Annotated in this window: 39 protein-coding genes, 3 tRNA genes and 1 pseudogene (1 of these 43 only partly in view); 22 read left to right on the forward strand and 21 right to left on the reverse strand. The window is 64.4% G+C overall.

Annotated elements, in window-relative coordinates:
* The 4 genes from CAG41_RS20980 to CAG41_RS20995 form a co-directional block, all read right to left on the reverse strand.
* Positions 1–768, reverse strand: partial view of a phage receptor gene (locus CAG41_RS20980; protein ID WP_085694118.1) — the start only. Its footprint begins 2,391 nt before the window's first position; only the first 768 of its 3,159 coding nucleotides appear in the window; the start codon lies at positions 766–768; its stop codon lies beyond the left edge, outside the window.
* Positions 765–2,939 (reverse strand): cyclic di-3',5'-guanylate-activated glycosyltransferase NrfB, encoded by a 2,175-nt coding sequence (gene nrfB, locus CAG41_RS20985; RefSeq protein WP_085582510.1) that lies wholly within the window; start codon positions 2,937–2,939, stop codon positions 765–767. Before nrfB ends, CAG41_RS20980 begins: the two co-directional genes overlap by 4 nt.
* Positions 2,936–4,090, reverse strand: coding sequence for a non-hydrolyzing UDP-N-acetylglucosamine 2-epimerase (wecB, locus tag CAG41_RS20990; RefSeq protein ID WP_085582512.1), 1,155 nt, complete (start codon positions 4,088–4,090; stop codon positions 2,936–2,938). The genes nrfB and wecB overlap by 4 nt, the downstream gene beginning before the upstream one ends.
* Positions 4,091–4,265: 175 nt before the next feature.
* A complete protein-coding gene (locus CAG41_RS20995; protein ID WP_085707435.1) occupies positions 4,266–4,703 on the reverse strand; it encodes a co-chaperone YbbN in 438 nt (145 codons plus the stop codon).
* Between the two features lie 322 nt (positions 4,704–5,025).
* Between CAG41_RS20995 and CAG41_RS21000 the strand changes: the two genes are divergently transcribed.
* From CAG41_RS21000 to CAG41_RS21045, 10 genes are all read left to right on the forward strand, one after another.
* Entirely contained in the window at positions 5,026–5,274 is a 249-nt protein-coding gene (locus CAG41_RS21000) for a type II toxin-antitoxin system Phd/YefM family antitoxin (RefSeq protein WP_085582516.1), read from the forward strand.
* Positions 5,264–5,545, forward strand: coding sequence for a type II toxin-antitoxin system RelE/ParE family toxin (locus tag CAG41_RS21005; protein ID WP_085632733.1), 282 nt, complete (start codon positions 5,264–5,266; stop codon positions 5,543–5,545). Before CAG41_RS21000 ends, CAG41_RS21005 begins: the two co-directional genes overlap by 11 nt.
* Positions 5,546–5,850: 305 nt before the next feature.
* Entirely contained in the window at positions 5,851–6,699 is an 849-nt protein-coding gene (locus tag CAG41_RS21010; protein WP_085582520.1) for a transporter substrate-binding domain-containing protein, read from the forward strand.
* Positions 6,700–6,750: 51 nt separating this feature from the next.
* Positions 6,751–7,413, forward strand: a complete 663-nt coding sequence (locus tag CAG41_RS21015; protein ID WP_059405928.1) for an amino acid ABC transporter permease — start codon at positions 6,751–6,753, stop codon at positions 7,411–7,413.
* 9 nt (positions 7,414–7,422) lie between these two features.
* Complete coding sequence (locus tag CAG41_RS21020) at positions 7,423–8,085, forward strand: amino acid ABC transporter permease (RefSeq protein ID WP_085632731.1); 663 nt, start codon at positions 7,423–7,425, stop codon at positions 8,083–8,085.
* Entirely contained in the window at positions 8,082–8,885 is an 804-nt protein-coding gene (locus CAG41_RS21025; protein WP_085640012.1) for an amino acid ABC transporter ATP-binding protein, read from the forward strand. Before CAG41_RS21020 ends, CAG41_RS21025 begins: the two co-directional genes overlap by 4 nt.
* A gap of 31 nt (positions 8,886–8,916) precedes the next feature.
* Positions 8,917–9,306, forward strand: a complete 390-nt coding sequence (locus CAG41_RS21030) for a RidA family protein (protein WP_039768794.1) — start codon at positions 8,917–8,919, stop codon at positions 9,304–9,306.
* A 127-nt stretch (positions 9,307–9,433) separates the two neighbouring features.
* Positions 9,434–10,198 carry an IclR family transcriptional regulator gene (locus CAG41_RS21035; RefSeq protein WP_085582526.1) on the forward strand — a complete coding sequence of 255 codons (765 nt, stop codon included), beginning with the start codon at positions 9,434–9,436 and terminating at the stop codon, positions 10,196–10,198.
* A gap of 39 nt (positions 10,199–10,237) precedes the next feature.
* Positions 10,238–11,455 (forward strand): amino acid deaminase, encoded by a 1,218-nt coding sequence (locus tag CAG41_RS21040; protein WP_085640009.1) that lies wholly within the window; start codon positions 10,238–10,240, stop codon positions 11,453–11,455.
* 160 nt (positions 11,456–11,615) lie between these two features.
* On the forward strand, positions 11,616–12,548 hold the full coding sequence (locus CAG41_RS21045; RefSeq protein ID WP_085707436.1) for a sugar kinase: 933 nt from the start codon (positions 11,616–11,618) through the stop codon (positions 12,546–12,548).
* A 420-nt stretch (positions 12,549–12,968) separates the two neighbouring features.
* Here CAG41_RS21045 and CAG41_RS21050 read toward each other — a convergent pair whose 3' ends face one another.
* Entirely contained in the window at positions 12,969–13,244 is a 276-nt protein-coding gene (locus CAG41_RS21050; RefSeq protein ID WP_003225447.1) for a peptidylprolyl isomerase, read from the reverse strand.
* A gap of 40 nt (positions 13,245–13,284) precedes the next feature.
* A complete protein-coding gene (locus CAG41_RS21055; protein ID WP_085707437.1) occupies positions 13,285–15,825 on the reverse strand; it encodes a PAS domain-containing sensor histidine kinase in 2,541 nt (846 codons plus the stop codon).
* A 104-nt stretch (positions 15,826–15,929) separates the two neighbouring features.
* Here CAG41_RS21055 and CAG41_RS21060 point away from each other — a divergent pair, with 104 nt between their 5' ends.
* Positions 15,930–17,039: a PilT/PilU family type 4a pilus ATPase gene (locus CAG41_RS21060; RefSeq protein WP_085694109.1), complete on the forward strand. Its 1,110-nt coding sequence runs from the start codon at positions 15,930–15,932 to the stop codon at positions 17,037–17,039.
* 216 nt (positions 17,040–17,255) lie between these two features.
* Here the strand turns inward: CAG41_RS21060 and CAG41_RS21065 are convergent, their stop codons facing one another.
* From CAG41_RS21065 to CAG41_RS21105, 9 genes are all read right to left on the reverse strand, one after another.
* The gene (locus tag CAG41_RS21065) at positions 17,256–19,211 is read right to left on the reverse strand and encodes an acetoacetate--CoA ligase (protein WP_085656488.1); all 1,956 of its coding nucleotides are present in this window, start codon (positions 19,209–19,211) and stop codon (positions 17,256–17,258) included.
* A 174-nt stretch (positions 19,212–19,385) separates the two neighbouring features.
* Positions 19,386–20,159, reverse strand: a complete 774-nt coding sequence (gene hbdH / locus CAG41_RS21070; RefSeq protein ID WP_085582538.1) for a 3-hydroxybutyrate dehydrogenase — start codon at positions 20,157–20,159, stop codon at positions 19,386–19,388.
* Positions 20,160–20,166: 7 nt separating this feature from the next.
* Positions 20,167–21,558 (reverse strand): GntP family permease, encoded by a 1,392-nt coding sequence (locus tag CAG41_RS21075; RefSeq protein WP_085582540.1) that lies wholly within the window; start codon positions 21,556–21,558, stop codon positions 20,167–20,169.
* 495 nt (positions 21,559–22,053) lie between these two features.
* Positions 22,054–23,469, reverse strand: coding sequence for a sigma-54-dependent Fis family transcriptional regulator (locus tag CAG41_RS21080; protein WP_085582542.1), 1,416 nt, complete (start codon positions 23,467–23,469; stop codon positions 22,054–22,056).
* 109 nt (positions 23,470–23,578) lie between these two features.
* Positions 23,579–25,153 (reverse strand): ABC transporter ATP-binding protein, encoded by a 1,575-nt coding sequence (locus CAG41_RS21085; protein ID WP_085632718.1) that lies wholly within the window; start codon positions 25,151–25,153, stop codon positions 23,579–23,581.
* Between the two features lie 13 nt (positions 25,154–25,166).
* A complete protein-coding gene (locus CAG41_RS21090) occupies positions 25,167–26,189 on the reverse strand; it encodes an ABC transporter permease (RefSeq protein ID WP_085582547.1) in 1,023 nt (340 codons plus the stop codon).
* A complete protein-coding gene (locus CAG41_RS21095) occupies positions 26,189–27,250 on the reverse strand; it encodes a microcin C ABC transporter permease YejB (protein ID WP_085582549.1) in 1,062 nt (353 codons plus the stop codon). Before CAG41_RS21095 ends, CAG41_RS21090 begins: the two co-directional genes overlap by 1 nt.
* Positions 27,250–29,118, reverse strand: a complete 1,869-nt coding sequence (locus tag CAG41_RS21100) for an extracellular solute-binding protein (RefSeq protein WP_085639993.1) — start codon at positions 29,116–29,118, stop codon at positions 27,250–27,252. Before CAG41_RS21100 ends, CAG41_RS21095 begins: the two co-directional genes overlap by 1 nt.
* Before the next feature lie 135 nt (positions 29,119–29,253).
* Complete coding sequence (locus CAG41_RS21105; protein ID WP_085582553.1) at positions 29,254–29,535, reverse strand: peptidylprolyl isomerase; 282 nt, start codon at positions 29,533–29,535, stop codon at positions 29,254–29,256.
* Positions 29,536–29,934: 399 nt separating this feature from the next.
* Here CAG41_RS21105 and CAG41_RS21110 point away from each other — a divergent pair, with 399 nt between their 5' ends.
* The gene (locus tag CAG41_RS21110; RefSeq protein WP_085707438.1) at positions 29,935–30,981 is read left to right on the forward strand and encodes a hypothetical protein; all 1,047 of its coding nucleotides are present in this window, start codon (positions 29,935–29,937) and stop codon (positions 30,979–30,981) included.
* Between the two features lie 58 nt (positions 30,982–31,039).
* On the opposite strand, the gene CAG41_RS21115 is transcribed toward CAG41_RS21110, so the two are convergent.
* On the reverse strand, positions 31,040–32,110 hold the full coding sequence (locus CAG41_RS21115) for a 3-deoxy-7-phosphoheptulonate synthase (protein ID WP_085707439.1): 1,071 nt from the start codon (positions 32,108–32,110) through the stop codon (positions 31,040–31,042).
* 620 nt (positions 32,111–32,730) lie between these two features.
* Between CAG41_RS21115 and CAG41_RS21125 the strand changes: the two genes are divergently transcribed.
* From CAG41_RS21125 to CAG41_RS21170, 10 genes are all read left to right on the forward strand, one after another.
* The gene (locus CAG41_RS21125; protein ID WP_085707440.1) at positions 32,731–33,489 is read left to right on the forward strand and encodes a carbon-nitrogen hydrolase family protein; all 759 of its coding nucleotides are present in this window, start codon (positions 32,731–32,733) and stop codon (positions 33,487–33,489) included.
* On the forward strand, positions 33,490–33,933 hold the full coding sequence (locus CAG41_RS21130; RefSeq protein WP_085582562.1) for an N-acetyltransferase: 444 nt from the start codon (positions 33,490–33,492) through the stop codon (positions 33,931–33,933).
* Positions 33,934–34,061: 128 nt separating this feature from the next.
* Complete coding sequence (uvrY, locus tag CAG41_RS21135; RefSeq protein WP_085582564.1) at positions 34,062–34,703, forward strand: UvrY/SirA/GacA family response regulator transcription factor; 642 nt, start codon at positions 34,062–34,064, stop codon at positions 34,701–34,703.
* 2 nt (positions 34,704–34,705) lie between these two features.
* On the forward strand, positions 34,706–36,529 hold the full coding sequence (uvrC, locus tag CAG41_RS21140; RefSeq protein WP_085656485.1) for an excinuclease ABC subunit UvrC: 1,824 nt from the start codon (positions 34,706–34,708) through the stop codon (positions 36,527–36,529).
* A gap of 32 nt (positions 36,530–36,561) precedes the next feature.
* Positions 36,562–37,122 (forward strand): CDP-diacylglycerol--glycerol-3-phosphate 3-phosphatidyltransferase, encoded by a 561-nt coding sequence (pgsA, locus tag CAG41_RS21145; protein WP_085582590.1) that lies wholly within the window; start codon positions 36,562–36,564, stop codon positions 37,120–37,122.
* A 60-nt stretch (positions 37,123–37,182) separates the two neighbouring features.
* Positions 37,183–37,258 (forward strand) — tRNA-Gly (locus tag CAG41_RS21150).
* Positions 37,259–37,304: 46 nt separating this feature from the next.
* A tRNA-Cys gene (locus CAG41_RS21155) sits at positions 37,305–37,378 on the forward strand.
* Between the two features lie 194 nt (positions 37,379–37,572).
* Positions 37,573–37,659, forward strand: a tRNA-Leu gene (locus CAG41_RS21160).
* A 369-nt stretch (positions 37,660–38,028) separates the two neighbouring features.
* Positions 38,029–38,931, forward strand: coding sequence for an NAD(P)-dependent oxidoreductase (locus CAG41_RS21165; protein ID WP_256582629.1), 903 nt, complete (start codon positions 38,029–38,031; stop codon positions 38,929–38,931).
* A gap of 121 nt (positions 38,932–39,052) precedes the next feature.
* Positions 39,053–39,490, forward strand: a complete 438-nt coding sequence (locus CAG41_RS21170; protein ID WP_085707442.1) for a GNAT family N-acetyltransferase — start codon at positions 39,053–39,055, stop codon at positions 39,488–39,490.
* An 8-nt stretch (positions 39,491–39,498) separates the two neighbouring features.
* Here the strand turns inward: CAG41_RS21170 and CAG41_RS21175 are convergent, their stop codons facing one another.
* The 5 genes and pseudogenes from CAG41_RS21175 to CAG41_RS21195 all read right to left on the reverse strand — a co-directional run.
* Positions 39,499–41,352 carry an ABC transporter ATP-binding protein gene (locus CAG41_RS21175; RefSeq protein ID WP_085707443.1) on the reverse strand — a complete coding sequence of 618 codons (1,854 nt, stop codon included), beginning with the start codon at positions 41,350–41,352 and terminating at the stop codon, positions 39,499–39,501.
* 117 nt (positions 41,353–41,469) lie between these two features.
* Positions 41,470–42,399, reverse strand: coding sequence for a DUF72 domain-containing protein (locus CAG41_RS21180; RefSeq protein WP_085707444.1), 930 nt, complete (start codon positions 42,397–42,399; stop codon positions 41,470–41,472).
* A 60-nt stretch (positions 42,400–42,459) separates the two neighbouring features.
* Positions 42,460–42,936, reverse strand: coding sequence for a hemerythrin domain-containing protein (locus tag CAG41_RS21185; RefSeq protein ID WP_085639967.1), 477 nt, complete (start codon positions 42,934–42,936; stop codon positions 42,460–42,462).
* Between the two features lie 197 nt (positions 42,937–43,133).
* On the reverse strand, positions 43,134–43,715 hold the full coding sequence (locus CAG41_RS21190) for a DUF4123 domain-containing protein (protein ID WP_085707445.1): 582 nt from the start codon (positions 43,713–43,715) through the stop codon (positions 43,134–43,136).
* Positions 43,712–44,494 (reverse strand): annotated as a pseudogene (locus tag CAG41_RS21195) (type VI secretion system tip protein VgrG); the annotation flags it as partial. The gene CAG41_RS21190 and the pseudogene CAG41_RS21195, both read right to left, overlap by 4 nt.

Here is a 44,494-nt window from a genome sequence, read left to right on the forward strand (position 1 = left end):
CTGCATCCAGCGTTCGGCCTGCTGCTCGTGGCCCATGGCGATGGCGCGGTCGACCATCGCCAGACGGATCTTGCGCGCCGCTTCGGGGCTGGGCGCCTGCTGCAACAGGTCTTGCAGCGGCTTTTCGTCCAGCCGCTGCACGTAGGCGTTGGCCAGGCGTTGCCAGCCCTCGGCGTCGAGCTGCTTGCGCGCGGCCAGCGGCGCCAGTTGTTCAATGGTGCCGTTCCAGTCGCGCAGTTGCTCGGACCAGTTGGCCCGGGCCAGGCGCAGGATGTTGTCGTCGCCCTTGGGCGCCAGTTGCGCCAGCCAGTCGTGGGCCCGCGCCGCGCCGCCGAACTTGGCCAGGCTCAGGCTGTAGGCCTGCCACAGACGGACGCGGTCGTTCAGGCTGCTGTTGGCCATCCAGTTTTCCACCTGGGTGCTGGTCGGCGGATCCTGCTCGATCCAGGTCAGGCGCAGGTCGAGCAGACCGTCGCTGTCGTTGCCCAGCACCTGCAAGGCGTCCTTGTAGCGGCGCTGCTTGGCCAGGGCTTCCACCAGCAGGGCGCGGGCCTCGTCGTTTTTCGGCACTTTTTCCAGCAGGTGGCGCATCAGCCGTTCGACTTCCTTCCAGTTGCCTTTCTTGGCTTCCCGGTAGCTGCGGTCCATGTAGGGGTAACTGCGGAACTGCTCGAAATCGCTCAGCGGCGCCGCCAGCGAAGGCTGCGCGCTCAGGCCGAGCAACAGGCTGCCCATCAGCAGGGTGCGGCGGTTGACCACAGGCTTCATGCGACCTCCCGGACGATGCGGTAGGCGGCTTGCTGTTCGCTGGCCTGGTCGGCCAGAGCCTGCTCAAGGATCTCCTGGGTGATCATGCCCCGAGAGATAAGGTGTTCGCCGAGGGACATCTGTTCGGCGTCGAAGTCGATCAGGGCCTGATTGAACAGGGTCGGCGGCACCATGCCGCGCACCTGCAGCAGGTTGCCCAGCAGCACCTGGTGATGGCTGACCCGCTCAAGCAGGGCTTCGTCGTCCTGATGACGTTCCAGCACTTGCAGCATATGACGCACTTCCTCGGTCTGGCGGGGGCTGGCGTACCAGTAACGGATCCCCAGGGTGACACGGCCCTGGGGCGCCAGGCGGCAGCGCACCGGGCGTTTGAGTTGGCGGCCGATCGCGCCGAGCGAGACCTGGCTGACCGGGCCTTCGGAGGCCAGCACCAGGGTGTCGCCGTCCTCGGCCACCGGCAGCACGCCGTAGTGGGAGGCTACGCGGCGCGGCACGGCGTCGATCAGGCGTTTGTCCAGCTTGAACGGATTGAGCGGCGCCCATTCCAGGTCCAGCTGTTCGGCCAGGGTCTGCACCAATTGCGTGCTGTCGATGTGTTCGCGCAGCAGCAGTTCGCGGCCGAGCCGGCGGCGCACGGGGCTGGTGATCGCGGCTTCGAGCTGTTCTTCGCTGAGCAGGCCTTTCTCCACCAGCCGGTGGCCGAGCGGGGTGCGCTGGGCCTTGGTCAGGGCAGGGAATTCGTGGGTGGTCTTGTCCCACGCCACGCGCCGCGAATCGCCCATTTCCATGACCTGGCGCAGGGCGCGCAGGTTGGCGAAGAAGTTGACGAAGTTGCTCCACATCATGCGCGGCGCCGACAGCAGGCCTTCGACGATGCCGTAGTAGCGGGTGACGAACCAGCCGCGCTGGAACAGGCGGTTGAGCAGCATCAGGCCGTTGAGCCACAGCAGCGCCGAGAGCAGCGCGCTGTCGGCCAGGATCGACGGATAGCGCCAGGCCTCCGGGGCGATCACGGTGATCAGCCACATCGCCAGCAGCACCAGGAACAGCAGGTTGACCATGAAGCTCAGCAGGTAGGCGATCAGCCCGCGCCGGTCGCGCCACAGGAAATAGTTGAGCAGGCCCTTGCGGCTCCAGCCCAGGTTCTTGGTGCCCTGGAACACGATGCCGACGATCCAGCGCGACTTCTGCCGGATGGCGTGCTGCAAGTCACGGGGGAAATGCTCGCGTACGCAGATCACCTGGGCGAACTCGCGGTTCATGCCGAACACCCAAGGCTGTTCCAGCGCCAGTTTCGGATCGGTCACCGAGTAGCGGGCGAAGATGCACTTCATGCCTTTCTGCTTGAGGCGGAAACCGATGTCGTAGTCCTCGGTCAGGCTCTGCACGTCGAAGGCGATGCCGTCGCCGTCCTCTAGCAGCGCGCTGATCGCCTTGCGGCTGAAGCAGGTGCCGACCCCGGCGCTCGGCACCTGACCGGTCAGGGCCTCGCGCACGATGACGTCCTTGCCGTGGTTCTCGGCGAACTCGTCCACGTAATGGCCGGCGGTGAAGCCTTTCCATTCCGGCGCGTAGGGGTAGACCGGGATCTGGATCAGGTCCTTGTTCGGCAGCAGGTAGTTGTAGAGGCGCAGCTCCATCGGCGAGATCACGTCTTCGGCGTCGTGGAGGATGAAACCGGCGAACTGGATCTTCGCTTCGCTCTCGAACCGGAAGATCGCGTCGATGATGTTGTTCAGGCAGTCGGCCTTGCTGGTCGGCCCCGGCCGGGCGCACACCACTTTGTGCACGTTGGGGTAGTGCAGGCAGACCGCGTCGACGTCGGCCTGGGTCTCGGCGTCGTTGGGGTAGGTGCCGACGAAGATCTGGTAGTTCTCGTAATCGAGGGTCGAGGCGGCCAGGCGCGCCATCTCCCCGACCACGCCGACCTCGTTCCAGGCCGGCACCATGATCGCCAGCGGTTTTTCCGGAATGGCGTACAGGCGCTCCTCGTCGGCGCGCTTGAATTTCTCGTAGATGCGCCAGCGCCGGATGAGCTTGCGGCCCCAGTACACCAGGTCGATGAACAGATCGTCGAGGCCGAGGATGAACATCAGCAGGGCGAGAAGGATCGCCACATACTTAAGACCGAACAGCACATACGCAAAGAAATCGATCCAACCCAGGCTCATACCCCGTTACCCGCCGCCGAGCGTGCGCTCAGCCAGGCGTGGAGGCGGGTGGCGATCAGTTCGCTGGCGTGGCCGTCGCCGTAGGGGAAGTGCACGCGGCTCATGCGGGTGTAGGTCGCTTCGTCGTCGAGCAACTGGCTGGCCTCCTGGACGATGCGCGCCTTGTCGGTGCCCACCAGCACCATGGTGCCGCTTTCCAGCACGGACGGCCGCTCGGTCACGTCGCGCAGCACCAGCAACGGTTTGCCGATGGCGGGCGCTTCCTCCTGCACGCCGCCGGAGTCGGTGAGGATGAAATGCGCGCGGCCCATGAGCCAGACGAAGTGGGGGTAGTCCTGCGGGGCGATCAGGTAGAGGTTGGGCTTGCCCGCCAGCATGCCGTACACCACTTGCTGCACCTGGGGGTTGAGATGCACCGGGTAGACGAACTGCACGTCCGGGTAGCGTTCGGCCAGTTCCGCCAGCGCCTCGCAGATGTTGTTGAACCCGCCGCCGAGGTTTTCCCGGCGGTGGCTGGTGATCAGCACCATCCGGCGGCTGTCGTCGAGCGCCGCCAGGGGCGAGTCGGCGGCCGGGTGCCAGCCGGTCTCGCGCTGGTGCTCGCGCATCCACAGCAAGGCGTCGATCACAGTGTTGCCGGTGATTTCCAGGTTGTCCTGGGGCACGCCTTCGCGCAGCAGGTTGGCGGCGGACTTGGAGGTCGGCGGGAAGTGCAGGTCGGCGATCACGCCGGTCAGGCGCCGGTTGGCTTCTTCCGGCCACGGCGCGCGCAGGTTGCCGGTGCGCAGCCCGGCCTCGACATGGCCGATGGGCAGTTGTCGGTTGAATGCGGCGAGGGCGGCGATGAAGCTGGTGGTGGTGTCGCCGTGCACCAGGACGATGTCCGGTTTGACCCGGTCGTAGGCCTGGTCGAGTTGTGTGAGCAGATGTTGCGAGAGGCCGTTCAGGGTCTGGCCCTGGGTCATCACTTGCAGGTCTTCATCGACGGTGAGTTCGAAGGCGTCGAGCACCTGGTTGAGCATTTCCCGGTGCTGGCCGGTGGAGCAGATGTTCAGTCGGATGTCGGGCCACTGACGCAGAACCCGGGCCAATGGGGCCATTTTGATGGCCTCCGGTCGGGTGCCGAAAACCATCATGACGTTAAAGGACATGGACCCCTCCTGGGACGTGAGCGCGCTGACGGCCGTGGGCCGGCGCGCTGAATCTCGTTTTGAGAAATGAAAGAAAAGCAGCCGGATCGGAGCTTGTCCAATCCGGCCCGGAGCGCGATTGATGTCTATCAGTTGGAACGAAAGTACCAGTGATGATGGCTCTTAGGTGGCACTTTCAGGAAAAGTTCCGTCGGCGTGCATCGGGGATGGTGCGCAGGGTGCGCAAGGTGACGTGGAGCCAGGTCAGGTCATGGCGGCACTGGTGCCGACGGTGCCGGGCGGGCGGCTTGACCCGGCCGATGTGCAGCGCGAAGTCTTGCCTGAGGGTGTCCTCGGTGCCGATGCCCTTGAGTTTCTTCATCAGCTTGCCGTCCCGGTAAAACAGCACCGTCGGCGTCCCGGTGACGTTCGGGTGCCGGGGCGCTTCGCGGGTGTTGAGCATGTAGATGTCCGCGCGCAGTCGATAGGGCTCGGCGACATGCCGGAAGATCGGCCCGGCCATTTCGCAGGCGGGGCAGTGTTCGTTGGTGAAATAGAGGATCACCGGACGCCAGGTCTTCAGGGCTTTGCGGTAGGTGGGGGGCAGCGTTGCAAGAGGTAGGATCGCCTTCATCAGAGACTCCTCCAGACGACCGTTAAAGGTTTCCTGACGTTAAGGCAGGGAAGGAGGCGGGTCTACTGTCAGAAATTACAGGTGGGCTCGGAAAACGCGCACTTTTCCCACACAAATGCAGGAGCGCCCCGACATTCGATGCCGAAACGCGCACCGGCTGACCGTGATACTGTTTTTTGCATCAGATTTGAGCGTGTGAAAGGGATTCCCGATGGACAGCATCATTTTTCCGCAAGCGGTTTCAGAGACAAAAGGGTTGAGGTCAGATGTGTCCTGGAGTGCTATTTTTGGCGCTTCAAAGAGCACCCTAGGGAGTCCCTTCATGACACACATCGTGCTTTCACAAGTCGTAGCGAGCATCTCCGAGCTGAAAAAGAACCCGATGGGCACTGTCGCCGCAGGCGGCGGTGAACCCGTTGCGATCCTCAACCGCAATGAGCCGGCGTTCTACTGCGTGCCAGCCAAAGCGTACGAAGCAATGATTGAGCGCCTTGAGGATCTGGAACTGATTGAACTGTGCAAGGAGCGGGAAAACGATCCGACCATAAAGGTCTCGATCGATGACCTATGAGCTGGAGTTCTCGGAGAAGGCTTGGAAAGAGTGGAACAGACTGGGAGGCAATCTGAAGGAGCAGTTTGCACGCAAGCTTCGAGAACGGCTCAGTAATCCGCATGTTCCGGCGGATCGGCTGAGAGGCCTTGGACTGGCCTACAAGATCAAGCTTAGAAGCGCCGGCTATCGTTTGGTTTATCGCGTCATCGATGAAGTGCTGGTCGTTACCGTCATCGCGGTGGGGAAACGTGACGGAGCAGATGTGTACAACGCAGCAGCGCAGCGCTGACTTCCCAGTCTTTTTCAGCGCCTGACGAATTTCTTCCTGATCCCCCTGTTATTGCCTCGCACAATCCCGCTCCATCTGCACTCATTGAGTACCTGTTACCCGTCCCCTGTGGCCATTGGTAGCGCTCCACGCCATCGGGGTGAATTGCGCCACTTTCCCTCGTTCGACGTATCTCATTGATTCCCTGAAATATTCAATCCGGTACAGATTCCCCCCGAATCCTGTGGCACACTTTCTGCTGTCTATTCCGTTGTTACATACCTAGTTCCGGTATAGCGGAATAAACTTCCTCAGGAGTCCTTGCCATGCATCGCCGTCCTTCGTTGTTCAAAGCGTGTGTTTTCGTTCTCGCGGCTTCGTCCGCCGTTGCGGGCATGGCCCAGGCGGCCGACAGCAAGCTCGACAGTGTCCTGGCCCGGGGCAAGCTGATCGTGGGCACCGGCAGCACCAACGCGCCATGGCACTTCCAAGGGGCGGACGGCAAGTTGCAGGGTTTTGATATCGACATCGCCCGAATGGTGGCCAAAGGGCTGTTCAACGACCCGAGCAAGGTCGAGTTCGTGGTGCAGTCGTCCGATGCGCGGATTCCTAACCTGTTGACCGACAAGGTCGACATGAGCTGCCAGTTCATCACCGTCACCGCCAGCCGCGCGCAGCAGGTGGCGTTCACCCTGCCGTACTACCGCGAAGGCGTGGGCCTGCTGCTGCCGGCCAACAGCAAGTACAAGGAGATCGAGGACCTGCAGGCCGCCGGCGACGGCGTGACCGTGGCCGTGCTGCAGAACGTGTACGCCGAGGAACTGGTGCACCAGGCGCTGCCCAAGGCCAAGGTCGATCAGTACGACAGCGTCGACCTGATGTACCAAGCGGTGAACTCCGGCCGCGCCGATGCCGCCGCCACCGACCAGTCTTCGGTCAAGTACCTGATGGTGCAGAACCCCGGCCGCTACCGCAGCCCGACCTATGCCTGGAGCCCGCAGACCTACGCCTGCGCGGTCAAGCGCGGCGACCAGGACTGGCTGAACTTCGTCAACACCACCCTGCATGAAGCCATGACCGGCGTGGAGTTCCCGACGTACGCGGCCTCGTTCAAGCAGTGGTTCGGCGTCGACCTGCCGACCCCGGCCATCGGTTTCCCCGTCGAATTCAAATGATCCCGTGAGAGCGGGGCGATGCGCGTCGCCCCGCTCAAGGTACTGCCAACCATGAACTATCAGTTGAACTTTGCCGCCGTGTGGCGCGATTTCGACACCTTGCTGGCGGGGCTCGGCCTGGGCCTGGAGCTGGCGTTGGTGTCGATCGCCATCGGCTGCGTGATCGGCCTGCTGATGGCCTTCGCCTTGCTGTCCAAGCATCGCGCCCTGCGGGTGCTGGCCTCGGTGTACGTGACGGTGATCCGCAACACGCCGATCCTGGTGTTGATCCTGTTGATCTATTTCGCGTTGCCGAGCCTGGGGATCCGGCTGGACAAGATCCCGTCCTTCATCATCACGCTGTCGCTGTACGCCGGGGCCTACCTGACCGAGGTGTTCCGCGGCGGGCTGCTGAGCATCCCGAAAGGGCAGCGCGAGGCCGGTCTGGCCATCGGCCTGGGCGAGTGGCAGGTGAAGGCCTACGTCACCGTGCCGGTGATGCTGCGCAATGTGCTGCCGGCGCTGTCGAACAACTTCATTTCGCTGTTCAAGGACACCTCGCTGGCCGCCGCCATCGCGGTGCCGGAACTGACCTATTACGCACGCAAGATCAACGTCGAGAGCTACCGGGTGATCGAAACCTGGCTGGTGACCACGGCGTTGTACGTTGCGGCCTGTTACCTCATCGCCATGCTGCTGCGTTACCTGGAGCAGCGTCTGGCGATCCGCCGATAGGAGGCTGCGATGTACGAATCCCAAGGTTGGTTGCATGAGTTGTGGGTGGCGCGCGAGCCGCTCTGGCAGGGCTTTGTCACCAGCGTGCAGGTGTCGGCGCTGGCGATCCTGCTCGGGACGCTGGTCGGCGTGGTCGCCGGTCTGATCCTGACCTACGGCCGCTTCTGGATGCGCGCTCCATTCCGTTTCTACGTCGACCTGATCCGCGGCACCCCGGTGTTCGTGCTGGTGCTGGCGTGCTTCTACATGGCGCCGGCGCTGGGCTGGCAGATCAGCGCGTTTCAGGCCGGTGCCCTGGGCCTGACGCTGTTCTGCGGCTCCCATGTCGCCGAAATCGTGCGCGGTGCGCTGCAGGCGTTGCCCCGCGGGCAGATGGAGGCGAGCAAGGCCATCGGCCTGACGTTCTACCAGGCGCTCGGCTATGTGCTGTTGCCCCAGGCGCTGCGCCAGATCCTGCCGACGTGGGTCAACTCGTCCACTGAGATCGTCAAGGCCTCGACCCTGCTGTCGGTGATCGGCGTGGCGGAGCTGCTGCTCAGCACCCAGCAGATCATCGCCCGCACGTTCATGACCCTGGAGTTCTACCTGTTCGCCGGATTTCTGTTCTTCGTCATCAACTACGGCATCGAATTGTTCGGCCGGTTCATTGAAAAGCGGGTGGCCTTGCCATGACTCAAGCTCAAGTTTCTTCACAGCCCCAGACCCAGACCCAACCTCTGCTGGACATCCGTGGCCTGCACAAGCAGTACGGCGCGGTGGAGGTGCTCAAGGGCGTCGACCTGAGCATGCAGCGCGGCAACGTGGTCACGCTGATCGGCTCCAGCGGCTCGGGCAAGACCACGCTGCTGCGCTGCGTGAACATGCTCGAAGAGTTCCAGGGCGGGCAGATCCTGCTCGACGGCGAGTCCATCGGCTACGACGAAGTCAACGGCAAGCGCGTGCGTCATGCGGAGAAGGTCATCGCCCGCCATCGTGCGATGACCGGCATGGCGTTCCAGCAGTTCAACCTGTTCCCGCACCTGACCGCGTTGCAGAACGTCACCCTCGGCTTGCTGAAGGTGAAGAAGATGCACAAGGACGAAGCCGTGGCGCTGGCCGAGAAATGGCTGGAGCGGGTCGGCCTGCTGCAGCGCCGCGACCACTTTCCCGGCCAGCTGTCCGGCGGCCAGCAGCAGCGCGTGGCGATCGCCCGGGCCATTGCGATGAACCCGAGCCTGATGCTGTTCGACGAAGTCACCTCGGCCCTCGACCCCGAACTGGTGGGCGAAGTGCTCAACGTGATCAAGGGCCTGGCCGAAGACGGCATGACCATGTTGCTGGTGACCCACGAAATGCGCTTTGCATTCGAGGTGTCGGACAAGATCGTTTTCATGAATCAGGGACGCATCGAAGAGCAGGGGCCGCCCAAGGAACTGTTCGAGCGTCCGCAGTCGCCGCGCTTGGCGGAATTCCTCAAGAGCACGCGGTTCTGACCTTTCACTTTTTCAATCAGGAGACACACCCATGAGCATCACCCGATACGGCACCGGCAGCACCGCGGCCGGCGGCCAGCCCCGTCCTTTCGCCCGCGCCGTTGAGGCCGACGGCTGGCTGCACGTGTCCGGCCAGGTGCCGGCGGTGGACGGCGAGATCATCGTCGGCGGCATCGTCGAGCAGACCCACCAGACCATGAAGAACCTGATCGCGATCCTCGAAGAAGCCGGTTACGGCCTGGAGGACGTGGTGCGTGCCGGCGTGTGGCTGGACGATCCGCGGGACTTCACCAGTTTCAACAAGGTGTTCGGCGAGTACTTCAAGCCCGAGCACGCCCCGGCGCGGGCGTGCGTGCAGGCGAGCATGATGGTCGACTGCAAGGTCGAGATCGATTGCATCGCCTACAAGAAGAAGGCCTGAAGCGGGGTGGCTCTATCGCCAGTGGTATGCGTTCTCCTGTGGGAGCCAGCCTGCTGGCGATGGCGGCCTACCGGTCAGCCTGGCACTCTCGGTACACTCCCGGCACTGTGAATGGGAACCTGAAGACATGACCGAAGACACCATCAAACGCCGGGCCCGGGGACTGGACCGGGCGTTCGACATTCTCGATTTCCTCAAGGAGATCGGCCAGCCGCTGCGCCCCAACGATATCGCCAACGGCATCGGCAGCCCGAAATCCACGGTCTACGAACTGGTGGCGTCGCTGCTGGAGCGGCGGATCCTGGAGCCGGTGGGCAAGGACGGTCACGTCTATCTGGGCCGTCAGCTGTACTTTCTCGGCCAGGCGCACCTGCGGCATTTCGACCTCAGCCGCGAGGCCGACCACGCCTTGCAGGAAATCGTCAGCCAGACCCGGGAAACCGCGCAGATGTGCCTGCTCAACGGGCGCAAGTACACGGTGGCGCTGATGAAGGAGGGCGAGCGGCACTTTCGCATTTCCTCCGATATCGGCGAAAACGCGCCGATCCCGTGGACCGCGTCCGGGCGCCTGCTGCTGGCGCACCTGAGCGACCAGCAAATCATTGATCTGATCGACCCCGACGACTTCATCCTGCCGGACGGCAAACGCCTGCCGCTGGAGACGTTCCTGGGGGAAATTCGTCAGGCCGGCATCGACGGGTTCTTTTCCTTCGACAGTGTCGCCGACACGTTCACCCACTGCTTCGCCGCGCCGGTCAAAGACCCCGCTGGCGTGGCCATCTGCACCTTGTGCATCGTCGCCCCGCGCGCCGACGCCAAGAACAACTACAACGACTATCGCCGGGTCTTGATCGAGAGCGCCAACAGCCTCGCCCGGCGCATCAACGACTGACCGCGCCCGCCGGCGGGCGCGACTGTGAGGAGTTCGACCATGACGACCGTGAACACTACCGCTGCCGTGGAGAAGGGCGATGCCGCCGTCGGCGCCCACCTGGTGCGCGATGTCAGCCTGCCGGCGCTGGTGCTGCACCGCGCGGCGCTGGAGCACAACATCCGCTGGATGCAGACGTTCGTCAGCGACAGCGGCGCGGAACTGGCGCCCCACGGCAAGACCAGCATGACGCCTGCGCTGTTCCGCCGTCAGCTCGACGCCGGCGCCTGGGGCATCACCCTGGCCAGCGCCACCCAGACCCGCGCCGCCTACGCCCACGGCGTGCGCCGGGTGCTGATGGCCAACCAATTGGTCGGCACGCCGAACATGGCGCTGATCGCCGATCTGCTGGCCGATCCTGGCTTTGACTTCTACTGCATGGTCGATCACCCGGACAACGTCGCCGATCTGGGCGCGTACTTCGCCTCCCGAGGCGTTCGGCTGAACGTGATGATCGAGTACGGCGTGGTCGGCGGCCGCTGCGGTTGCCGCAGCGAGCAGGAAGTCATCGCACTGGCCGAAGCCATCGCCGCGCAACCGGCCCTGGCCCTGACCGGCATCGAAGGCTATGAGGGCGTTATCCATGGCGATCATGCCGTCAGCGGCATCCGCGAATTCGCCGCGTCGCTGGTGCGCCTGGCGGTGCAGTTGCAGGACAGCGGCGCGTTCGCCGTCGCCAAGCCGATCATCACGGCGTCGGGGTCGGCGTGGTACGACCTGATCGCCGAGTCCTTCGAGGCGCAGAACGCCGCCGGGCGCTTCCTCAGCGTGTTGCGTCCGGGCAGCTACGTGGCCCACGACCACGGCATCTACAAGGAAGCGCAGTGCTGCGTGCTCGACCGGCGCAGCGACCTGCACGAAGGGCTGCGCCCGGCCCTGGAGGTCTGGGCCCATGTGCAGTCGTTGCCGGAGCCGGGGTTCGCGGTGGTCGCCCTGGGCAAGCGCGACGTGGCCTTCGACGCCGGGCTGCCGGTGCCGCTGCTGCGCTACAAGGCCGGGGTGCTGCCGGCGGTGGGGGATGACGTCGGCGCATGCAAAGTGACGGCGGTGATGGACCAACATGCGTTCATGACCGTGGCGCCGGGGGTGGAACTGCGGGTCGGCGACATCATTTCGTTCGGCACCTCGCACCCGTGCCTGACCTTCGACAAATGGCGGGTGGGGTTGCTGGTGGATGAGCGGCTGACGGTGATCGAGACGATGGGCACCTGCTTCTGAGACCTCAGCCGGCACCGCGCCCGGTGGCGTTTGCACCGACGCCATCGCCGGCAGGCCGGCTTCCACAGGGACATGTGTTCGACACAGTTCCAATGTGGGAGCCAGCCTGCTGGCGATGGCGGCCGACAGAACACCCTTGAACTGCCAGGACTCCATTCAGATGACCACTCTCAGCCCCCTGGGCCCCCACCTCCCGCGCATCGCCCTGATCGGCGAATGCATGATCGAACTTCAGCAGCGCGCCGACGGCAGCCTGCAGCAAAGCTTCGGCGGCGACACCCTCAACACCGCCGTCTACCTGTCGCGGGCCATGGGCGACCGGGCCCGGGTCGATTACGTCACGGCCCTGGGCGACGACAGCTTCAGCGACGAGATGTGCCGCCGCTGGGCCGACGAAGGCATCGGCCTGGACTGGGTGCAGCGCTTGCCCGGTCGGCTGCCGGGCCTGTACTGCATCCAGACCGACGCCGCCGGCGAGCGGCGCTTCCTGTACTGGCGCAACGAAGCGGCCGTGCGCGACTGCTTCACCCTGCCGAACGGCGCCGCGACGCTGGCGGCCTTGCCGGACTACGACGTGCTGTATTTCAGCGGCATCACCCTGGCGGTGCTGGGCGCGCAAGGGCGGGAACGCTTGATCGAGGTGTTGGCCGAAGCCCGCCAGCGCGACACCCGCGTCGTCTTCGACAACAACTACCGGCCCCGTCTGTGGGCTTCGCGGGAGGCAGCGCAGGCGGCCTACCGCAGCGTGTTGCCCTATGTGGACCTGGCGTTGCTGACGGTGGAGGATGAAGAGGCGCTGTTCGGGTTCGCCGATTGCGACGCGGTGTTCGAGGCCTACACGCAGATCGGCACGCCGGAAGTGGTGCTCAAGCGCGGCGCCGAGGCGTGCCTGATCCGCTGCGACGGGGAAGCGTTCGAAGTGCCGGCGCAGAAAGTCGAGAAGGTGATCGACACCACGGCGGCGGGGGACTCGTTCAGCGCGGCTTACCTGGCCAGCCGCCTGTCAGGCGCCAGCCCGGCGGACGCCGCCGAGGCAGGGCACCGGCTGGCGAGCCAGGTGATCCAGGTGCCGGGTGCGCTGATCCCGAGGTGAAACCGGCCGTCCGCAAACCCAGCGAACACCTGAGAACCCTGTGGGAGCTGGCTTGCCAGCGATGAGGCCGGCACATCCAGATTCGGTGTCGCCTGACCGGACGCCATCGCGGGCAAGCCCGCTCCCACAGGTATTGTGGCTGTCCGCAAGGCCTGGGAACGACTGAGAACCCTGTGGGAGCTGGCTTGCCAGCGATGAGGCCGGCACATCTAGCCTCGGTGTCGCCTGACCGGACGCCATCGCGGGCAAGCCCGCTCCCACAGGTATTGTGGTTGTTCGCAAGGTCGGCGAACGCCGGAGATTCTTGTGGGAGCTGGCTCGCCAGCGATGAGGCCGGCACATCCAGATTCGGTGTCGCCTGACCGGACGCATCGCCAGCAGGCTGGCGATGGCGGCGGCCGGGGCGCCGCGGGGCAGGGTTCAGTCGCGGAAGAACACCTGCACCAGGTGATAGCCGAACTTGCTCTTGATCGGCCCGTGCACGGTGCGCAGCGGCTTCTTGAAGATCACCGCATCGATGGCGCCGACCATCTGCCCCGGCCGCACTTCGCCCAGGTCGCCGCCGCGCTTGCCGGACGGGCAGGTCGAGTATTTCTTGGCCAGCACGTCGAAGGCTTCGCCCTTGGCGATGCGTTGCTTGAGCTGTTCGGCCTCTTCGGCGGTCTTCACCAGAATGTGGCGGGCTTGGGCTTTCATGATGCGGTACCTGATTGCGGGGCGCGGATTATGCCTCAACTCACGGGTTTTGGCTGAGCATCGTGCGGATCTTGGCCGCCAGCGCCTCGATGGAAAACGGCTTGGCCACCATGTCCATGCCGTCTTCCAGGAATCCTTGGCGTTCGGCGGCGTTCTGCGCATAACCGGTCATGAACAGCACCTTGAGCCCCGGCCGGTGCTGGCGGGCGATTTCCGCCAGTTGCCGGCCGTTCATGCCCGGCAGGCCGACGTCGGTCACCAACAGGTCCACCCGCTGGCCGGACTCGAACAGCGGCAGGGCGCTTTTCGCGTCTTCGGCCTCGAAGGCGCGGTAGCCCAGTTCCCTGAGCAGATCGAGCACCAGCATGCGCACCGCCGGATCGTCCTCGACCACCACCACGCTCTCGCCGGTCGCCGCGGCGGGGGGCTGGTTGACCGGTTCGGCCGCCGGCCGCTCGGGCTCCAGCGCATGCAGGCGCGGCAGGTAAAGCCGCACGCAGGTGCCGCGGCCCGGCAGGCTGTCGAGGCTGACGTGCCCGCCGGACTGCTGGGCGAAGCCGTAGATCATCGACAGCCCCAGGCCGGTGCCTTGGCCGATGGGTTTGGTGGTGAAGAACGGGTCGAAGGCCTTGGAGCGCACCGACGGCGTCATGCCGGTGCCGTTGTCGCTGACGGCGAGCATCACGTAGTCGCCGGCCCTGACCGGTTCCAGGGTGGTGATGTCGCTGCCGTCGAGGTAGACGTTGGCGGTCTCGATCAGCAGTTCGCCGCCCTCGGGCATGGCGTCGCGGGCGTTGATCACCAGGTTGAGCACGGCGTTTTCCAGCTGGCTGACGTCGGTGCTGACTAGCCACACGCCGGCTCCCAGGCGCAGGGTGAGTTCGATCGGGTCGCCCTTGGTGCGGCGGATCAGATCCTCCAGCGAGTGGATCAGCTCGTTGACGTCCAGGGTCTTGCGGTCCAGCGACTGGCGCCGGGAAAACGCCAGCAGCCGGTGGGTGAGGGCGGCGGCGCGGTTGGCCGACGACACGGCGGCCTCGGTGAACCGGCCGATCTCGTCGGTGCGGCCGCTGGCGATGTAGCGCTGCATCAGGTCGAGGCTGCCGATGATGCCGGTGAGCATGTTGTTGAAGTCGTGGGCGATGCCGCCGGTCAACTGGCCGACGGCCTCCATTTTCTGGGCGTGGCGCAGGGCGTCTTCAGCGCGTTCGCGTTCGAACATCTCGTTCTGCAGGCGCTGGTTGGCCTGGGCCAGTTGCTTGGTGCGGGCCGCGACGCGTTCCTCCAGCGTTTCGTTGAGGTCGCGCAGAGCCTCTTCGGTCTTTTTGCGTTCGGTCTCGTCGATCACGAAGATGTAGAAGCCGTTGACCGCGCCGTCCGGCCCGTGGCGCGGCAAGTAGTTCATCAGCGCATGGCGCAGGCTGCCGTCGCGGTGCGGCGAGTACAGGCTGAAGGAACAGGGGCGCCCGGCCAGCGCTTCGGCGATGTAGGGCTTGCGCGGAAAGTAGCCCTCGTCGCCGAGCACGTCGCGGATGGTGCGGCCGTACAGCTCCTGGGGCGTGAGGCCGTACCAGTCCAGGTACGCGGCGTTGTTCAGGCGAAAGCGCTCTTCGCGGTCCACATAGCTGATCAGGATCGGCATCGCGTTGATGATCAGCTGCAGCTCGGTCTGGCTCTGGCGCAGCGCCTGTTCGGTGAGCTTGCGCTCGGTCAGGTCCAGCGCCGCGCCGAGGAAGCGCACGGGCCGGCCGTGGTGATCCTTGTAGCAGCGCCCCCGGGCGAACACCCAGCGCACCTCGCCGTTGGCTTGCTGCAGGCGGTATTCCTCGGCGTATTCGGTGCCGTGGGTGATGCAGTGCTTGATGCTGCGGGCGATCAGCGCGCGGTCTTCGGGGTGCACGCCGTGCAGGTATTCGCTGATCGGCAGGCGGTTGGCCAGCGCCGGATCGACGCCGTGCAACTGGGCGAAATGCGCATCGGCGATGAAGCGGTCCTCACCGATGTCCCAGTCCCAGGTGCCGACCGCGTCGGTGGCGGCCAGCGCCAGTTGCAGGCGTTCTTCGGTTTCGCGCTGGGCCTTGAGGCTGTCTTCGGAACGCTGCTTGAGCTCCTGGGCCATGCGCCGGCGCTCGTTGGTCTCGATGGCCGTGACCAGAATCCCGGCGACCTGGGCGCTTTCGTCGCGGATCGGGCTGTAGGTCAGGTCCAGCCAGAAGTCGGATTCCCGACCGTCCCGCTGCGGCAGGGTGAAACGCTGCTCGTGGTAGGTGCGCACCTGGCCCTGTAGGACGGCGCTGTAGATCGGGTCAGTGAAGTCGCGAAATTCCGGCCATATGTCGTGCGTCGGCTGTCCGAAAGCGCGCGGGTGATTGCTGCCGGCCAGCAGGGCGAAGCCGTTGTTGTAGATCTGCGTCAGGTGCGGCCCCCACAGCAACAGCATCGGCATCGGCGAGTGGATCACGATGTCCACCGCCGTGCGCAGGCTCTGCGGCCAGGTGCCGGCGGCGCCCAGCGGCGTGCGGCTCCAGTCGGTGCAGGCGATCAGCGCCTGGGCGTCATCGGTGGCGGGTACAGCGTTCATCGGTCGGGTCCTGATCATCGGTCAGCGGGCCGGCGTCGACTATCCTGATGCGGTAGTCGCCTGCCTCTGCGGGTTCATTGAAAACTTTGCGGGTGCTTTTTGCCATGGAAATCGACGCACTGTTGAAACAACTGGCCAGCCGCCACGGTTCGGATCTGTTCCTCTCCACGGGCGCGCCGCCCAGCGCACGGTTCGACGGGGTGCTGACGGCGCTGGACGCCGGGCCGTTCAAGCCCGGCGAGGTGGCCGCCATCGCCGCTTCACTGATGGACGCCGAACAGCGCCGGGAGTTCGACCGCGAGCTGGAAATGAACCTGGCGATTTCCCGCACGGGCATCGGGCGTTTCCGGGTGAACATCTTCAAGCAGCGCAACGATGTATCGGTGGTGATCCGCAACGTCAAGCTCGACATCCCGCGCTTCGAGGACCTGAAGCTGCCGCCGGTGCTGCTCGACTCGGTGATGCTCAAGCAGGGGCTGATCCTGGTCGTCGGCGCCACGGACTCGGGCAAGTCCACGTCGCTGGCGGCGCTGGTCGACCACCGTAACCGCCACAGCAGCGGGCACATCGTCACCATCGAGGATCCGGTGGAGTACATCCACCGGCACAAGCGTTCGATCATCAATCAGCGTGAGGTCGGGGTCGACACCCGCAGTTTCCATGCGGCGCTGAAGAACACCCTGCGCCAGGCCCCGGACGTGGTGCTGATCGGCGAGATCCGCGACCGCGAGACCATGGAGCATGCGCTGGCCTTCGCCGAGACCGGGCATCTGGTGCTGTCGACGCTGCACGCCAACAACGCCAACCAGGCGCTGGAGCGGATCATCAATTTCTTCCCCGAAGAGCGGCGTCCGCAATTGCTGCACGCCTTGGGCAATCACCTCAAGGCGTTCGTGTCCCAGCGCCTGGTGCGCACCCGCGACGGCCAGCGGCGGGCGGCGGTGGAGGTGATGCTGGGCACGCCGACCGTCGGCGACCTGATCCGCCGCGGCGAGTTCGTGGAATTGAAGGCCATCATGGAAAAGTCCACGGAACTGGGCATGCAGACCTTCGACGGCGCACTGTTCGACTTGGTGGCCGAAGGCGTGATCGACGAAGAACAGGCGCTGAAGAACGCCGATTCGGTGAACAACCTGCGCCTGCGCCTGAAGCTGCATGCCGACACCTTGCCGCCGCCGGCGGGCGCGGCCGGGGATTGGGGGCTGATGGACTGATCCTCGCTGGGCGCGCCTGTCCTGAACCTGCGGTGCCTTGACTGACGCCATCGCCAGCAGGCTGGCTCCCACAGAAAATTTGGGTGGATGCAGAATCTGCGGCCACCGCAAAGACCTGTGGGAGTGAGCCTGCTCGCGATAGCGGTGCATCAGTCATATCCAGGCAGACCGACAGGACGCCATCGCCAGCAGGCTCGTTCCCGCAGGGGAGCGGGCTCAGGCCTGAAGCTCAGGCCGGTCGCGAAACTGCTCCAGCGCCTCGGGGTTGGCCAGGGCATCGGTGTTCTTCACCGGCTCCCCGTGCACCACGTTGCGCACGGCCAGTTCCACCACCTTGCCGCTGAGGGTGCGCGGGATGTCGGTGACCGCGACGATCCTGGCGGGCACATGGCGCGGCGTGGTGTTGGCGCGGATCACCTGGCGGATCTGCTGCTGCAGCGCTTCGTCGAGTTCGATACCGTCCTGGAGGCGCACGAACAGCACCACCCGCACATCGTCCTGCCAGTGCTGGCCGATGGCGACGCTGTCCAGCACTTGAGGCACTTTTTCCACCTGTCGGTAGATTTCGGCGGTGCCGATGCGCACGCCGCCGGGGTTGAGCACCGCGTCGGAGCGGCCATGGATCAGCATGCCGCCGTGGGGCCGCTCCTCGGCGTAGTCACCCTGGGCCCAGACGCCCGGGAACAAACTGAAATACGACTTGCGCAGCTTTTCGCCGTCCGGGTCGTTCCACAGCCCGATGGGCATGGCGGGGAAGTGCCGGGTGCACACCAGCTCGCCCTTTTCGCCGATCACCGGTTGGCCGGCGTCGTTCCAGACCTCCACGGCCATGCCCAGGCTCTTGCCCATGATCTCGCCGCGGCGCACCGCCGACAGCGGGTTGGCGTTGACGAAGCAGGAGACGATGTCGGTGCCGCCGGACATCGAGGCCAGGCACACGTCCGTCTTGAAGTCGCGGTAGACGTAATCGTAGCTCTGCGGCGACAGCGCAGACCCTGTGCACAGCAAGGTCTTGAGGCTGCCCAGGTCGTGGCTTTGGCGAGGTTTGACGCCGCTGCTTTCCAGGGTCGCGAGGAACTTGGGGCTGGTGCCGAACACGCTGATGCGCTCGGCGTCGATCAGGTCCAGCAGCCGTTCGTTGGCCGGATGGAACGGCGAGCCGTCGTACAGCACCACGGCGCTGCCGACCGCCAGGGCCGACACCAGCCAGTTCCACATCATCCAGCCGCAGGTGGTGTAGTAGAACAAGCGGTCGGCGGGGCCGAGGCCAACGTGCAGGCCATGCTCCTTGACGTGTTGCAGCAGCACGCCGCCGGTGCTGTGGATGATGCATTTCGGCACGCCGGTGGTGCCGCTGGAATACAGCACGTACAGCGGATGGTTGAACGGCACCGGCACGAACTGCGGTTCGCCGCCGGGACGGTAGAAGTCGCCCCACAGCGCCACGTCGGCCTCGGTGCGGTACACCCCGGTGTCGCTCTGGGCTTCGGGGCCGGGCACGATGATCAGCTGTTGCAGCGACGGCAACTGCGCCAGGATCTCGTTGATCTTGACGGTCTGGTCGACGGTCTTGCCGGCGTAGCGGTAACCGGCGCAGATGATCAACGCTTTCGGTTCGATCTGGCCGAAGCGGTCGATCACCCCGTGGGTGCCGAAGTCCGGCGAGGAGCACGACCAGATGGCGCCGAGGCCGGTGGTCGCGAGCATCGCCACCAAGGTCTGCCAAGTATTGGGCATGCACGCGGCCACGCGGTCGCCGAAGCCGATGCCGGCGGCTTGCAGGCCGGCCTGGAAACCGGCGACCTGGCGGGCCAGTTCCGCCCAGCTCAATTGTTCGCGCCGACCGTCTTCAGCCACGGCCACCACCGCCACGGCCTCGTCGCGGCGGCGCAGCAGGTGTTCGGCGAAGTTCAGGGTGGCGCCGGGAAACCATTCGGCGCTGGGCATCTGCGGGCCTTCGCGCAGAACCGCCTCGGGCGGCGTGCGGAAGCGGATGTCGAAGAAATCGACGATGGCCTGCCAGAACGCCTCGCGCTGCCCGACGCTCCAGGCATGCAAGGCCGGGTAGTCGGCCAGGGTCAGGTGATGGCGTTGCTCGACGAAGCGCCGGAAGGCGTCCATGGGCGAATCGGCGATGCGCCGGGCGTCGGGTTGCCAGAGGATGTCGGACATGGGTTGCCTCTTCTTATCGTATGCACACAAAACTGAGTGGACTCACCGCTCCACCGGTGGGAGCGAATGTCTTGCCCCGGCCCTGCGGCGCCATCACTGACGCCATCGCCAGCAGGCTGGCTCCCACCCTTTGAGCGGCGCCCTCAAACCAGGGTGGGAGCGGGGCCGTGGCGGCTACTGCGCCAACCACCCGCCATCGATGTTCCACGCCGCGCCGCGCACCTGGCTGCCGGCCTCACTGCACAGGAACAGCACCAGCTCACCCAGGTGTTCCGGCGTCACGAACGCCAGCGACGGCTGCTTCTCGGCCAGCAAGTCGTGCTGCGCCTGCTGCGGATCGACGCCTTTGGCCGCCCGGTCGTCGATCTGCTTCTGCACCAGCGGCGTCAGCACCCAGCCGGGGCAGATCGCGTTGCAGGTGACGTTGCTGGCGGCGGTCTCCAGGCCGACCACCTTGGTCAGGCCGATGACCCCGTGCTTGGCCGCCACATACGCGGCCTTTCCGGTGGAGCCCACCAGGCCGTGCACCGAAGCGATGTTGATGATGCGGCCCCAGCCCTTGCCGCGCATGCCCGGCAGGCTCAGGCGGGTGCTGTGAAACACCGAGGACAGGTTGATGGCGATGATCGAGTCCCAGCGCTCCACCGGGAAATCTTCGACGGCGGACACGTGCTGGATCCCGGCGTTGTTCACCAGGATGTCGACGCCGCCGAATTCGCGCTCGGCGTAGGCGACCATGTCGGCGATCTGCGCCGGGTCGCTGACGTCGGCCGGGTGATGGCCGACCTTGCCGCCGTGCCGCCCGATTTCCGCGACCGCCGCTTGGGCGTCGCCGAAGCCGTTGAGGATCAGGTCGGCGCCTGCCTTGGCCAGCACGTGGGCGATGCCCAGGCCGATGCCGCTGGTGGAGCCGGTGACCAGAGCGGTCTTGCCCGAAAGAGTCGTCATGAATACCTCACACAATGCCGGTGGCGTAGAAAGTGCCGATCACCACGAAGACCGCCAGGGTCTTGATCAGCGTAATACAGAAAATGTCCTTGTAGGCTTCGCGGTGGGTCAGCCCGGTGACCGCCAGCAGGGTGATGACGGCGCCGTTGTGCGGCAGGGTGTCCATGCCGCCGCTGGCCATGGCGGCCACCCGGTGCAGCACCTCCAGCGGAATGTTCGCCGCGTGGGCGGCGTTGATGAACTGCTCGGACATCGCCGCCAGCGCGATGCTCATGCCGCCCGATGCGGAGCCGGTGATGCCGGCCAGCAAGGTGACGGTGATGGCCTCGTTGACCAGCGGGTTGGGAATGCCCTTGAGCCAGTCGGCCAGCACCAGGAACCCCGGCAGCGACGCGATCACCGCACCGAAACCGTATTCCGACGCCGTGTTCATCGCCGCCAGCAAGGCGCCGCTGACCGCGCTCTTGCTGCCTTCGGCAAGCTTGCTGCGGATCGCCCCGAAGCCGAACGCCAACACCATCAGGATGCCCACCAGCAACGCCGCCTGCACCGCCCAGATGGCCGTGAGCTTGGCGATGTCTGTGGTCACCGGCGCAGCCATGCCCGGCAGCGCCAGGCTGTGGGTCTTGCCGTACCACTGGGGGATCCACTGGGTGAACAGCAGGTTCATCACGCCCACCGCCAGCAGCGGCGACAGCGCCAGCCACGGGTTCGGCAGCGTGAGGTCGTCGGCGGTGTCCGGCTCGTTGCGCAGTTCGCTGCCGTAGCCTTCGCCGGCCTTTTGCGCCTTGTGGCGCTGGCGCTGGAGGAACAGCATGCCGGCGCAGAACACGAACACCGTGCCGATCACACCGAGCCAGGGCGCGGCCCACGCGGTGGTGTTGAAGAAGGTGCTGGGGATGATGTTCTGGATCTGCGGCGTGCCGGGCAGGGCGTCCATGGTGAAGGAGAACGCACCCAGGGCGATGGTCGCCGGGATCAGGCGCTTGGGGATGTCGCTCTGGCGGAACATCTCGGCCGCGAACGGATACACCGCGAACACCACCACGAACAGCGACACGCCGCCGTAGGTGAGCAGGGCGCACACCAGCACGATCACCAGCATCGCCTGGCGGGTGCCGAGCAGACGGATCGCCGCCGCGACGATGGAGCGCGAGAAGCCGGACAGTTCGATCAGCTTGCCGAACACGGCGCCGAGCAGGAACACGGGAAAGTAGAGTTTGATGAAGCCGACCATCTTCTCCATGAACACGCCGGTGAAGGCGGGCGCGACGGCGGACGGGTCGGTGAGCAGGACAGCGCCGAGGGCGGCGATGGGGGCGAACAGGATGACGCTGTAGCCTCGGTAAGCGGCCAGCATCAGCAGCGCAAGCGCCGCCAGGGCAATGATCACACTCATGGTGTGTCTCCAGGGATTGTTATTTTTGTGGGTGGTGCGGGTACGCAGAGGCTGTTAGCGAGTTCTGTGCCAACACGTTAAGTCATTGAAATATAAGGAATTGATTCTGGCTTTATGGGGATGTGAGGGTTTTTTGTCTCTGTTTGGAGATTTCTGGTGGTTGGAAGGGCCCCATCGCCAGCAGGCTGGCTCCCACAGAGGACTCGGTTGAATGCAGAACCTGTGTTCACCCCAGAACCCTGTGGAGCCAGCCAATAGCCCCAGTCAAATCACCAAAGAATCCTGTGGGAGCCAGCCTGCTGGCGATAGCCCCAGTCGAATCACCATAGAACCCTGTAGGAGCCAGCCTGCTGGCGATATCGCCAGCCAAATCACCACAGAACCGGGTCAGCCCCGGTTCCTGGGTCCGACAAAAATCCCTGCGGGAGTTGCGGTGCGACGACTCGACTTGCCTGCGATGCTTTTGCGCTTCTCTATCAAGAGACACAAGTCTCTCTAGTGAGACTCGGCAATCCCCAACGCCACCATTTTCTTGTACAGCGTCGACCGCCCCAGCCCCAGCCGCTGCGCCGCCTCGACCACCTTGCCCCCGCATTGCGCGAGGGTGGCCTGGATCAGCTGCCGGTCAAACCGCTCGCGGGCCTGGCTGAAGGTCTCGTGGGTCAGCGGCTCAGGCACCGGAGACGGCCCGCGCTCGACCGGCACAAACGTGCCGATCGCCGCCCGGATGTCATCGGCCGTGAGCACCAGGGCGTCGCTGAGCAGCGCCGCCCGTTCCAGCACGTTGCGCAGTTCGCGGATGTTGCCCGGCCAGGCGTGCTGCCCCAGCAGCTCCAGCGCCTGGCGGTCGAGTTCGTGCTGGCTGCGCAGGTCTTCCAGGATCGCCTCGCTGAGCGCCGGCAAGTCGTCGAGGCGCTCGCGCAACGGCGGGACATGGATCGGCAGCACGTTGAGGCGGTAATAAAGGTCGGCCCGGAACTCGCCGCGCTTGATCGCCGCCTCCAGGTCGGTGGACGTGGCGGCGATCACCCGCACATCGCTCTGGATCACGTCGTTGGAGCCGACCGGCTCGAACTCCTTTTCCTGCAGCACCCGCAGCAGCTTGCTTTGCAGCGGCAGCGGCATGTCGCCGATCTCGTCGAGGAACAGCGTGCCGCCCTGGGCGATCTGCAATTTGCCGGTGCGGCCCTTGCGGTCGGCGCCGGTGAACGCGCCGGGGGCGGTGCCGAAGAACTCCGCCTCCAGCAGCGCCTCCGGGATCGCCGCGCTGTTGATGCTGACGAACGCCTTGTGCGCCCGGGGCGAGGCGCTGTGGATCGCCTGGGCCAGCAGCTCCTTGCCGGAGCCGGTTTCGCCCAGCAGCAGGACGGGCGATTCGGCGCTGGCGCTGCGCCGGGCCCGCCGTTTGACTTCCAGGCTGGCGGCGCTGGTGCCGATGAAGTGGGCGAAGTTGTATTTGGTCTGGCGTGCCCGCAGCAGCGAGCGGGTCGAGGCCAACTCCTCCTGCAGGCTCAGGTAGCGCTTGAGCATCGGCGACAGGCTGCGCAACTCGTCGAACAGGGCGAAGCCGATGGCGCCGATCACCGCGCCGGCGTTGTCGTGGATCGGCAGGCGCATCACCACCAGGGGCTCCTTGGGCGTGTCCTGCATGTCCAGCAGGATCGGCCGCCCGGTGCGCACCACCTCGCGCAGCAGGCTGCCGGGGATCACGCTCTCGCAGGGCTTGCCGATGGCGCCGGCGGCGGACGCCAGGCCGAAGCGGCGGGCATAGCGCTCGTTCATCCAGACGATGTTGGCGTCGCGGTCGACGATCACCGTGCCTTCGCTGGACTGCTCGATGATCTCGAACAGCGAGCGGATCGCCAGGGAGCGCACCCGTTGGTAGTCCTTGAGGTTTTCGCTGGTGTTCATGGGGCGGATCCTGAATGTGTGTGGCCGCAGCGGCCCCGCACCCCCAGGCGCAGTGAAGCACTCTGTGGGAGCGAGCCTGCTCGCGATGAATGCGACACGGTGCACCTGATCACTGAGGATGTGCCGCCGCCAGCAACTCCTTGGTGTACGGATGCTGCGGCGACTCGAACACCTCATGGCTGGCGCCGCGCTCGACCACCTTGCCGTCCTTGATCACGATCATGTCGTGGGCCAGGGCCTTGACCACCGCCAGGTCGTGGCTGATGAACAGGTAGGTCAGGCCGTGCTTTTCCTGAAGCTGGCGGAGCAGGGCGACCACTTGTTTCTGCACGGTGCGGTCGAGGGCCGAGGTCGGCTCGTCGAGCAGGATCAGCGCCGGCTTGAGCACCAGCGCCCGAGCGATGGCGATGCGCTGGCGCTGGCCGCCGGAGAACTCGTGGGGGTAGCGGTGGCGGCTCTCGGGATCCAGGCCCACCTCCTTGAGCACGCGGATCACCTGTTCGTCGCACTCCAGGGCGCTGGACTCGCAGTGCACTTCCAGGCCTTCGCTGATGATCTGCGCCACGGACATCCTCGGGCTCAGGCTGCCGAACGGATCCTGGAACACCACCTGCATCTGCCGGCGCCAGGGCCGCAACTGTTTCTGGTTGAGGCCATCGAGCGGTTCGCCCTGAAAGCGGATGGCACCTTCGGAGTCGAGCAGGCGCAGGATCGCCTGGCCGAGGGTGGACTTGCCGGAGCCCGACTCGCCGACGATGCCCAGGGTCTTGCCGCGCTGGATGTTGAGGCTGATGCCATCCACCGCGCGCAGGTATCTCTTGCGTTGGAACAAACCGCCGCCCACCGCAAAGTCCACCCGCAGGTTGTCCACTTCCAGCACATTCTCACGCTCATCCCGAGGCAAAGCCTCGCCTTCGGGTTCGGCGTTGAGCAACACGCAGCTGTAGGGATGCTGCGGCGCGGTGAACAGGGTTTCGCACGGTGCCTGCTCGACGATCTGCCCGGCCTTCATCACGCACACGCGCTGGGCGATGCTGCGCACCAGGTTGAGGTCGTGGCTGATCAGCAGCAGCGACATGCCCAGGCGCTGCTGCAGGGATTTGAGCAGCAGCAGGATCTTGCGCTGCACGGTCACGTCGAGGGCGGTGGTGGGCTCGTCGGCGATCAGCAGCTCCGGCTCGCAGGCCAGGGCCATGGCGATCATCACCCGTTGCCGTTGGCCGCCGGACAACTGGTGAGGATAGGCCTTGAGCCGTTCCTCGGGTTTCTGGATGCCCACCAGCTCCAGCAGTTCGAGAATGCGCGCCCGGGCCGCCTTGCCGCCCAGGCCCCGGTGCAGCAGCAGGGTTTCGCCGATCTGCTTCTCGATCGTGTGCAAAGGGTTGAGCGAGGTCATCGGCTCCTGAAAGATCATGGCGATGCGGTTGCCCCGCAGATCGCGCAGGGCGGCGGGCTCGGCGCCGACCAGCTCGCGGCCGCGGTAGCGGATGCTGCCGGTGGTGAGGGCTTCGCCTTCGGGGAGCAGCTGCAGGATCGAGTGGGCGGTCACCGACTTGCCCGAGCCCGACTCGCCCACCAGGGCCAGGCACTCGCCGGGGCGGATGTCCAGGCACAGGTCGCGCACCACGGTCTGGCCGCTGAAGGCAACATTGAGGTCACGGATTTCGATCAGGTTGTCAGTCATTTCAGGATCCGCCTCAGGCGCGTGGGTCGAAGGCATCACGCAGTGCCTCGCCGATGAACACCAGCAGTGAAAGGATCAGCGCCAGGGTGAAGAACGCCGTCAGGCCGAGCCACGGCGCTTGCAGGTTCTGCTTGCCTTGGCCGATCAATTCGCCCAGCGAGGCGCTGCCGGCGGGCATGCCGAAACCCAGGAAATCCAGCGCCGTGAGGGTCGAGATCGCCCCGGTCAGGATGAACGGCAGGTAGCTCAAGGTCGCGTTCATCGCGTTGGGCAGGATGTGCCGGAAGATCACCTTGCGGTCGCTCAGGCCCAGTGCCCGTGCGGCCTTGACGTATTCCAGGTTGCGCCCGCGCAGGAACTCGGCGCGCACCACATCCACCAGCGCCAGCCACGAGAACAGCGCCATGATCCCCAGCAGCCACCAGAAGTTCGGCTCGACGAAGCCCGACAGGATGATCAGCAGGTACAGCACCGGAAGCCCCGACCAGACCTCCAGCAGCCGCTGCCCGAGCAAGTCGACCCAGCCGCCGTAGTAACCCTGCAAGGCACCGGCGGCGATGCCGATCAGTGCGCTGACGAAAGTCAGCATCAAGGCGAACAGGATCGACACCCGCGCGCCGAAGATCACCCGGGCCAGCACGTCCCGCGCCTGGTCGTCGGTGCCCAGCCAGTTGACCGTCGTCGGCGGGCTGGGGGCCGGTTTGTTGAGGTCGTAGTTGGGCGTGTCGTCGCTGAACGGGATCGGCGGGAACAGCAGCCAGCCGCCGTCCTTGCGGATGAGTTGCTGCACATAGTCGCTGCGGTAGTCGGCCTGGAACGGCAGTTGGCCGCCGAACTCCTGTTCGGTGTGGCGCTTGAACACCGGGAAGTACCATTGGCCCTGATAGCTGACGACCAGCGGCTTGTCGTTGGCGATCAGTTCGCCGCCCAGGCTCAAGACGAACAGGCCGACGAACAGCCACAGCGACCACCAGCCCCGGCGGTTTTTCTTGAACCGTTGGAAACGGCGGCGCCCCAGAGGCGAGAGCTCGAACATCAGGCGTTCCTCGCGGCGAAGTCGATGCGCGGATCGACGAGGGTGTAGCACAGGTCGCCGACCAGTTTTATCAGCAGGCCGAACAGGGTGAAGATGAACAGCGAGCCGAACACCACCGGGTAGTCCCGCGACACCGCCGCCTCATAACTCATGCGGCCCAGGCCGTCGAGGGAGAAGATCACCTCGATCAGCAGGGAGCCGGCGAAGAACACACTGATGAACGCCTGGGGGATCCCCGACACCACCAGCAGCATCGCGTTGCGGAACACGTGCCCGTACAGCACCCGGCGCTCGCTCAGGCCCTTGGCCCGTGCGGTGACCACGTACTGGCGGGTGATTTCGTTGAGGAACGAGTTCTTGGTCAGAATCGTCAGCGTGGCGAACCCGCCGATCACCAGCGCCGTCACCGGCAGCACCAGGTGCCAGAAGTAGTCGGCGACCTTGCCCAAGGTGGACAGCGACTCGAAATTGTCCGAGACCAGCCCGCGCACCGGGAACCAGTTCAGCGACGTGCCGCCGGCGAACACCACGATCAGGAACATCGCGAACAGGAACGCCGGCATCGCATAGCCGATGATGATCGCGGTGCTGCTCCAGATGTCGAAATGGCTGCCGTGGTGCACCGCCTTGCGGATGCCCAGCGGAATCGACACAAGGTAAGTGATCAGCGTCGCCCACAGGCCGAGGGAAATGGTCACCGGCATCTTCTGCAGGATCAGATCGGTGACCGTGGCGCCGCGGAAGAAGCTCTTGCCGAAATCCAGCTGCGCGTAGTTCTTGAGCATCAGCCACAGGCGCTCATGGGCCGGCTTGTCGAAGCCGTACTGTTTTTCGATGTCCTTGATCAGTTGCGGGTCCAGGCCGCGGCTGGCCCGGGAGGTGCCGCTCATGGTCTCGCCTGAGCCGCCGCCGACTGCGGCGCCGCCGATGCCCTGCAAGTGGGCGATGGCCTGTTCCACCGGGCCGCCGGGGGCGGCCTGGATGATCACGAAATTCACCAGCAGGATGATCACCAGGGTCGGAATGATCAGCAGCAGGCGCCGCAGTATGTAAGCCCACATCAGTGCGGCCCTCCGGGTCTGCCACGGCTGATCTTCTCAGCGGTCATCTCTTGGTTGGTCAACGGCGTGCGGCTGATTTCCCACCAGCTCTCGATGGCCTCGTCGTTGCTGGCCTGCACGGTGGGAATGCCGAAACGGTTCCACCACACCGTGGAGGTGCCGGGCGGGTAATAGTTGGGTATCCAGTAGTAGTTCCATTGCAGCACCCGATCCAGCGCATGGGCGTAGCGCAGCATGTCGGCCTGGGTCGAGGCGCGGATCAGGCCGTTGATCAGGGTGTCCACCGCCGGGTTCTTCAGTGCCATGTAGTTGTTCGCGCCGGGGTCGTTGGCCGACGCCGAGCCGAAATAGTTGAGCAGCTCGCCGCCCGGCGACGTGGTGACCGGGTAACCGGTGACGATCATGTCGTAGTCACGGCTCATCAGGCGGTTGACGTACTGCGAAGAGTCGATGCGGCGGATGCTGAGGTCGATGCCGATCTGCTTCAGCGTGCGCTTGTACGGCAGCAGCAGGCGGTCCATGCCGTTCTGGCTGACCAGGAAGGTGAACGCCAGCGGTTCGCCCTGGGCGTTGACCAACTGGTCGCCGTCCGGTTTCCAGCCGGCCTGCTCCAGCAGTTCCAGCGCCTGGAGCTGCTTGTCGCGGATCAGGCCGCTGCCGTCGGTCTTCGGCGCTTCGAAGACCTGGGTGAACACCTCGTCGGGAATCTGCCCGCGCAGCGGTTCGAGGATCTTCAGCTCGGCGGCGTCCGGCAGTTCGCGGGCGGCCAGGTCGGTGTTGGAGAAGTAGCTCTGCTGGCGGATGTACAGGTTGCGCATCATCTGCCGGTTGCTCCACTCGAAGTCCCAGAGCATGGCCAGCGCCTGACGCACGCGGCGGTCCTGGAACACCGGCTTCTGCAGGTTGAACACGAAGCCTTGGGCCGATTGCGGCGCCTCGGTGGCCAGGTGGGCCTTTTGCAGGCGGCCGTCGCTCAGGGCCGGGCTGTCGTAGCCGATGGAATAGCCAGTGGCGGAGAACTCGCGGTTGTAGTCGTAGGCGCCGCCGCGCAGCACTTGTCGGGCGACGTCGGTGTCGCCGAAGTATTCGATGCTGAAGTGATCGAAGTTGTAGAGCCCGCGGCTCACGGGCAGGTCCTTGCCCCACCAGTCGGGATTGCGCTCGAAGGTGATGCTGCGCCCGGAATCGACCTTGCCGACCCGGTACGGGCCGCTGCCCAACGGCGGCTCGTATCCGCCGCCGCCGGCGAAGTCGCGGCTCTTCCACCAATGCTGCGGAAACACCGGCAGGGTGGCGATGTCCAGCGGCAGGGTGCGGTTTTCGTTGCTCTTGAAGTCGAAGCGCACGGTCAGCGGCGCTTCGACCTCGACACCTTTGACGTCGGCGAACTGGGTGCGGTAGCGCAGGCTGCCCTGGGTCATCAGCAGGTCGTAGGTGTAGCGCACGTCTTCGGCGGTGATCGCCTGGCCGTCGGCGAAGCGCGCCTTGGGGTTGATGAAGAAGCGCAGGGACAGGCCGTCCTCCGAGCGTTCCATCTGTTGCGCGACCAGTCCGTAGACGGTGTAGGGCTCGTCCAGCGAGCGCTGGGCCAGCGGCGAATAGAGCAGGCCGTCGATCTGGGTGACGCCGATGCCTTTGTCGATGTACGGCAGGACATGGTCGAAGTGGCCGATCTCGATGGCCGAGCGGCGCATCGTCCCGCCCTTGGGCGCCTGCGGGTTGGCGTAGTCGAAGTGACTGAAGCCGGCGGGGTACTTGGCCGGCTCGCCATAGACGGTGAGCGCGTGTTGCGGTGCGGCGTCCACACCGGCGGCACCCAGCAGCAGGGCCACGGCAGTGAACATCAAAGTGGGGAAAGCCAGTCGCATTGTCAGCCTTAGAGCCGGGTGATCGATAAGCGCCAGTTGTACGCGAGCGACGGGCCAGTCGCCAGCCGTATCGCACAACCGAAACGCAACGGCCCACCGAAGGGCGGGCCGTTGCACTGCAGACCGGACGGTGGATCAGTCCTGACGGCTGGTGACTTCCAGCAGGTGGTAGCCGAACTGGGTCTTCACCGGGCCTTGCACGGTGTTGACCGGTGCGCTGAACACCACGGTGTCGAATTCCTTGACCATCTGGCCCGGGCCGAACGAGCCCAGGTTGCCGCCGTCGCGGCTGGACGGGCAGGTGGAGTTCTTCTTGGCCACTTCGGCGAAATCGGCGCCGGCTTCGATCTCGGCCTTGAGTTCGTTGCACTTGGCTTCGGTGGAAACCAGGATGTGGCGGGCGGTGGCTCGGGCCATGGGTAACTCTCCAATCAAATCGATAAAGGGTGGAGCCTACCGGATTCGGCGGGCGATTTCTCGGCAATGTTCCGTCCGGCTGTCCGGTGCCTGGGTGTCAAAGGTTAGCCGTTTGCGGACGGATTGCCTGTCGGGCAGGCGGCAGGAGCGGATTCGGCGCGACCTGAGTGCGATTAGAGAGCGTAGGAGGGTTCATCCCTTCTTGAGGCTTGAGTCGGAACAATCGGAAATCCTTTGCCCGGTTTGCTCGATCTCGCCAGCGGATGCCTACCGTGCGTGGCGGCAGTTTCCGGACGCCGTATCGAAAAGCCCCGACATCTCTTTTGTTCCGGACAGCGTTCAATGGGCGGTACACGACGCTTTATCGCAAAGCGGTCAATCCAAGGAGTGGATCGGTAAATGAACATGAATGAATCAATCCTCACGTGCGCCGCGGCCCCGACCTTGCCGGCGCCCGCGGTCGCCCACCTGAATGACGGCATGCTCGATCCGGCCTGGAACAAGGCCGTCGTCACGGTGGCGGCTTACCCCGGCATGACCAACGGCGACAGGCTGGTGCTGCACTGGAGCGGCCTGGACGCCGAAGGCATTCCCGAGGGGCACTCCCTGATCCGTCATGTCAGCCGGCAACAAGTGGGGTGCGACGTGGTGTTCGTCATCAAGGGTGACCGCATCGCCGCGCTGGAGGGTGGCAGCGCGCAGGTGCACTGGACGCTTCACCGCGCCCGGCACAGTGAGACGGTCTCGTCCGAGCGGCTGCCGTTGCTCATCGGCGAGCCGCAAGGCGGGCTGCTTGCGCCGATCGTCGAGGAAGCCGTCGGTGGTGCCCTCGATCCTGATCGGGTGCCCGAGGGAACCCCCGTCACGATTCGCCCATACCCCGCCATGGCCGAAGGCGACTGCATTCAGCTGTCCTGGCAAGGTGAAACGGGGCAGGTGGAGGACACCTTGACCGTAGCGCCGGCTTCAGTGGGGGCACCGCTTTCTCTGTGGATCGCCCATGACAGGATCGCAGCGTCCTTGGGCGAGGAGGTCACCGTCAGTTACCGGGTAGAACAGAAGCAGGGAAAGGTTAGACAGTCGGAGACGACCCGGATCAAGGTCGCGCCGTTGGTGCGGGAACCGCTGGCCGTTCCACTGGTGGTGGGCGCCGAAGGCGGTGTGCTTGACGTGGAAGAGACCCTTGACGGCATCACCGTGGTGATCGGCAACGCACAGGCCGAAAACGGTGAGCTGGTGTACCTGCGATGCGACGGCGAACACTTCAACCATCGCGACTATCGGGAAATCACCCCGGAATCGGCCTGGCAGTCCTTGGACTTCATCGTGCCGTACCGGTTCTGGAGAGAACATCGAGGCACCGTGGTGCGTGTTTCCTACTCGGTCGAACGGCTGGACGATGTCAGTCAAGAGTCTGAGGTGGCGTGGGTGCAGATCAGCGCGTAGCCGGGCGTGGGCACAGGCCTTCCGGTTCATGGCGATCCGGAAGGCTGTCGTTGCCGGTCTACGCCTGATTGCGCAAACGTTCTGCGGCCTGCAGCAGAAGCTGTTCCGTTGGGATGAAGCCCAAGCAACCGTCAGTGATCGAAACGCCGTAACGCAAGGTTCCGCTCAAGGGTTGGCAGCCGTCGAACAAATGGGACTCCAGCATCATGCCGATCAATGCGCGGTTGCCTTGCAGGCGCTGTTCGAGCACGTCGTTGAACACGGCGGGCTGACGCAGGGGATCCTTGCCGCTGTTGGCGTGGCTGCAATCGACCATGATTCGGCCCGAAACCGGCTGGCGGGCGAGGGCAGTCTGGATCTCGGCAACGCTGTCGCGGTCGAAGTTCGGCCCTTTGTGGCCTCCGCGAAGCACCAGGTGGGTGTCGGGATTGCCTGGGGTCTGGACGACGGCCGGGTGGCCCTGGCTGTCGATGCCGAAATGCCGGTGGCCATGGGCGGCGGAGCGCATGGCATCCACGGCGATGGCGACGCCGCCGTCCGTGCCGTTCTTGAAGCCGACCGGCATGGGCAGGCCGCTGACCATCTCCCGGTGGATCTGCGATTCGGTGGTGCGTGCACCGATGGCGGCCCAGCTGAGCAGGTCGTCGAAGTAGCCGGCGGCCATGGGTTGCAGCAATTCGGTGGCGATGGGCAGACCCAGGCGGATCATCTCCAGCATCAGTTCGCGCGAGAGCGTCAGGCCGCCGGCCATGTCGTCGCTGCCGTCCAGGCGCGGATCGTAGGCCAGACCTTTCCAGCCGACCGTGGTACGGGGCTTTTCGACGTAGGCGCGCATCACCAGCAGCATCTGGTCGCTGACGTCGTGGCTCAAGCGAGCGAGCTTTTCGGCGTATTCGAGGGCGGAGCGGGGATCGTGAATCGAGCAGGGCCCGACAATGACCAGCAAACGGTGGTCTTCACCGTCGAGAATGGCGCGGACCGCCTGGCGGTGGGCGGCGACTTGCTGGCTCAGGACATTGCCGAGGGGCAACTGCTGCTTGAGCTGCAACGAGGTGGGCAGGCGCAGGGTCAGCGATTCGTTGGCGGAATCGAGGGTGGACAGCGGCAACGCAGAAACGGACGAGTTCATATTCAAGCTTCCTGGGCGAGTGGCGGGTGCTTCCCGCGCACTCGTCCCTACTGGGGTGTTCGACAAGGGGCCGTATTGGCTTCGAGTGTGTGCTTGCCACCTTGGGGTGACCGATCGGAGGCGGCAGGCTGTCCCGAGCGGAGGCTGGTAAATCGCCAGGCGGTAAAACTGTCGTAGCGGTAATAGGTGGCGTAGTTCATGTCGTGATTCCTCAAAAGTGTCTGGTGTGTCGCGGAAAAAGGTTTGGGCCTGAAAAACAAAACCCCCGGTCGGGAGGCCGACCGGGGGTTGAGAATTCTCTGGTGGGCGACCCGTTCATATGGGCGCCATGTGGGTATCAGGCGCGCCAGTGGCTAAACCAATACCCAAAATAAAAACCGGCCGGAGCGCAGACGTCAGCCGACCGGGCAGCGGCAACCGAGCGCAGGGCGCTGGCGGTGTCGAGCTGGGAAGGGACGTTGAACATGGTGTGTCTCCGTTAGGTTGGGGCCGAGCTTACTAGAGGCCTGTGCGGCTCAGCAATCAGAAATTGCTATCGCAGGTTCCGTCAGTCTCTATCGCTTGAGTGCAGTCGATGTTGTGACACACTCTGGCATCGAGCCAATTCCCAAGGACAAACCATGTCAGATCTGACGATCGCCGCCGCCCAGTCCGTTTCCGTGAAAGGCGATCTGTGCGCCAACATTGCGCGCCACTGCGGCTTCATCCGGCAGGCCGCCGATCAGGGCGTGGAGCTGCTGGTCTTTCCGGAGCTGTCGCTCACCGGGTACGAGGGCGCGCTGGCCGCCGGGCTGGCCGTCGATCCCCAGGACGCCGTGCTGCAACCGTTGCGCGATCTCGCCCGCGAGCTGAGGGTGACCGCGGTGGTCGGCATGCCGATTCGGCTGCAGCCGCACGGTCCGGTGCTGATCGGCGCCTTGGTGCTGGGTGCTGACGGTTCGCTGGGCATCTACGGCAAGCAGCACCTGCATACGGGCGAGGATCGCTATTTCGCGCCGGGCCAGGGCGGTGCGGCATTGACGATCGGCGGCGAGACCGTCGCGCTGGCCGTCTGCGCCGACTTCACCCATGCCAGCCATGCTGCAACGGCCCGACGGCTGGGCGCGCAGTGTTATGCCGCCGGTGTGCTGATCAGCGAAAAGGGCTATGGGCCCGACAGTGCCATGTTGCAAGGCTACGCCCGTGAGCATGGGATGACGGTGCTGATGGCCAACCATGGCGGCGAGACCGGCGGATGGCAGTCGGCCGGGCGCAGCGCCATCTGGGCCGAAGATGGCGCCCTGGTCGTTGCGGCGCCCGGTGCCGGAAGCTGCCTGGTCGTCGCCCGGCGCCGGGCCGGCGTATGGCAAGGGCAGGTCACCGCTGTGCCGGAGGTCTGAATGGCGTTTGAGCGACGGCCGGCAAGCCCCGCCGATCTGGCGTTCGCCCGGGAACTCACCTGCCGGAACATGCTGCGTTACTACATTCAGTACGATCTGCTGTGGCAGGACGAAGGGTTCGACGCGGGCTGGGCGGGGCGTGAGAGCTGGCTGATCGTGCATGACGGGGTGACATCCGGCTTTTTCAGCCTGAGCCGCGATGCGCGGGCGATCTATATTCGTGAGTTGCAGGTTGTCGAAGCCCACCGTCGCCAGGGTGCCGGCGCCTGGGCAATCGGTCAGGTTGCTGCGATGGCGCGTCAGGAACGGCGCCCGGCCGTGCGCCTGACCGTGTTCAAGAGCAATCCGGCCCGGAACTTGTATGAAAGACAGGGATTTGCCGTGCAGGGCGAGGACGAGTGTTTCCTGCGGATGGAATTGGATCCGAGTACGCTTGTGCTCTGAAACGCAGGCCCGGCAAGGGCTGGATGAAAAATTGAAACTTTTTATCTTCGGCTTTTCGCTAGGTCTGTCCGGTACTTTTTTGCTAAGGTGTCCGGCAACTCAATAAGACCGTTTCGCGAGGTGTCTGCTTGATTAGGGTGCTAGTGGTCGATGACCATGATCTCGTTCGTACAGGCATTACACGGATGCTGGCCGATATCGATGGCCTGCAGGTGGTTGGCCAGGCCGAGTCCGGGGAAGAGTCCCTGATCAAGGCCCGGGAACTGAAGCCCGATGTGGTGCTGATGGACGTCAAGATGCCCGGCATCGGCGGCCTGGAAGCCACGCGCAAGCTGCTGCGCAGCCATCCGGACATCAAGGTGGTCGCGGTGACCGTGTGCGAGGAAGACCCGTTTCCGACGCGGTTGCTCCAGGCAGGGGCCGCCGGTTACCTGACCAAGGGCGCGGGCCTTGCGGAAATGGTGCAGGCCATTCGCCTGGTGTTCGCCGGTCAGCGCTACATCAGCCCGCAGATTGCCCAGCAACTGGCGATCAAGTCCTTTCAGCCCACCAACGACTCGCCGTTCGACGCCCTGTCCGAGCGTGAGATCCAGATCGCGTTGATGATCGTCGGTTGTCAGAAGGTTCAGATCATTTCCGACAAGCTGTGCCTGTCGCCCAAAACCGTCAACACCTACCGTTACCGCATCTTCGAGAAGCTTTCGATCAGCAGCGATGTCGAGCTGACGCTGCTGGCGGTTCGTCACGGCATGGTGGACGCCAGCCTCTGACCATGGCCGACCCATTCGATTCCGGCGCCTTCCTGTCGACCGTCAGCGGGCGCCCCGGCGTGTACCGCATGTTCGACAGCGACGCGCGCCTGCTGTACGTCGGCAAGGCCAAGAACCTGAAAAAGCGCTTGGCCAGCTATTTCCGCAAGACCGGCCTCGCACCGAAGACCGCTGCGCTGGTGGGCCGCATCGCCCAGGTCGAGACGACCATCACCGCCAACGAAACCGAGGCGCTGCTGCTTGAGCAGACGCTGATCAAGGAATGGCGGCCGCCGTACAACATCCTGTTGCGCGACGACAAGTCCTATCCCTACGTGTTCCTGTCGGACGGCCCGTTTCCGCGGCTGAGCATCCATCGCGGCGCCAAGAAGGCCAAGGGCAAGTACTTCGGCCCCTATCCCAGCGCCGGCGCGATCCGCGAAAGCCTCAGCCTGCTGCAGAAGACGTTCTTCGTCCGTCAGTGCGAGGACAGCTACTACAAAAACCGCACCCGTCCGTGCCTGCAGTACCAGATCAAACGTTGCAAGGCACCTTGCGTCGGGCTGGTCGAGCCGCAGGTGTACGCCGAAGACGTGCGCCACTCGGTGATGTTCCTTGAAGGGCGCAGCCATGCGTTGACCAATGAGCTGTCCACGGCGATGGAAGAGGCGGCGATCAATCTGGAGTTCGAACATGCGGCCGAGCTGCGTGACCAGATAGCGCTGCTGCGCCGGGTTCAGGACCAGCAGAGCATGGAGGGCGGCACCGGCGACATCGATGTCATCGCCGCCTTCGTCAACCCGGGCGGCGCATGCGTGCACCTGATCAGCGTGCGGGGCGGGCGGGTGCTGGGCAGCAAGAACTTCTTTCCCCAGGTCGGGATCGAGGAGGATGTCTCCGAGGTCATGTCGGCGTTCCTGGGCCAGTATTTCATCAGCAGCCCGGAGCGCGACCTGCCGAGCGAGCTGATCGTCAACGTGATGCACGACGACTTCCCGGCGCTGATCGAGGCGATCCACACGCTGCGCGGCCGGGAGCTGACCATCAGCCACCGTGTGCGCGGCACGCGGGCGCGCTGGCAGCAACTGGCGGTGACCAACGCGGAGCAGGCCCTGGGCGCGAGGCTGGCCAACCGGCAGCATGTCGCCGCACGCTTCGAGGCCTTGGCCGATGTGCTGAACCTGGACGAACCGCCGCAGCGCCTGGAGTGCTACGACATCAGCCATTCCAGCGGCGAGGCCACCGTCGCCTCCTGCGTGGTGTTCGGCCCCGAGGGGGCGATCAAGTCGGACTACCGGCGCTACAACATCGAAGGCGTGACGGCCGGTGACGATTATGCCGCCATGCACCAGGCCCTGACCCGGCGCTTCAGCAAGCTGAAGGAGGGGGAGGGCAAGCTGCCGGACATCCTGCTGGTGGACGGCGGCAAGGGGCAGCTGTCGATGGCCCGCGATGTGCTCAACGAACTGGCCGTGCCGGACCTGATCCTGCTCGGGGTGGCCAAGGGTGCGACCCGCAAGGCGGGTTTCGAGACTTTGTATCTGAATGATGCGGCGCATGAGTTCACCTTGCGCGGCGACTCGCCGGCGCTGCACCTGATCCAGCAGATCCGCGACGAGGCCCACCGGTTTGCGATCACCGGCCACCGGGCCCGGCGCGGCAAGGCCCGGCGCACCTCGACGCTGGAAGGTGTCGCCGGGGTGGGGCCGACCCGCCGCCGCGACTTGCTGAAACATTTTGGTGGATTGCAGGAGCTGTCTCGTGCAAGCATCGAAGAAATCGCCAAAGCACCGGGCATCAGCAAAAAGCTTGCAGAGTCGATTTATGCGAACCTGCATAGTGAGTAATATGCCCATTCACCTCGTAGCCAGTTGTGTCGATGAATATCCCGAACCTGATCACCGTACTCCGCGTCCTGCTCATCCCGATCTTCATTCTGCTGTTCTATTTGCCTTACCAGTGGAGCTACCTGGCCTCGAGCTCGGTGTTCGCCTTCGCTGCGGCAACCGACTGGCTTGACGGGTACCTGGCTCGCCGCCTGAAGCAAAGCACACCGTTCGGGGCGTTCCTCGATCCGGTGGCGGACAAGCTCATGGTGGCGGTAGCCCTGGTGCTGCTGGTGCAGGAACACGGCAACTTCTGGCTGACGCTGCCGGCCGCCGTCATCATCGGCCGCGAAATCGTCGTCTCGGCACTGCGCGAGTGGATGGCGGAACTGGGCGCCCGCGCCCATGTCGCCGTCTCGAACCTGGGCAAATGGAAAACCGCCGCGCAGATGCTCGCGCTGGTGATCCTGCTGGCCAACCCGAAGGACTTCAGCTTCTGGGTCCTGCTGGGCTATGCGTTGCTGATGGTCTCCGCCGGCCTGACGCTGTGGTCGATGGTTCAGTACCTGCGGGCTGCCTGGCCGCACCTGAAGACCGATGTGGAAAAAAAATAAAACTTTTTTGAATCAAAGGGTTGACGGCGCTTCTTAAATCTATAGAATGCGCCACACCAAGCGGGAATAGCTCAGTTGGTAGAGCACGACCTTGCCAAGGTCGGGGTCGCGAGTTCGAGTCTCGTTTCCCGCTCCAATTTGTACACGTTTGTTGTTGTGCTACTAGACAGCAAATGTTTTGAGGCCGAGTAGCAAAATGGTTATGCAGTGGATTGCAAATCCACCTACGCCGGTTCGATTCCGACCTCGGCCTCCACTTTAAATAAGCTCCGTAGATCCATGATTTACGGAGCTTTTTTATTTTCAGCGCTGGCAACATTCAGACCTGAAAACGGCTTATGCCAACTTGCTTCACAGGGAAGTGATGTATATATTTCCCCGTCTGCTGTGCAACCGCTCTTTCTGCCGAACCGGGAGAAGGGCAAAGACACACAGCGACACCGCGCTACCGCCCGAATGGCGAAACTGGTAGACGCATGGGACTTAAAATCCCCCGCTCGTAAGGGCGTGCCGGTTCGATTCCGGCTTCGGGCACCATACAAATCAAAGGCTTGCGTGAGATTTCTCACGCAAGCCTTTTTGTTTTTGTTCCGCAAAAAAGAACGTGTTTCCACAATTCACTTCGTAAGCCTGACTTTTTCCGGCTGCCAGGCTGTGGACATCATTCGCCAACGATCGCTTCAAAAATACCCATGTGGTCGCACTCCGCCGACGTAGCCGATGCGCATTGGGTATGAATGTACCAGCCTACCTCGCCCGTTAAAGCGTAAGTACTTGATTCCCATCCTCTGCCTTGATCCGTTGAGATCTGGCACATCGCTTGCTTTTTATCATCTGACTTGATCGGTTGATCATGTTCAGCAACTCCGTAACCACAGAGCATGCATAGACAAAGGGGACAATATCGTGCGCGACAGTGGCAACTCTCAATCCGGCTTTGATGTGTCCGTCCTGGGCCTTGGGGCTATGGGGACGATTATGGTGCGGGCGTTTCTCAAGCAAGGGAAACGCGTGGCGGTCTGGAATCGTTCGCCAGGCAAGGCTGAGACGCTCGTCGCCGCCGGCGCCCACCTCTGTGAGTCTGCAGAAGCCGCCCTGGCGGCGAGCCCCGTTGCAGTGCTCGTGCTTTTGGACGACGCCGCAGTACACGAGCTTCTTGGGGCGGATGGCATGAGTCGTGCGCTCGACAACCGTACTATCGTCAATTTCTCAACGGGCTCGAGAGAGGACGGCCTGTCGCTTCAGGCACTCGTCAATCGCGCGGGCGGCCGTTACGTCAAAGGCATGATCGTGGCGTATCCGCGCAATGTCGGGAATCCCGAAAGCTATTGCATCTACACCGGCGAGCATGATGCTTTCGAGCAACACCGAGAGTTACTGAAAGCGCTCAGCGGAAACGCGGTGTTTCTTCCCTGGGACGAAGCGCTGGCGTTTGCGACCATGCTCCACGCGTACTCATTTGCCGCGATGGTCGCCTTTTACGAAGCCGTAGGCGCGAGCCGGCCTTTTGGAATGTCCGCCGCGAAGACGGCTCGGCTTCTGTCCGATGCTTCGCGGTTTTTCGTCTCCGATGCGCTTTCAGACGCAGTGCGCCGGATCGAGGAGCAAGATTTCGCGGGCGATCAGGCGACGCTCGATGTGCACGTAGGCGCGTTCGGGTACATTGCCGAGTCTATGCACGCGTGCGGTGCCCGTACCCCGCTCTTCGACGCTGTGTGCCAACTGGCCCAGCGCGCGCAATCCATGGGGCATGGCGACCAGGACGTATCGGCCATCGCCCAATCATTCATGGCCGAGGCTGTCGACTGAGCCCCTGGTGGCTCGGCAGGAGGCTTGAGTCGGAGAAGGGTACATGGCCATGACGGGATGACCGGGAAATGGCCATGTCTCCATCATTTGCCGGCGCCTATCCAACCGGAGGGAAACGATCATGCACAGGGTCATCAGGCAAGCGTTACCGGGCGATCTGGAGAGCCTCTACCGCCTCGATCCGCTGGCGGCAAGCGATGCCGGCCGCCGCGCATTGATCGAAACGGCCGTGGGCTCGTCCGAGTGCTGGGTTGCCCTCGGATCCCATGATGCGAGCGCTCCGGTTGGCTATGGCTGCCTGAACCGGGGCTTCTTCGGGCAATGGTTCATTTCGCTGGTGATGGTTTCCGGCGCCCACCGGCGCTCCGGGGTCGGGCGGCAGATCGTGGCCCATTTGGAGCGCATCACAGGCGCTGAGAAGATCTTCACGTCAACCAATGCGTCGAACGGCCCCATGCGCCAGTTGTTGGCGCAGTCCGGGTTTCAGGCGAGCGGCGTCGTCGAGAATCTCGATCCGGGCGACCCGGAACTGATTTTTGTGAAGTTCCTGAGCCGCTGATCGCTCATCTATTCCATCGCCTGCGCCAACCCTTGGTCTTCACCCAGGAACCCACCGCTCTGATGCTGCCAAAGCCGGGCATAGATGCCGTTCCGCTCGAGCAGTTCGGCGTGGGTGCCTTGTTCGACGATACGTCCCTCGTCCATGACAATCAGGCGATCCATGGCCGCGATGGTGGACAGCCGGTGGGCGATGGCGATGACGGTCTTGCCCTGCATCATCTCGTCGAGGCTTTCCTGGATGGCGACTTCGACTTCCGAATCCAGGGCGCTCGTGGCCTCGTCGAGCAACAGGATCGGGGCGTTCTTCAGCATCACGCGGGCAATTGCGATGCGCTGGCGCTGGCCGCCGGACAGCTTGATGCCGCGCTCGCCCACCAGTGTGTCGTAGCCGGTGTGGCCTTGCCGGTCGCTCAGCTGGCGGATGAAACCATCGGCCTGGGCGTTGGCTGCGGCCAGGTGGATTTGCTCATCGGTCGCGTCCGGGCGGCCGTAGGCGATGTTGTCGCGGATGGAGCGATGGAGCAGGGAGGTGTCTTGCGTGACCATGCCGATGGCGCTGCGCAGGCTGTCCTGGGTGACCTTGGCGATGTTCTGCCCGTCGATGCGGATCTCGCCGCTGTCGACGTCATGGAAACGCAGCAGCAGATTGATCAGCGTGGACTTGCCGGCGCCGGAGCGGCCCACCAGGCCGATCTTTTCGCCGGGACGGATGCTCAGGCTCAATCCGTCGAACACCTGGCGCTCGCCGTTGTAGGTGAAACGCACCTTGTCGAAGGTCACCGCGCCGCCGAAGGGCACCAGCACGCCGGCGTTCGGCGCATCTTGCACCTTAGGTCCGCGGGTCAGGGTGGCCATGCCGTCTTGAACGGTGCCGATGTTTTCGAACAGCGACGTCATTTGCCACATGATCCAATGCGACATGCCATTGATGCGCAACGCCATGGCGGTGATGGCGGCGACCGCCCCGGTGCCGACCTCGCCGTGGTGCCACAGCCACAGCGAATAACCGCCGGCGCCGAGTATCAGCGCCACCACCAACGCCTGGTTGACGATCTCGAACTGGCTGACCAGGCGCATTTGGCGAAACCCGGTCTGCTTGAAGTCCTCCATCGCCGCGCGGGCGAAATGGGCCTCCCGTTTGGAGTGGGAGAACAGCTTGACGGTGGTGATGTTGCTGTAGGCGTCCGAAACCCGTCCTGTCATCGAAGACCGGGCATGGGCCTGCTCCTGTCCGACTTGCCCCAGGCGCGGCACGAAATACAGCATGGCCAGCCCGAACAGGGCCACCCACGCGATGAACGGCAGCATGAGCTTGAGATCGAAGCCGCCGGCCAGGGCGATGATCGCAATGAAGTAGACCCCGATGCCGGGGGCGATTTCGATGACGGTGAACAAGACTTCCCGCACGGACAACGCCGTCTGCATCACCTTGGTCGTGACACGGCCGGCGAACTCATCGGCGAAGAATGAAAGGCTCTGGCGCAGCATCAGCCGGTGGAAGTCCCAGCGCAGTCTCAGCGGCAGATTGATCGCCAGTATCTGGTGCTGCACCATCGTGCGCAGGGCCACCAGCCCGACGCTGGTGAGCAGCACGATGCCGATGCCCCACAGCACTTGCGTTTCCTGGTCGCTCACCGCGCCGCCGGCCTGCCAGGTGGCGAGCAGATCCACCACTTGCCCGAGGAAGGCGAACAGCCAAGCCTCGTACACCGACACGCCGGCGCTCAGCAGGGCGAGCGCAAGGACATAGCCCCGGGCGCCGTGCGTGCAGGCCCACAGGAAACGGGCCAGGCCTACCGGCGGAGGCGGTGCCTCATCGGGTGGGAAAGGATCCAGCATTCGTTCAAACACGCGAAGCATTGTGGCCTCCGAAGGCGTCAAGATGAGGGGATTGTGCCATTGCGCGGTGGTCTTGAGGGTAGACGTTCAAGGATGGAGGCCAAGGGATCGGCATTGCGCCGACGCAGGGCCGCGGCCTCATGAGAGCGTGGGATCGTCGTCCGGCAACTTGCCGGGCGTGACGGACAACTGACCGGCCAGGTCGAGCATCTGCAGCAGCCGGTAGGCGTCATAGGGGGCCCGCACCTTGATGTCGTTGTCGAAATAGCAGAAGACATCCCGCGACCTGCGCCGCCTGCCAGCCTTGTGCTGCACCAGCCGGGCGTCGTCGGGCTGCTTTCCCTGACGCCAGAGATCGATGCGTTCACGCCAGCGCTTCAGGGCCTTTTCCGAATACCCGCTGCTGTATAGCTTCTTGTCGCCATGCAGTCGCAGGTAGACGAAGTCGCCGGTCAGGTCTTCGATGCAGGGCCACTTGCCGGCGGTGTCGGCCACCACCAGCGCAACGCCATGCCGGCGTAACAGGTCAATGAAGGCCGGGGACAGGAAACTGTCGTTGCGGATTTCCACCGCGTGGCGCATGGCCAATCCGGCGGTGCTCTCCAGGTAGCCTTCTTTGTGCAGGCGTTCCTGGCTGTGTTTCGCCAGGCGCTTGGCGGCGTTGCTGGTGTGGGGCAATTGCCGGAGAAATTCGTCGAACAGGGTTTCGTCGAACTTGAAGCTGGGCGGAAACTGCCACAAGATCGGCCCCAGCTTACGGCGCAGCGCGAGCACACCTGACGCAAAGAAGTTGGCCAAAGGCTCTTCGATGTCCCGCAGGCGTTTGACGTGGGTGATGAAGCGGGGCGCCTTGACGCTGAACACGAAGCCGTCCGGGGTCTGCTGCGCCCATTGCGCGTACCGCTCGGGCGTTTGCAGGGCATAGAACGAGCCGTTGATTTCGATGCTGTTGACGGCCCGCGAAGCGTAGGCGAGTTCTTTCCTTTGAATAAGGCCTTCGGGATAGAAATCGCCTCGCCAAGGGGCATAGCGCCAGCCTGATAGGCCGATGCGCACATCACTGCCCATCCTCAGCCCCCTTTGCTGCCGGATCGTCCTGGACGATGACGGAGCGTTCGCGACTTAGGCTCATGCCGCAACGTGCTCGGTGGCCATCTCTTTCTTGAGCTTGCCTTTCAGGGTTTCCATCTCCACGCCCAGCTCATCCAGCGCGGCTTTGCCCAGAAGTTTTCTGGCCTGGGGAAACATTTCCTTTTCCTCTTCTTCGATGTGATGCTCCAGCAGCTCGCGCACCACCTTCACTCGGCCGGCGAATTCGGGCGTTCCTGGGTCGGTGGCTTTGAGGTCGGGCAACACCAGGCTATCGACGGTGCGGTGTTCCTCCTTGGCTTCGAAATACATCACGTCCTGTTCTTTGCTGCCGGCCTGCTTGAAGGCCGGATAGAGGATGTCCTCTTCCAGGCGCGTATGGATGGAGATTTCCGTCTCCAGTTTGCTCAGCAGTTCGGTGCGTTTTTTCAAGGCCCGCTCCGTCGATTCGCTCAAGCGAGCGAGGATGTCCTTGACGCGTTCGTGGTCGGCTTTAAGGAGGTCGATGGCGTTCATGGCGCTTACCCTATGGTGGTGGATGGATCACAGGCGTGATTGCTGATTCATCGCACAGGGCGTGCCAAACCGGCGCTGAGGAAAGCGGCAAGCGAATCAGTGGGTTGCAGGCTCCAGTCGCAAAGGGCCTTCATGCAGCCTGCATGAAACGCGGCGAACGGGCATTGCAGATTACGGACGCTGAGCGGCCGCCCGCTTCATTTGAACGACGGCAGCGCACGCACATGCCCGCCGGCATCGGCAGAGGCAACGGCTGGATAGGCAATCAGCGAACCGGGCGTTGCGGTTTCCGCGATGAACCGCCTGCAAGGGCCGAAGAGCGCGGAACGTTCCTCCGGCAGGCAGGTGGGCAAGTACGCGCGCAGCACCCTCGGATCGTAAAAGCGGAACACCAGCGGGTTGCCTGTGAAATCCTCGACCTTGAGCAAGGTTCGAAAGTGACGTCGTAACTGGCGAAGGGAGACGTCCGCCGGCGCAACGACAAAATAGCCCCAACTGGCTCCCCAGCCGGCATCCAGCAGTGCGCCGGTGAACGGCTGGTGCGGATCGAGATGAACCAGGTAGGGGGCGACGGCGGACAGCGCCGGTTCGAGCTTGCCGGCATACAGGCAGGTGAATTCCGCCCCGCTTGAACGGACCATGGGTTCGATCCGTTCGTCTCGGCCACCGTCGAGCAAGGCGTAGACCTGCGGTGCGCCGGGGTGAACGCCCTCGTGCCACAACTCGCCCATGAGCCATGTCATCAGACCCAGATCCAACTCAGGCAGGGCGTTGGTCATGAGCAGACCTCACAGAAAGGCGTGCCGTTTTCGGCCGCACGCTTGAGGGTCAGGGCCTGGCTGTTCTGGCGTTGAAGGCGGGCCTGCTTGCGTTCGGCGATCGTGGGGGCAGGTAAAGGCGCCTCGGGCGGCCCGGCAACCGTGGCGGGCTTCAGCAGTTGCCCGTTTTTATCCCGGTCCGCTGCCCACGGGATGACGGGCGCCAGGATCGCAATCCCGCTTCCCACCCCCGGCGCCCCGCCGGTATTGGCCTTCACCTCGGCCCCGCTGATGGTCACCCCACCCGCATCCACCTTCACGAAACTGCCGCCGGCCTTGGCCGTCAGTTCCATGCCGCCCTCGACCACGACCTTTTCGCCGGCGTGGTAGTGGATCTCGGTGCCGGCCTCGACGAACTGTCCGGTGCCGACCTTGACGTGCCGGGTCACTGCGACGGTGAGGTGGTCATCGGCGCGCATTTCGCTCTTGCGGTCCAGGTGGGTGATGCGGTGTTCCTCGACCTTGAACTCGCTGTAGGCGTTGGCCTCGACGGTGTCGTGCCGTTCGTTGCCGATGCGGATCCTTTGGTCGTGCTCGATGTTCTCGTCCCAGTCGCGCTGGGCGTGCAGGTAGATCTGCTCGGCGCCCTTGCGGTCTTCGATGCGCAGCTCGTTGTAGCCCTTGCCGCCGGGGGAGCTCAAGGTCTTGAAGGTGCTGCGGGTCTTGTTCGCGGGCAGGTCGTAGGGGACGACGTTTTCCTTGTGGTACAGGCAGCCGGTGACCAGCGGCTGGTCGGGGTC

This window comes from Pseudomonas sp. B35(2017) (assembly GCF_002113645.1).
Taxonomy (GTDB): domain Bacteria; phylum Pseudomonadota; class Gammaproteobacteria; order Pseudomonadales; family Pseudomonadaceae; genus Aquipseudomonas; species Aquipseudomonas ekonensis.

Coding starts and splice junctions, on each gene's coding strand:
- CAG41_RS21075 (WP_085582540.1), bottom strand. CDS start 21,558: ATGAGTGTGATCATTGCCCTGGCGGCGCTTGCGCTGCTGATGCTGGCC.
- CAG41_RS21065 (WP_085656488.1), bottom strand. CDS start 19,211: ATGTCCGACATCCTCTGGCAACCCGACGCCCGGCGCATCGCCGATTCG.
- CAG41_RS21055 (WP_085707437.1), bottom strand. CDS start 15,825: ATGAACGCTGTACCCGCCACCGATGACGCCCAGGCGCTGATCGCCTGC.
- CAG41_RS21115 (WP_085707439.1), bottom strand. CDS start 32,110: ATGAACTCGTCCGTTTCTGCGTTGCCGCTGTCCACCCTCGATTCCGCC.
- CAG41_RS21085 (WP_085632718.1), bottom strand. CDS start 25,153: ATGACTGACAACCTGATCGAAATCCGTGACCTCAATGTTGCCTTCAGC.
- CAG41_RS21090 (WP_085582547.1), bottom strand. CDS start 26,189: ATGTTCGAGCTCTCGCCTCTGGGGCGCCGCCGTTTCCAACGGTTCAAG.
- CAG41_RS21185 (WP_085639967.1), bottom strand. CDS start 42,936: ATGAACGCCATCGACCTCCTTAAAGCCGACCACGAACGCGTCAAGGAC.
- uvrC (WP_085656485.1), top strand. CDS start 34,706: ATGGCCGACCCATTCGATTCCGGCGCCTTCCTGTCGACCGTCAGCGGG.
- CAG41_RS21095 (WP_085582549.1), bottom strand. CDS start 27,250: ATGTGGGCTTACATACTGCGGCGCCTGCTGCTGATCATTCCGACCCTG.
- CAG41_RS21175 (WP_085707443.1), bottom strand. CDS start 41,352: ATGCTTCGCGTGTTTGAACGAATGCTGGATCCTTTCCCACCCGATGAG.
- CAG41_RS21040 (WP_085640009.1), top strand. CDS start 10,238: ATGACGACCGTGAACACTACCGCTGCCGTGGAGAAGGGCGATGCCGCC.
- nrfB (WP_085582510.1), bottom strand. CDS start 2,939: ATGAGCCTGGGTTGGATCGATTTCTTTGCGTATGTGCTGTTCGGTCTT.
- pgsA (WP_085582590.1), top strand. CDS start 36,562: ATGAATATCCCGAACCTGATCACCGTACTCCGCGTCCTGCTCATCCCG.
- wecB (WP_085582512.1), bottom strand. CDS start 4,090: ATGTCCTTTAACGTCATGATGGTTTTCGGCACCCGACCGGAGGCCATC.
- CAG41_RS21015 (WP_059405928.1), top strand. CDS start 6,751: ATGAACTATCAGTTGAACTTTGCCGCCGTGTGGCGCGATTTCGACACC.
- CAG41_RS21030 (WP_039768794.1), top strand. CDS start 8,917: ATGAGCATCACCCGATACGGCACCGGCAGCACCGCGGCCGGCGGCCAG.
- CAG41_RS21105 (WP_085582553.1), bottom strand. CDS start 29,535: ATGGCCCGAGCCACCGCCCGCCACATCCTGGTTTCCACCGAAGCCAAG.
- CAG41_RS21025 (WP_085640012.1), top strand. CDS start 8,082: ATGACTCAAGCTCAAGTTTCTTCACAGCCCCAGACCCAGACCCAACCT.
- CAG41_RS21020 (WP_085632731.1), top strand. CDS start 7,423: ATGTACGAATCCCAAGGTTGGTTGCATGAGTTGTGGGTGGCGCGCGAG.
- CAG41_RS21080 (WP_085582542.1), bottom strand. CDS start 23,469: ATGAACACCAGCGAAAACCTCAAGGACTACCAACGGGTGCGCTCCCTG.
- CAG41_RS21010 (WP_085582520.1), top strand. CDS start 5,851: ATGCATCGCCGTCCTTCGTTGTTCAAAGCGTGTGTTTTCGTTCTCGCG.
- CAG41_RS21110 (WP_085707438.1), top strand. CDS start 29,935: ATGAACATGAATGAATCAATCCTCACGTGCGCCGCGGCCCCGACCTTG.
- CAG41_RS21100 (WP_085639993.1), bottom strand. CDS start 29,118: ATGCGACTGGCTTTCCCCACTTTGATGTTCACTGCCGTGGCCCTGCTG.
- hbdH (WP_085582538.1), bottom strand. CDS start 20,159: ATGACGACTCTTTCGGGCAAGACCGCTCTGGTCACCGGCTCCACCAGC.
- CAG41_RS21130 (WP_085582562.1), top strand. CDS start 33,490: ATGGCGTTTGAGCGACGGCCGGCAAGCCCCGCCGATCTGGCGTTCGCC.
- CAG41_RS21045 (WP_085707436.1), top strand. CDS start 11,616: ATGACCACTCTCAGCCCCCTGGGCCCCCACCTCCCGCGCATCGCCCTG.
- CAG41_RS21005 (WP_085632733.1), top strand. CDS start 5,264: ATGACCTATGAGCTGGAGTTCTCGGAGAAGGCTTGGAAAGAGTGGAAC.
- CAG41_RS21035 (WP_085582526.1), top strand. CDS start 9,434: ATGACCGAAGACACCATCAAACGCCGGGCCCGGGGACTGGACCGGGCG.
- CAG41_RS21190 (WP_085707445.1), bottom strand. CDS start 43,715: ATGACCAACGCCCTGCCTGAGTTGGATCTGGGTCTGATGACATGGCTC.
- CAG41_RS21000 (WP_085582516.1), top strand. CDS start 5,026: ATGACACACATCGTGCTTTCACAAGTCGTAGCGAGCATCTCCGAGCTG.
- CAG41_RS20995 (WP_085707435.1), bottom strand. CDS start 4,703: ATGAAGGCGATCCTACCTCTTGCAACGCTGCCCCCCACCTACCGCAAA.
- CAG41_RS21060 (WP_085694109.1), top strand. CDS start 15,930: ATGGAAATCGACGCACTGTTGAAACAACTGGCCAGCCGCCACGGTTCG.
- CAG41_RS21170 (WP_085707442.1), top strand. CDS start 39,053: ATGCACAGGGTCATCAGGCAAGCGTTACCGGGCGATCTGGAGAGCCTC.
- CAG41_RS21050 (WP_003225447.1), bottom strand. CDS start 13,244: ATGAAAGCCCAAGCCCGCCACATTCTGGTGAAGACCGCCGAAGAGGCC.
- CAG41_RS21180 (WP_085707444.1), bottom strand. CDS start 42,399: ATGGGCAGTGATGTGCGCATCGGCCTATCAGGCTGGCGCTATGCCCCT.
- CAG41_RS21125 (WP_085707440.1), top strand. CDS start 32,731: ATGTCAGATCTGACGATCGCCGCCGCCCAGTCCGTTTCCGTGAAAGGC.